The organism is Pseudosulfitobacter pseudonitzschiae, from assembly GCF_900129395.1.
Taxonomy (GTDB): Bacteria; Pseudomonadota; Alphaproteobacteria; order Rhodobacterales; family Rhodobacteraceae; genus Pseudosulfitobacter; species Pseudosulfitobacter pseudonitzschiae.
The window spans coordinates 495401-550522 of the sequence record NZ_FQVP01000003.1 but is presented as its reverse complement, the minus strand read 5'-3'; the positions used below and the strand labels follow the sequence as shown (position 1 = coordinate 550522).

General features: G+C 62.7%; 60 protein-coding genes and 1 riboswitch (2 of these 61 only partly in view). Of the genes, 28 read left to right on the top strand and 32 right to left on the bottom strand.

Features of this window, described 5'->3' with window-relative positions; genetic code table 11:
- Positions 1-502 carry the 3' portion of a hypothetical protein gene (locus BUC08_RS10875; RefSeq protein WP_037923892.1) on the top strand. Its footprint begins 119 nt before the window's first position, so 502 of the gene's 621 nt are visible here — the last part of the coding sequence; the start codon falls outside the window, past its left edge; the stop codon is at positions 500-502.
- Here BUC08_RS10875 and BUC08_RS10870 read toward each other — a convergent pair.
- Positions 486-1640 carry an MFS transporter gene (locus tag BUC08_RS10870; RefSeq protein WP_037923894.1) on the bottom strand — a complete coding sequence of 385 codons (1155 nt, stop codon included), beginning with the start codon at positions 1638-1640 and terminating at the stop codon, positions 486-488. The genes BUC08_RS10875 and BUC08_RS10870 overlap by 17 nt on opposite strands.
- 161 nt (positions 1641-1801) lie before the next feature.
- Here BUC08_RS10870 and BUC08_RS10865 point away from each other — a divergent pair, with 161 nt between their 5' ends.
- The 5 genes from BUC08_RS10865 to BUC08_RS10845 all read left to right on the top strand — a co-directional run bounded on the left by BUC08_RS10865 (position 1802) and on the right by BUC08_RS10845 (position 5935).
- On the top strand, positions 1802-2455 hold the full coding sequence (locus BUC08_RS10865; protein ID WP_037923896.1) for a 50S ribosomal protein L25/general stress protein Ctc: 654 nt from the start codon (positions 1802-1804) through the stop codon (positions 2453-2455).
- 150 nt (positions 2456-2605) lie between these two features.
- Complete coding sequence (gene pth, locus BUC08_RS10860; RefSeq protein ID WP_037923899.1) at positions 2606-3295, top strand: aminoacyl-tRNA hydrolase; 690 nt, start codon at positions 2606-2608, stop codon at positions 3293-3295.
- Complete coding sequence (locus tag BUC08_RS10855; RefSeq protein WP_037923902.1) at positions 3292-4332, top strand: DUF2332 domain-containing protein; 1041 nt, start codon at positions 3292-3294, stop codon at positions 4330-4332. Before pth ends, BUC08_RS10855 begins: the two co-directional genes overlap by 4 nt.
- Before the next feature lie 60 nt (positions 4333-4392).
- Entirely contained in the window at positions 4393-5577 is a 1185-nt protein-coding gene (locus BUC08_RS10850; protein WP_037923905.1) for a serine hydrolase domain-containing protein, read from the top strand.
- Positions 5567-5935, top strand: coding sequence for a DUF2237 family protein (locus BUC08_RS10845; protein ID WP_037923907.1), 369 nt, complete (start codon positions 5567-5569; stop codon positions 5933-5935). The genes BUC08_RS10850 and BUC08_RS10845 overlap by 11 nt, the downstream gene beginning before the upstream one ends.
- A 79-nt stretch (positions 5936-6014) precedes the next feature.
- On the opposite strand, the gene trpB is transcribed toward BUC08_RS10845, so the two are convergent.
- The 10 genes from trpB to aroA form a co-directional block, all read right to left on the bottom strand.
- Positions 6015-7247 (bottom strand): tryptophan synthase subunit beta, encoded by a 1233-nt coding sequence (gene trpB / locus BUC08_RS10840; RefSeq protein ID WP_037923908.1) that lies wholly within the window; start codon positions 7245-7247, stop codon positions 6015-6017.
- Positions 7248-7308: 61 nt separating this feature from the next.
- The gene (locus tag BUC08_RS10835; RefSeq protein WP_037923911.1) at positions 7309-8337 is read right to left on the bottom strand and encodes a hypothetical protein; all 1029 of its coding nucleotides are present in this window, start codon (positions 8335-8337) and stop codon (positions 7309-7311) included.
- Positions 8338-8359: 22 nt separating this feature from the next.
- Positions 8360-9019 (bottom strand): phosphoribosylanthranilate isomerase, encoded by a 660-nt coding sequence (locus tag BUC08_RS10830; RefSeq protein WP_037923913.1) that lies wholly within the window; start codon positions 9017-9019, stop codon positions 8360-8362.
- A gap of 9 nt (positions 9020-9028) precedes the next feature.
- The gene (locus BUC08_RS10825) at positions 9029-9379 is read right to left on the bottom strand and encodes a LapA family protein (protein WP_037923915.1); all 351 of its coding nucleotides are present in this window, start codon (positions 9377-9379) and stop codon (positions 9029-9031) included.
- On the bottom strand, positions 9380-9664 hold the full coding sequence (gene ihfB / locus BUC08_RS10820) for an integration host factor subunit beta (RefSeq protein ID WP_028958446.1): 285 nt from the start codon (positions 9662-9664) through the stop codon (positions 9380-9382).
- 289 nt (positions 9665-9953) lie between these two features.
- Positions 9954-11633: a 30S ribosomal protein S1 gene (gene rpsA, locus BUC08_RS10815; RefSeq protein ID WP_073194204.1), complete on the bottom strand. Its 1680-nt coding sequence runs from the start codon at positions 11631-11633 to the stop codon at positions 9954-9956.
- 216 nt (positions 11634-11849) lie between these two features.
- On the bottom strand, positions 11850-12848 hold the full coding sequence (locus tag BUC08_RS10810) for an aldo/keto reductase (protein WP_037923920.1): 999 nt from the start codon (positions 12846-12848) through the stop codon (positions 11850-11852).
- Between the two features lie 4 nt (positions 12849-12852).
- On the bottom strand, positions 12853-13467 hold the full coding sequence (locus BUC08_RS10805) for a (d)CMP kinase (RefSeq protein WP_037923921.1): 615 nt from the start codon (positions 13465-13467) through the stop codon (positions 12853-12855).
- Positions 13464-13988, bottom strand: a complete 525-nt coding sequence (locus tag BUC08_RS10800) for a hypothetical protein (protein WP_037923923.1) — start codon at positions 13986-13988, stop codon at positions 13464-13466. The genes BUC08_RS10805 and BUC08_RS10800 overlap by 4 nt, the downstream gene beginning before the upstream one ends.
- On the bottom strand, positions 13981-15333 hold the full coding sequence (gene aroA / locus BUC08_RS10795; protein ID WP_037923926.1) for a 3-phosphoshikimate 1-carboxyvinyltransferase: 1353 nt from the start codon (positions 15331-15333) through the stop codon (positions 13981-13983). Before aroA ends, BUC08_RS10800 begins: the two co-directional genes overlap by 8 nt.
- A 115-nt stretch (positions 15334-15448) precedes the next feature.
- Between aroA and BUC08_RS10790 the strand changes: the two genes are divergently transcribed.
- A complete protein-coding gene (locus BUC08_RS10790) occupies positions 15449-16831 on the top strand; it encodes an NAD-dependent succinate-semialdehyde dehydrogenase (protein WP_037923929.1) in 1383 nt (460 codons plus the stop codon).
- Positions 16832-16876: 45 nt separating this feature from the next.
- Here the strand turns inward: BUC08_RS10790 and trmB are convergent, their stop codons facing one another.
- Positions 16877-17578 (bottom strand): tRNA (guanine(46)-N(7))-methyltransferase TrmB, encoded by a 702-nt coding sequence (gene trmB / locus BUC08_RS10785; protein ID WP_037923932.1) that lies wholly within the window; start codon positions 17576-17578, stop codon positions 16877-16879.
- 101 nt (positions 17579-17679) lie between these two features.
- Between trmB and BUC08_RS10780 the strand changes: the two genes are divergently transcribed.
- Positions 17680-17994 (top strand): putative quinol monooxygenase, encoded by a 315-nt coding sequence (locus BUC08_RS10780; RefSeq protein ID WP_037923935.1) that lies wholly within the window; start codon positions 17680-17682, stop codon positions 17992-17994.
- A 90-nt stretch (positions 17995-18084) separates the two neighbouring features.
- On the opposite strand, the gene metK is transcribed toward BUC08_RS10780, so the two are convergent.
- From metK to miaB, 8 genes are all read right to left on the bottom strand, one after another.
- Positions 18085-19266 (bottom strand): methionine adenosyltransferase, encoded by a 1182-nt coding sequence (gene metK / locus BUC08_RS10775; protein WP_037924609.1) that lies wholly within the window; start codon positions 19264-19266, stop codon positions 18085-18087.
- A 4-nt stretch (positions 19267-19270) separates the two neighbouring features.
- Positions 19271-19318, bottom strand: a riboswitch (SAM-SAH riboswitch).
- Between the two features lie 9 nt (positions 19319-19327).
- Positions 19328-20821 carry an apolipoprotein N-acyltransferase gene (lnt, locus tag BUC08_RS10770; protein WP_224769687.1) on the bottom strand — a complete coding sequence of 498 codons (1494 nt, stop codon included), beginning with the start codon at positions 20819-20821 and terminating at the stop codon, positions 19328-19330.
- Entirely contained in the window at positions 20818-21735 is a 918-nt protein-coding gene (locus BUC08_RS10765) for a hemolysin family protein (protein WP_037923937.1), read from the bottom strand. Before BUC08_RS10765 ends, lnt begins: the two co-directional genes overlap by 4 nt.
- Before the next feature lie 16 nt (positions 21736-21751).
- Entirely contained in the window at positions 21752-22249 is a 498-nt protein-coding gene (gene ybeY / locus BUC08_RS10760) for an rRNA maturation RNase YbeY (protein WP_037924613.1), read from the bottom strand.
- A gap of 81 nt (positions 22250-22330) precedes the next feature.
- Entirely contained in the window at positions 22331-23365 is a 1035-nt protein-coding gene (locus tag BUC08_RS10755; RefSeq protein WP_081855342.1) for a PhoH family protein, read from the bottom strand.
- A gap of 159 nt (positions 23366-23524) precedes the next feature.
- Complete coding sequence (locus BUC08_RS10750; protein ID WP_397467038.1) at positions 23525-23815, bottom strand: hypothetical protein; 291 nt, start codon at positions 23813-23815, stop codon at positions 23525-23527.
- 22 nt (positions 23816-23837) lie between these two features.
- Positions 23838-24374, bottom strand: a complete 537-nt coding sequence (locus BUC08_RS10745; RefSeq protein WP_051539778.1) for an OmpA family protein — start codon at positions 24372-24374, stop codon at positions 23838-23840.
- A 253-nt stretch (positions 24375-24627) separates the two neighbouring features.
- Positions 24628-25965 (bottom strand): tRNA (N6-isopentenyl adenosine(37)-C2)-methylthiotransferase MiaB, encoded by a 1338-nt coding sequence (miaB, locus tag BUC08_RS10740; RefSeq protein WP_037924618.1) that lies wholly within the window; start codon positions 25963-25965, stop codon positions 24628-24630.
- Between the two features lie 108 nt (positions 25966-26073).
- On the opposite strand from miaB, the gene BUC08_RS10735 reads away from it, so the two are divergent.
- Positions 26074-26940 carry a hypothetical protein gene (locus BUC08_RS10735; RefSeq protein ID WP_037923941.1) on the top strand — a complete coding sequence of 289 codons (867 nt, stop codon included), beginning with the start codon at positions 26074-26076 and terminating at the stop codon, positions 26938-26940.
- A 7-nt stretch (positions 26941-26947) separates the two neighbouring features.
- On the opposite strand, the gene BUC08_RS10730 is transcribed toward BUC08_RS10735, so the two are convergent.
- Together BUC08_RS10730 and irrA are read right to left on the bottom strand one after the other, a co-directional pair.
- On the bottom strand, positions 26948-27742 hold the full coding sequence (locus BUC08_RS10730) for a phytanoyl-CoA dioxygenase family protein (RefSeq protein ID WP_037923943.1): 795 nt from the start codon (positions 27740-27742) through the stop codon (positions 26948-26950).
- Between the two features lie 41 nt (positions 27743-27783).
- Positions 27784-28203 carry an iron response transcriptional regulator IrrA gene (gene irrA / locus BUC08_RS10725; protein ID WP_037923946.1) on the bottom strand — a complete coding sequence of 140 codons (420 nt, stop codon included), beginning with the start codon at positions 28201-28203 and terminating at the stop codon, positions 27784-27786.
- A gap of 253 nt (positions 28204-28456) precedes the next feature.
- Here irrA and fabA point away from each other — a divergent pair, with 253 nt between their 5' ends.
- The 3 genes from fabA to BUC08_RS10710 are packed head-to-tail and all read left to right on the top strand — an operon-like array spanning position 28457 to position 31029.
- The gene (fabA, locus tag BUC08_RS10720) at positions 28457-28966 is read left to right on the top strand and encodes a bifunctional 3-hydroxydecanoyl-ACP dehydratase/trans-2-decenoyl-ACP isomerase (protein WP_028958466.1); all 510 of its coding nucleotides are present in this window, start codon (positions 28457-28459) and stop codon (positions 28964-28966) included.
- 33 nt (positions 28967-28999) lie between these two features.
- Positions 29000-30229, top strand: coding sequence for a beta-ketoacyl-ACP synthase I (gene fabB, locus BUC08_RS10715; RefSeq protein WP_037923957.1), 1230 nt, complete (start codon positions 29000-29002; stop codon positions 30227-30229).
- Between the two features lie 8 nt (positions 30230-30237).
- The gene (locus BUC08_RS10710; RefSeq protein WP_028958468.1) at positions 30238-31029 is read left to right on the top strand and encodes an enoyl-ACP reductase FabI; all 792 of its coding nucleotides are present in this window, start codon (positions 30238-30240) and stop codon (positions 31027-31029) included.
- Positions 31030-31107: 78 nt separating this feature from the next.
- Here the strand turns inward: BUC08_RS10710 and BUC08_RS10705 are convergent, their stop codons facing one another.
- Together BUC08_RS10705 and BUC08_RS10700 are read right to left on the bottom strand one after the other, a co-directional pair.
- A complete protein-coding gene (locus BUC08_RS10705) occupies positions 31108-32223 on the bottom strand; it encodes a THUMP domain-containing class I SAM-dependent RNA methyltransferase (protein ID WP_037924620.1) in 1116 nt (371 codons plus the stop codon).
- A gap of 91 nt (positions 32224-32314) precedes the next feature.
- A complete protein-coding gene (locus BUC08_RS10700; RefSeq protein WP_037923959.1) occupies positions 32315-32743 on the bottom strand; it encodes an FKBP-type peptidyl-prolyl cis-trans isomerase in 429 nt (142 codons plus the stop codon).
- Positions 32744-32937: 194 nt separating this feature from the next.
- On the opposite strand from BUC08_RS10700, the gene BUC08_RS10695 reads away from it, so the two are divergent.
- The 9 genes from BUC08_RS10695 to BUC08_RS10660 all read left to right on the top strand — a co-directional run bounded on the left by BUC08_RS10695 (position 32938) and on the right by BUC08_RS10660 (position 41490).
- On the top strand, positions 32938-33624 hold the full coding sequence (locus BUC08_RS10695; protein ID WP_037923961.1) for a haloacid dehalogenase type II: 687 nt from the start codon (positions 32938-32940) through the stop codon (positions 33622-33624).
- 1 nt (position 33625) lies between these two features.
- Entirely contained in the window at positions 33626-34447 is an 822-nt protein-coding gene (locus BUC08_RS10690; RefSeq protein WP_037923963.1) for an alpha/beta fold hydrolase, read from the top strand.
- Entirely contained in the window at positions 34444-35415 is a 972-nt protein-coding gene (locus BUC08_RS10685) for a threonine ammonia-lyase (protein WP_037923965.1), read from the top strand. Before BUC08_RS10690 ends, BUC08_RS10685 begins: the two co-directional genes overlap by 4 nt.
- Before the next feature lie 60 nt (positions 35416-35475).
- Entirely contained in the window at positions 35476-35631 is a 156-nt protein-coding gene (locus tag BUC08_RS24320) for a hypothetical protein (RefSeq protein ID WP_174861642.1), read from the top strand.
- Complete coding sequence (pcaD, locus tag BUC08_RS10680) at positions 35628-36416, top strand: 3-oxoadipate enol-lactonase (RefSeq protein WP_037923967.1); 789 nt, start codon at positions 35628-35630, stop codon at positions 36414-36416. Before BUC08_RS24320 ends, pcaD begins: the two co-directional genes overlap by 4 nt.
- Before the next feature lies 1 nt (position 36417).
- Positions 36418-37752, top strand: coding sequence for a lyase family protein (locus BUC08_RS10675; protein WP_037923969.1), 1335 nt, complete (start codon positions 36418-36420; stop codon positions 37750-37752).
- Positions 37753-37759: 7 nt separating this feature from the next.
- Positions 37760-38962, top strand: coding sequence for a TCR/Tet family MFS transporter (locus BUC08_RS10670; RefSeq protein ID WP_037924622.1), 1203 nt, complete (start codon positions 37760-37762; stop codon positions 38960-38962).
- Positions 38963-39080: 118 nt separating this feature from the next.
- Entirely contained in the window at positions 39081-40172 is a 1092-nt protein-coding gene (locus BUC08_RS10665) for a zinc-binding dehydrogenase (RefSeq protein ID WP_037924625.1), read from the top strand.
- A gap of 85 nt (positions 40173-40257) precedes the next feature.
- A complete protein-coding gene (locus BUC08_RS10660) occupies positions 40258-41490 on the top strand; it encodes a mandelate racemase/muconate lactonizing enzyme family protein (RefSeq protein WP_037923972.1) in 1233 nt (410 codons plus the stop codon).
- On the opposite strand, the gene BUC08_RS10655 is transcribed toward BUC08_RS10660, so the two are convergent.
- Positions 41487-41795, bottom strand: coding sequence for a CIA30 family protein (locus BUC08_RS10655; protein ID WP_268794408.1), 309 nt, complete (start codon positions 41793-41795; stop codon positions 41487-41489). The genes BUC08_RS10660 and BUC08_RS10655 overlap by 4 nt on opposite strands.
- 147 nt (positions 41796-41942) lie before the next feature.
- Between BUC08_RS10655 and BUC08_RS10650 the strand changes: the two genes are divergently transcribed.
- On the top strand, positions 41943-43232 hold the full coding sequence (locus BUC08_RS10650) for an IS110 family RNA-guided transposase (RefSeq protein ID WP_037923975.1): 1290 nt from the start codon (positions 41943-41945) through the stop codon (positions 43230-43232).
- A 172-nt stretch (positions 43233-43404) separates the two neighbouring features.
- Here the strand turns inward: BUC08_RS10650 and BUC08_RS24600 are convergent, their stop codons facing one another.
- The 4 genes from BUC08_RS24600 to BUC08_RS10635 all read right to left on the bottom strand — a co-directional run bounded on the left by BUC08_RS24600 (position 43405) and on the right by BUC08_RS10635 (position 46755).
- Positions 43405-43569 (bottom strand): CIA30 family protein, encoded by a 165-nt coding sequence (locus BUC08_RS24600; RefSeq protein ID WP_156024887.1) that lies wholly within the window; start codon positions 43567-43569, stop codon positions 43405-43407.
- Positions 43566-44600, bottom strand: coding sequence for a dipeptidase (locus tag BUC08_RS10645; RefSeq protein ID WP_200796205.1), 1035 nt, complete (start codon positions 44598-44600; stop codon positions 43566-43568). The genes BUC08_RS24600 and BUC08_RS10645 overlap by 4 nt, the downstream gene beginning before the upstream one ends.
- 11 nt (positions 44601-44611) lie before the next feature.
- Complete coding sequence (locus tag BUC08_RS10640; protein WP_037923981.1) at positions 44612-45376, bottom strand: SDR family NAD(P)-dependent oxidoreductase; 765 nt, start codon at positions 45374-45376, stop codon at positions 44612-44614.
- Between the two features lie 155 nt (positions 45377-45531).
- Positions 45532-46755: an acyl-CoA dehydrogenase gene (locus tag BUC08_RS10635; protein ID WP_037923983.1), complete on the bottom strand. Its 1224-nt coding sequence runs from the start codon at positions 46753-46755 to the stop codon at positions 45532-45534.
- A gap of 104 nt (positions 46756-46859) precedes the next feature.
- Between BUC08_RS10635 and BUC08_RS10630 the strand changes: the two genes are divergently transcribed.
- Positions 46860-47765, top strand: a complete 906-nt coding sequence (locus tag BUC08_RS10630) for a LysR substrate-binding domain-containing protein (RefSeq protein WP_037923986.1) — start codon at positions 46860-46862, stop codon at positions 47763-47765.
- 86 nt (positions 47766-47851) lie between these two features.
- Entirely contained in the window at positions 47852-48229 is a 378-nt protein-coding gene (locus BUC08_RS10625) for a hypothetical protein (protein ID WP_037923988.1), read from the top strand.
- 64 nt (positions 48230-48293) lie between these two features.
- Here BUC08_RS10625 and BUC08_RS10620 read toward each other — a convergent pair whose 3' ends face one another.
- Positions 48294-48956, bottom strand: coding sequence for an SOS response-associated peptidase (locus BUC08_RS10620; protein ID WP_037924629.1), 663 nt, complete (start codon positions 48954-48956; stop codon positions 48294-48296).
- Between the two features lie 146 nt (positions 48957-49102).
- Between BUC08_RS10620 and BUC08_RS10615 the strand changes: the two genes are divergently transcribed.
- On the top strand, positions 49103-50371 hold the full coding sequence (locus BUC08_RS10615) for an MFS transporter (protein WP_051694171.1): 1269 nt from the start codon (positions 49103-49105) through the stop codon (positions 50369-50371).
- Positions 50372-50439: 68 nt separating this feature from the next.
- On the opposite strand, the gene BUC08_RS10610 is transcribed toward BUC08_RS10615, so the two are convergent.
- Complete coding sequence (locus BUC08_RS10610; protein WP_037923991.1) at positions 50440-51999, bottom strand: bifunctional metallophosphatase/5'-nucleotidase; 1560 nt, start codon at positions 51997-51999, stop codon at positions 50440-50442.
- A 152-nt stretch (positions 52000-52151) separates the two neighbouring features.
- Between BUC08_RS10610 and BUC08_RS10605 the strand changes: the two genes are divergently transcribed.
- Genes BUC08_RS10605 through BUC08_RS10595 form a run of 3 tightly spaced genes read left to right on the top strand, consistent with a single transcriptional unit; the run spans position 52152 to position 53961 of the window.
- Positions 52152-52490, top strand: a complete 339-nt coding sequence (locus BUC08_RS10605) for a DUF952 domain-containing protein (RefSeq protein ID WP_037924634.1) — start codon at positions 52152-52154, stop codon at positions 52488-52490.
- The gene (locus BUC08_RS10600) at positions 52487-52921 is read left to right on the top strand and encodes a DUF1330 domain-containing protein (protein WP_037923993.1); all 435 of its coding nucleotides are present in this window, start codon (positions 52487-52489) and stop codon (positions 52919-52921) included. Before BUC08_RS10605 ends, BUC08_RS10600 begins: the two co-directional genes overlap by 4 nt.
- Entirely contained in the window at positions 52918-53961 is a 1044-nt protein-coding gene (locus BUC08_RS10595; protein ID WP_037923995.1) for a quinone-dependent dihydroorotate dehydrogenase, read from the top strand. The genes BUC08_RS10600 and BUC08_RS10595 overlap by 4 nt, the downstream gene beginning before the upstream one ends.
- A gap of 50 nt (positions 53962-54011) precedes the next feature.
- Here BUC08_RS10595 and BUC08_RS10590 read toward each other — a convergent pair whose 3' ends face one another.
- Positions 54012-55122 carry the 3' portion of an MATE family efflux transporter gene (locus BUC08_RS10590; RefSeq protein ID WP_234973753.1) on the bottom strand. Its footprint extends 236 nt past the window's final position, so 1111 of the gene's 1347 nt are visible here — the last part of the coding sequence; its start codon lies off the right edge, out of view — the gene reads right to left on this strand; it ends in the stop codon at positions 54012-54014.

The following is a 55122-nucleotide window of genomic DNA, read 5'->3' as shown; positions in this document are numbered from 1 at the left end:
CCTGACCGCGACTCGGTTTCACAACAAGGTGGCGCCGTTCCTGGCCGATACTTTTGATCTGACGGTTGAAACGATGGCGGTCATGCGCGACCCCATAGAGCAGATCCGCAGTTGGTACCGCTATCGCAGCGGCCCGCGCCAAAAAGGCACCAAGGCCAGCACGAACGGCTGCAGCTTTGACGAATTCGTGCTGGCAGTGATCTCGGACAACCCGCCGGCCTTTGCGGGCATCGGAAGCCAGTTCAACTTTGTCACCTCGGGCAAGGGCGAGGTGCTGGTGAACCACCTGTTCGCCTATGAACGCCAACCGGTGTTCCGCGCCTTTCTGACTCAAGCCTTTCGCGAGGAAATTGTGTTGAAGCAGAAAAATGTCTCGCCCCCTGCCGAGGCACCGCTGTCGGCAGCGGTCGAGGCGAAACTGCGCAAGGTGCGGGCGGATGAATTTGCGCTGTACGAACGGGTCAAGGCCGCAGGCGGCCATCTGGTCACGCCCGCCGCCTGACCTGTGCGGCAATCACCGGGATCAACACGGCGGCGGCCAGCACCAGCAACGCACCGATCATATAGAACGACGTGCGCAGCCCCCACCCTTCGCTGACCAGTCCCATCAGCGGCGGCCCGATGAAGAACGCGCCATACCCCAGCACCGACACGCGGCTGATCGCGGTCAGGCGGGCGGCGGGTTCGACCACACGCCCCGCCAGCGCGATCACCATCGGCACCACCACGGAAATGCCCAATCCCCCCAACGCAAAACCGAAATAGGCCATCATCAGGGTGCTGGCAGCCCCGGCCAGGATCACGCCAAAGGCGGACAATAAACAGGCGCAGGCAAGCAGGACCATCACGGGCAGGAACCGCGCCAGCGCATGACCACTCAACCGCCCGATGCCCATGGTCAAACCCAGAATCGCAGGCCCCAGCGCGCCCTGCGCGGGACCACCCTCCAGCGTGCGTTCCAGATGCAGCGCCGACCAGCCTTCGGTGCCTGCTTCGGTCAGAAAGCCGGTCAGCACCAGCAGCCCCATCAGCCACACCAGCACATGCGGAAAGGCTGCGGGTGCATCGCCCGTTTCGGGGATCGCAGGCGCTGCATCATCCCCCAGCATCATCAGGCACAAGAGCACGATCACCACCGCCATGACCCCAAAGACCGCAACCGGCGGCCAACCCGCCTCGCGCGCCCAGCCAACGATCAGCGCAGCACCGGCATAGGTGAAGGAATAAACGCCGTGGTTGAGGTTCATCAGGTCACGTCCGTGCTGCGCCTCTTTCTCGGACAGACGCGCGTTGACCAGCACATCGACAACACCCGAACCGACCGACGCCAGCGTCAGTGCAAACATCAACCCCAGCAAACTGCCCGCGGCACCGGCCCAGAGGAAACCCAACGCCACCGCAATCGCGAAGACAGGCAAGGCCGACGGCCCCGCGATCCGGTCCGCCATGGGGGCGAGCCACATCGCGGCCACCGCCCCCAGCGCGGCCAACAGGATCACGCTGCCATAGGCGCCGTCGGATGCGTTGATACCGGCCTTGATCACAGGCATCTGCGCGAAATACGACGCCCAGGCGATGCCAATCACCAGAAAGCCCGCCATCGGCTTGCGGCTGATCCAAAGGTCGCTAAAAATGCTCATGGGCGGTGCGGTGCCACGGGGTGCGCACCGGCACAAGGGGCCATGGCACGAACCCTGTGCAAAATCCCTCTTTTCACGGCATCCGATCCGGTCTATATGCGCGACTTCACGCGGGGTGGCAGCCTTGGAGGCACCCTGCCCTTATGTATTGGAGAATTACTATGGCTGGAGAGATTCCTGATCTCGAAGCTCTGGAACGGACGGGGACAGGCAAGGGCGCCGCTCGTCAGGCACGCCGTGATGGCATGGTTCCGGGCATTGTTTTTGGTGGCGACGCAGATCCGCTGCCCATCAACATCCCGTTCAACAAACTGCTGAAAATGCTGAAAGCGGGCCGTTTCAAATCGACCCTGTTCAACATGAAGGTCGAAGGTCATGACGACGTGCGCGTCATCTGCCGCGACGTTCAGCGTCACGTGGTCAAGGACCTGCCGACTCACGTCGATTTCATGCGTCTGCGCCGCACCACAAAAATCAACCTGTTCATCCCGGTTGAAGTGGTCGGCGAAGAAACATCGCCCGGCCTGAAGCACGGCGGCGTTCTGACAATGGTCCGTCCCGAAGTGGAACTGATCGTGACCGCGGGCGATATCCCCGATCACGTCACCATCGACGTTTCCGAAGTCGAAATCGGCGACAGCGTCACCATTTCCTCGGTGAAACTGCCCGAAGGCGCAAAGCCCACGATCGACCGTGACTTTGTCATCGCACAAATCTCGGCTCCGTCGGGTCTGGCATCGCAGTCGGACGACGAAGAAGAAGTGGCCGCAGACGAAGTGCCCGCCACCGAAATGGAAGCAGGCGCAGACGAATAAGTCTGGGCTTTCGCAGTCATTTGAAACGGGGTCCTTCGGGGCCCCGTTTTGCGTTTGGGGAAGGCATATGTTGGCCCTGTCCCGACAGGTTGACTGGACCCGCCTGCCCCCTGCGCGTATGCTGCGCCGCAACATCCAAGGGAGCGATTGATGAAACTGATCGTCGGTCTGGGCAATCCGGGCGCAAAATATGCAGGCCACCGCCACAACATCGGCTTTATGTGTCTGGACCGGATGGCGGATGACCACAGCTTTGGCCCCTGGAAATCCAAGTTCCAGGGACAGGTGATCGAAGGCCGCTTTGGCAGCGACCGTGTCGTGCTGCTGAAACCCGAGACGTTCATGAACAACTCGGGCCAGTCGGTGAATGCCGCTGTCCAGTTCTACAAACTTGAGCCGCAGGACGTGATCGTGCTGCATGACGAGCTGGACCTTGCCCCCGGCAAGGTGCGCTTCAAACAGGGTGGCGGACATGCCGGGCACAACGGTCTGCGCTCGATCCATGCTCATCTTGGGGCCGACTACGGACGCGTGCGGCTGGGCATCGGCCATCCGGGGCACAAGGACCGCGTGGCGGGCTATGTGCTGCACGACTTTGCCAAGGCCGATCAGGACTGGCTGGACGATGTGCTGCGCGGTGTATCGGACGGGGCGCAGTATCTGGCGCAGGACGATCCGGCCAAGTTCATGAACGCCGTGGCGCTGCGTGTATCGCCGCCCCGCTCGGGCACAGGCGACAAGGGGCCGAAAGTCAAGCCGGAGCCCCCGAAGCCCGCAGCCGAACCGGAACCCGAAGCGCCACGCTCGGCCCTGCAAAGACTGGTGGAGCGTTTCAAGTGAGCCTTGCGGAAGCTTTCCGCAACCAGGCGCAATCCTGCGCACGGCTTGATTCGCCTTTTATGCAACGCCTGCTGACGCTTCTGGCGACCGACTGGCCTACCGACAGTGCTCTGGCGCGGAAACTGGACACCTTCAGCGGCGACATCGGGCCGTCGGGCCATTCCCTGCCCCTGCGTGTCGCGGGCGGATTGCACGCGCTGGTGCTCTCCGGGCGCAGCCCCCGGCTCGCCGCCTGCTACCCGCCCCACGCCCCCGATGATGCGCCGCTGCGCGATGCCGTGCTGGAAGCATTGTTCACGCACGAAGCCTTCCTGCTCGACTGGATCGACAGCCCGCCGCAAACCAACGAGGTTCGCCGTTCCGCTGCCCTGATCGCGGGGGCACGGGTCGCCTGCGCGCAGTTTGACCTGCCGGTGATGCTCAGCGAGCTGGGCGCATCCGGCGGGCTGAACCTGATGTGGGACCATTTTGCGCTGAGCGTGGCGGGGACGACCCTTGGTCCCGCCGATCCCGCCCTGACACTGTCCCCGGACTGGACCGGTCCGCTGCCCCCCGCCACGGTGCCGCGCATCGCGAGCCGCGCGGGCGTGGACCTGAACCCGCTGAACCCGCGCGACGCGGATGACCTGCTGCGCCTCACTGCCTATCTTTGGGCCGACCAGCCCGAACGTCTGGCCCGCACCCGCGCCGCTGCCGCCGTGTTTGACGCAGAGATGACACGCGGCGATGCTATCGACTGGCTGGAACAGCGCCTGAACGCCCAGCCCGAAGGGCAGATGCACCTGATCCAGCACACGGTCGCTTGGCAGTATTTCCCCGCCGTCGCACAGGTCCGTGGCACTGCCCTGATCGAAGCAGCCGGCGCAAAGGCCACGCGAACCCGCCCGCTGGCATGGCTGTCGATGGAAACCGAAGGCGACGTGACCGGCGTAGTAGGGGCCGCCCTGATCCTGCGCCTGTGGCCGGGTGATCTGCGCCTGACGCTGGGACGTGCCGATTTTCATGGACGTTGGGTCAACTGGACTGGACCGACATAGGATTTGCCCCGCCCCCCTGTCACGTGATTGACTGGGGGCAAGTAATTTGGGGGAAAAACCTTGCGCCGCTTGTTGAAATGGGCCGTTCGCATCCTGTTGATGGCCATACTGGCCGCCGCTGTCATTGGCTTTTGGAAGCGTGAAGAAATCATGCGCCTGATGGCAGTGAACAGCCTGTTTTCCGAGGATAAGATCGTCGGCAACTTCAGCCACATGAACGACGCATTCCTGTCGCGTGAAATCCCGCGCGGGGACGGGCCGATTTCGCCCCTGCCCTACGGCGCCCCCATGACCCTGCCCGAAGGCACCGACGCCTGGATCAAGGAGCGCGCCGTTACCTCGCTGCTGGTGCTGAAGGACGGCCAGATCGTCTACGAGGACTATTTCCTCGGCACCACCGAGGACGACCTGCGCATCAGCTGGTCCGTCGCCAAAAGCTTTCTGTCCGCGTTGATGGGCATCATCGTTGAAGAAGGCGCGATCGCGTCGCTGGACGATCCCGTTACCCGGTACGCGCCACAACTGAAGGGGGGTGCCTATGACGGGGCGACCATCCGCAACGTACTGCAAATGTCGTCTGGCGTGACCTTTGACGAGGATTACCTAGACTACGACAGCGACATCAACCGCATGGGTCGCGTGCTGGCCCTGGGCGGCAGGATGGACGATTTTGCCGCCAGCCTGACCGAGACCTTCACCGCCCCCGGCACGCAGATGCAATACACCTCGATCGACACCCACGTTCTGGGCATGGTGATCCGAGGAGCCACAGGCCGCGACATCCCTGCGCTGCTGTCCGAGAAGATCATCGCCCCCCTGGGGGTCGAGGCCACGCCCTATTATGTCACCGACGGCGTCGGTGTCGCCTTTGTGCTGGGCGGGCTGAACCTGCGCACGCGCGACTATGCCCGCTTTGGCCAGATGATCGAGCAGGACGGGAAGTGGCAGGGCAAACAGATCGTGCCCGCAGACTGGATCGACACCGCAATTCGTCCCACAGCCAAGACATCGCCCGGCGAAATCGGCTATGGTTACCAATGGTGGGTGCCGGTGGGCGCCGTGCCGGGCCGAGAGGTCACGGGGCGCGGCGTCTATGGCCAGTATCTTTATATCGACAAGGACGCGCATGTGGTAATCGTCGTCACCGCCGCCGACCGCAAATTTCGCGACCCCGGCGTGACCGATGCCAGCATCGACACGCTGCGCCGGATCACCAAAGCCACGGAGGCAAAAGATGGAACCTGATGACGCCGTAAACGTATTGGGCCAAGCCCTGACCCCTTGCAGCACCGCCCCGCTGACCGGCTTTTTCCGCGACGGGCATTGCAACACCTGCGCCCAAGATCACGGCAGCCACACAGTATGCGCGGTGATGACAGCCGAATTCCTCGCCTATTCCAAATACGTCGGCAACGATCTCAGCACACCGCGTCCCGAGTTCGGCTTTGACGGGCTGAAACCCGGAGACCGCTGGTGCCTGTGCGCCGCGCGGTTCCTGCAAGCGCACGACGAAGGCTGTGCCCCTGCTGTGTCCCTCGCCTCCACCCATCAGCGGGCCCTCGATATCGTGCCGCTGGACGTGCTAAAGGCCCACGCTTCCTAGGCGCAGGCCCCTGCTTCATCTTGCCCGATAAACTCCGGGGGAGGCGCACGGCGCCGGGGGCAGCGCCCCCAGTCCCCTGTCAGCCGAAATTCCCCATCTCGAACCCCAGCGCCTTGGCCACGGTAAAGATGTCCTTGTCGCCGCGCCCGCACATGTTCATGCAGATGATGTGATCCTTGGGCAGGGTCGGTGCCAGCTTCATCACATGAGCCAGCGCGTGGCTGGGTTCCAACGCCGGAATGATCCCTTCGAGCGCACAGCTCAACTGGAATGCCTCCAGCGCCTCGACATCGGTGATGCTGACGTATTTCGCCCGCCCGATCTCGTGCAGCCAAGCGTGTTCGGGGCCGATGCCGGGATAGTCCAGCCCCGCCGAGATTGAGAACCCTTCGAGGATCTGGCCATCGTCATCCTGCAACAGATAGGTGCGGTTGCCGTGCAGCACGCCGGGGCGGCCACCGGTCAGCGACGCGCAGTGCTCCATCTTGGCGTTCACGCCCTTGCCGCCGGCCTCGACGCCGATGATGTTGACTTCCTTGTCGTCAAGGAACGGAAAAAACAGGCCCATCGCGTTCGAGCCACCGCCGATCGCCGCAACCAGCGTATCGGGCAAACGGCCTTCGGCGGCATCCATCTGTTCGCGGACTTCCTTGCCAATGATGGCCTGAAAGTCGCGCACCATCGCAGGGTACGGGTGCGGACCCGCCACCGTGCCGATGCAATAGAACGTATCGCGTACGTTGGTCACCCAGTCGCGCAGCGCGTCGTTCATCGCATCCTTCAGTGTGCCACGACCCGAGGTCACCGGCACCACTTCAGCCCCCAGCAGACGCATGCGGAACACGTTGGGCGCCTGACGTTCAACATCATGCGCGCCCATGTAGACCACGCATTTCAGACCGAACTTGGCACAGACCGTGGCCGTGGCCACACCGTGCTGGCCCGCGCCGGTTTCCGCGATGATCCGCGTCTTGCCCATGCGGCGGGCCAGGATGATCTGGCCCAGCACGTTGTTGATCTTGTGCGCACCGGTGTGGTTCAGCTCGTCGCGTTTCATATAGACCTTGGCACCGCCCAGATGATCGGTCAGCCGTTCCGCGAAATACAGCGGCGACGGGCGGCCCACGTAATGCGTCCACAGGTCGTTCATCTCGGCCCAGAAGCTGTCGTCGGTCTTGGCCTTCTCGTATTCTTCCTCAAGGCTCAGGATCAGCGGCATCAGCGTTTCGGACACGAAACGCCCACCGAAATCGCCAAAGCGGCCCTGTTCGTCGGGGCCGGTCATGAATGAATTGAAGAGATCGTTCGCCATCGGGGCTGCTCCTGTCTGGTGTAGACTTGGACCTAGCTTTCAGCGCCCTGCGTGTAAAGGACTAGCCGTTTTTGCGGCCTGTAATCTTGCTTTTCAAGCTTTTCAGAACGCTGCCATGCTGTCCGCCGCGCAGACGGATCAACAGCCGGTGCCAGCGGTCGTTTTCCAGCACATTGGGGATGCGTTCGGAAATGGCCTGGACCAGCACCTCCATCTGCTCAGGCGTGAATGTCAGGTCGCTTTGGTCTTCGGTCCCGGGCGCGTCCCCCGGCACCTCAAGCCTGTAGGCCTCGGAGGGTGGCAACAGCGCGTTCACTTCGGTCACGATGGGGGTTTGGCGCGCAACAAAGGCATCAAGCGCCCGCGCTGATGCAACCGGCCTGTCCGCGCGGATTTCTGGCAAGGCGTTGCACAGGGCGTCCGACACGAACCGGCTGCTGCGGCGGCCCCAGTGGCGGTTGAACATACGTTGCAGTTCCATTTCCGAACGTGTCAGCGATCGGTTGACCCGCCCGGCTGCCGCCGGTGTCAGCGTATCGGCAGGCACGCCCAGTGCGTCGGTCAGGCTGCGCAGGATGTCAGCGGCATGATTGGAATAATTGATGACTGTCAGATCGACACCGGCCCGGTCCGCAAGCCGGATCATTTCGCGCACCTTTGACGGTGTCGGATAGCCCGCCAGAAAAGCGTCAAAGCTGATATCCGCGCCCCCGCGCTTGACGGTTTGACCATAGACTGAACAGGCGTGGTCGAAAGGGTTGCGCACATACAGGATCAGCTGAACAGGAACCCCAAGGTTTGCGACGCGGGACAGCAGGTCGGGATCGTTCAGGAAAAAGTGGATCAGGCTTTCATTGGACAAAAGCACATCCTGCGCGCTGCGCTTCAGCGCTGCCTTTGCGGTGGCGACCAGCGTGCGCCCGTTCACGTTTCCCGCGGTGATCTGACCCGCGCGGGCCTGCGCAAGAGAGGCATGGTCAGGATACACGATGCCCTGTGCCGCCAGCGCATCGGTGCTGAGCGCCAGCGCCGATTGCAGCGCGCTGGAGCCGGTTTTTCCATGTCCAATATGCAGAATGAGCCGTGCCATAGGTTTCTGCCCTTTCCGGTGGTCAGACCCGCACAGGGGCAGCGTGCGCCGTACGGCAGAAGGCCGCGATCTTGTCCGCGTCCTTGACGCCCGGCGCGGATTCGACACCGGATGATACATCAACCTGCCGTGCGCCGGTGACCCGGATCGCTTCGGCCACGTTGTCCGGGGTCAGCCCGCCCGCCAGCATCCACGGGACCGGCCAGCGACGGCCTGCGATCAGACGCCAGTCAAACGACAGCCCGTTGCCGCCGGGCAGCGCGGCGGTGCGTGGCGGCTTGGCGTCCACCAGGATCTGGTCGGCCACTGTCAGATAGCTGTCCAATGCCCACAGGTCGGACGCATCCGCCACGCCAACTGCCTTCATCACCGGAAGCCCATAACGCGCCTTGACCTCGGTCACGCGCGCCGGGGTTTCGTGCCCGTGCAGTTGCAACATATCCAACGGCACTTGTGCGGTCAGGGCGTCCAGAAAGGCGTTGTCGGCATCCACGGTCAGGGCGACCTTGGCCAGCCCCACAGGCGCGTCCACCGCCAGCGCTGCCGCCGCATCAAACGACAGGTTGCGCGGAGATTTCGCAAAGAACACGAAACCGCAATAGGCAGCCCCTGACGCCGCGGTCACGGCAACATCGGCCGCCGCCCGCAGCCCACAGATCTTTACAGCTATGTCAGGTGACATAAAAACCGGTCAGCCCGCTTCATCCAGAAGGGCCAAAACCTCGTCCTTGCCCTCGTGCTTTTCGCCTCTCAGGCGCTTCACTTCGCGCTCAAGCTTGCGCACTTCGCGGCCCTTGCGCGATGCCTCGGCGCGGACCGCATGTTCACGCATCCATTCCCAGACAAAACCGACCAGAAGCCCCACGATGATGCCCATGAAGATCACCAGAAACATCGGCAACTGGATGGACGGGTTCAACGCGAAATAGCCTGCCACCTCTGAAGGCAGCACTTTCAGAGTCACCACCTCGCGGTTGGCGAGGGCAACGGCAATCAGGGCAATCGCGAAAATCGCGATGCAGGCATAACGAATATAGCGCATTCAGTCGTTTCCGTTCAGTCGGTCTCGAAGCAGCTTGCCGGTTTTGAAGAATGGCACATGCTTTTCTTCTACGTGAACGGTTTCACCCGTGCGTGGGTTCCGTCCGACACGTGCATCGCGCTGTTTTACGGAAAACGCTCCAAAGCCGCGCAGCTCGACCCGGTCACCACGCGACATGGCTCCGGTGATTTCCTCAAAAATTGTATTCACAATCCGTTCGACATCTCGCTGATACAGGTGTGGATTCTCGTCTGCGATTTTCTGAATAAGTTCAGACCGGATCATATTTGTCCCCCCGGGGCGTTATTCGCGCTTGTCACAAGAGGTGACTATAGGAACAAAAATCAATTGCGGAAACAGGTAGCGCAAGCAGCAAGCAAGAATTTGCAGGGCGAAGGCGCTGTTTCGGGTGAGAAAATCGCGTTTGGACACCATTGCCCATCAACAAGGCAAGGCCGCGCTCAAAAACCGCGCCGCTGGCGGTCGCGATGATTCGGACAGAAAAAAGCCCCGCATCCGAAGATGCGAGGCCCTATGTCATAGTTTATACCAACTGCCCGAAGGCAGGGCTGGATCAATCGTCGCCTTTCAGCGCGGCGCCCAGAATGTCGCCCAGCGATGCGCCCGAGTCGGAGGAACCATACTGTTCGACGGCCTCTTTCTCTTCTGCGATCTCGCGTGCCTTGATCGACACACCCAGACGACGCGATTTGTTGTCGACGTTGGTGATGCGCACATCAACCTTGTCGCCAACGCTAAAGCGCTCGGGGCGTTGCTCGGCACGGTCACGCGACAGGTCGGAGCGGCGGATGAAGGATTTCATGCCCTCATATTCCACTTCGATGCCGCCTTCTTCGATCGCGGTCACGGTCACGGTCACGATCGAGCCGCGCTTCACGCCGCCAACCGCTTCTGCGAACTTGTCGCCACCAACGCCTTTGATCGAGAGCGAGATGCGCTCTTTCTCGACGTCAACTTCCGAAACGACGGCCTGAACCATGTCGCCCTTGCGGTAGTTCTGGATGGCGTCTTCGCCACGCTCGTCCCAGGACAGGTCGGACAGGTGAACCATGCCGTCGATGTCGCCCGGCAGACCCACGAACAGACCGAATTCGGTGATGTTCTTGACTTCGCCTTCGACTTCGGTGCCCTCGGGGTGTGTTTCTGCAAACACTTCCCACGGGTTGCGCATGGTCTGTTTCAGGCCCAGCGAAACGCGACGCTTGGCGCTGTCGATTTCCAGAACCATGACCTCAACCTCTTGCGAGGTGGACACGATTTTACCGGGGTGCACGTTCTTCTTGGTCCAGGACATTTCCGAGACGTGAACCAGACCTTCAACACCCGGCTCCAGCTCAACAAATGCGCCGTAGTCTGTGATGTTGGTCACGCGGCCGGTGTGCGCCGATTCCAGCGGATATTTGGCAGCCACCAGATCCCACGGATCTTCCTGCAGTTGTTTCATGCCCAGCGAAATGCGGTGCGTGTCCTTGTTGATCTTGATGACCTGAACGTTGATCGATTCACCGATCGACAGGATTTCCGACGGGTGGTTGACCCGGCGCCATGCCATGTCTGTGACGTGCAGCAGGCCGTCAACGCCGCCCAGATCAACGAACGCACCGTATTCGGTGATGTTCTTGACCACGCCTTCGACGGTTTGACCTTCGGTCAGGTTGCCGATGACTTCGGCGCGCTGTTCGGCACGCGATTCTTCCAGGATGGCGCGACGCGAGACAACGATGTTGCCACGGCGACGGTCCATTTTCAGGATCTGGAAGGGTTGCTTCAGACCCATCAGCGGGCCTGCGTCACGCACGGGGCGCACGTCAACCTGAGAACCGGGCAGGAACGCAACCGCGCCGCCCAGATCAACGGTAAAGCCGCCTTTGACACGGCCAAAGATCGCACCTTCGACGCGGGTGTCGTCGGCGTAAGCTTTTTCGAGACGATCCCATGCTTCTTCACGGCGGGCCATTTCGCGGCTGATGACGGCTTCGCCACGCGCGTTTTCGACCTGACGCAGGAACACTTCGACCTCATCGCCGGGGGCGATTTTGGGCTGTTCACCGGGATCTGCAAATTCTTTGATGTCAACGCGGCCTTCCATCTTGTAGCCGACGTCGATGATGGCTTGGCCCGCTTCAATTGCGATGACTTTGCCTTTTACGACAGACCCTTCTTCGGGTGTGTCCATTTCGAAGCTTTCGTTCAGGAGGGCTTCGAATTCCTCCATAGATGTTGATTGAGCCATGTGGTCTCTGGTTTCCTAATCTACGTTTGTTTTCGGGCCGTGCGGTTGTCTCCGCCGGTCTTGAGGGTTTCGTTGGTCAGGTGAGCGGCAAAGCAAAGAGGGCCGGAGGTGTTCCGACCCTGCTCATCTCGATGCCTTGCGGTGTGTTCACCTTGCTGACAGGCGCGCGTATAGCGGGCTTGGGCCTTGTGCGCAAGGTCCAAGCGCCACCCTGCCCTAGCAATAGCGTTCCGGACCGTTCCATTGATCCGCGTTGTAGCGGTCGCCGTGGCACCAGCCGACGGGCAGCACCGCGTCGATGCGGGCCAGGTCGTCGGCGCTGAGCTGCAATTCGGCGCCGCGCACCAGATCGCGGAAGAATGCGGTGTGGCGGGTGCCGGGGATCGGGATGATGTGGTCACCCTGCGCAAGCAGCCAGGCAATCGACAGGGCCGCCGTGGGTTCGCCCATCTCGGCGGCCAGCGCCCGGAACCCCTTGAGAATTTCAAGGTTCGCCTCGAGGTTCGGCGATTGGAACCGCGGGTTGGTGCGCAGGAACGGCAGGCCCGCTGCCTTTTCTGCCGTCGCAGGCGTGTCCGTCAACAGCCCGCGCCCGACCGGAGAAAAGGCGACCAGCGCCGTGCCTAGTTCGGCGCAAGCCTGCACAAGCCCCAGTTCGGGGAAACGGGTTTGCAGGGAATATTCCGACTGCACCGCATCCACATGGGCCACGGCCACCGCACGGCGCAGGGACGAAGGGGCGATTTCGGAAAAGCCGATGGCCTTGACCTTGCCCTTTTTGCGCAGCGCATCCAGCGTGCCGGTGACCTCTTCAATCGGGATGTCGGCCTGACGGCGGTGGCAATAATACAGGTCCACGTGATCGACGCCGAGCCGCTTGAGGCTTTTGTCCAGTTCGGCCTCGAAATGCGCAGGGGTGTTGTCAAAGCAACGGTTGCCGCTTGCGTCTTTCGAAATGCCAGCCTTTGTCGCGATGTGGAATGCATCCCGCGCGCCCGGATTGGCGGCCAGATAGCTGCCGATAAAGCTTTCGGATTGGCCCATGCCATAGACATTCGATGTGTCGATATGGGTCACGCCCTGATCGCGCGCCATGTCCAGGATCGCGTGGCTGCCCTCCTCGGTTGCCTTGCCGTAGAAATCGGCAAAGGACATGGCGCCATAACCAAGTGCGGAAATCTCCGGGCCAAGTGCCCCCAGCTTGCGCATCTTCATCGGATCATCCTTTCACTTTTTTCACAGCGGCGATGGCTGCGGCCACCGCTTCGTCTATGGTCTTGTCGGAGGTATCGATCAGCACCGCGTCGTCTGCAGGCCGCAGCGGCGCCTCGGCGCGGTCCATGTCACGGGCATCGCGCGCTTTGACATCAGCGGTGACCGCATCCAGATCGGCAGGCTGTCCGCGCTGGACCAGCTCGTCATAGCGCCGCTTGGCGCGCACTTCGGCGCTGGCGGTGACGAACAGCTTTATTTCGGCCTGCGGGCAGATCACCGTGCCGATGTCGCGCCCGTCCAGAACGGCCCCCCCGGCCCTGCGGGCAAAGGCACGCTGGAAATCCAGCAACGCGGCACGCACCTCCGCGATGACAGCCACCTGGCTTGCGGCCTGCGCCACCGCCTGCGTGCGCAGGCTGTCGTTGTCCAGATCCGAGGCCACCAGCGCACGGGCGGCGGTCACGGCATCCTCGCCTGACAGCATCCGCGCACCCACGGCGCGGTACAACAACCCGGTGTCCAGATGCGCCATGTTGAAATGCGCAGCCACGGCCTTGGAGATCGTGCCTTTGCCTGCGGCTGCTGGGCCGTCGATGGCGATTGTGAACGGTTCGGTCATGAACTTCCTTCCGATTGCGCAATGCGCCCCTGAACATAGACCACGAGCGCAGCGATCAGGCAGGGGGCGAGAAACGCATATTTCAGCACGGTGGCAAGGCTGGCGGCCTGCACCATTTGTTGGGTCAGCGCGTCGGGTGCGGTCCGCAGCATCGCGGCCACACGCATGTTCTCGATGTAATCCGCGCCCAGATAGAACAGCACCAGCGCGCCCAGGCCCATCTGTGCGACGCCGCGAAACCGCGCCCGGATCACCACCAGCAAAACCGCGGACAACAACGCCGGAAAGACCGTGTCCAGCATCCTCTGTCGGCCCAGATAGACCTCGATCCCGTCTGTTATGCGCAAGGCCGCGATATAACCCTGCGCATAGTCCAGATCGTAACCGAAAACGCGCGCATCGAACACCGACCATTCGGGCGCAGGCGTCAGGCTGCGGGTCGCGGTCCATGCCATCGCCGCGAACACCAGCATCGTGGCCCACAAAAGCGGGCCGAACCAGCGGGGCAGCGGATCAGCCATTGCTGCGCGTGATGGCGGCACCCAGGCCCCCCATCAGCGGCTCGAATATCGGGAAGGAGGTGGCGATCGGCCCGCCATCATCCACCGACACGGGCCGCTGCGTTGCCATGCCCAACACCAGGAATGACATGGCAATGCGGTGATCCAGGTGGCTGGCGCAGGTCGCCCCACCCGGCACGTTGCCGTGGCCCAATCCGGTGACAGTCCACCAATCGGGGCCGTCCTCGACGGTGATCCCGTTGGCCTCAAGCCCCACCTTCATCGCGTCGATCCGGTCGCTTTCCTTGACGCGCAGTTCCTTGACGCCGGGCATATGCGTCTTGCCGTTGGCAAAGGCCGCGACGACCGACAGAACGGGGTATTCGTCGATCATGCTGGCGGCACGTTCGGCGGGCACTTCGATGCCTTTCAGATCGGGGGAGAACCGCGCACGCAGGTCGGCCACAGGCTCGCCGCCCTCTTCACGTTCGTTTTCATAGGTCAGGTCCGCCCCCATCTCGCGCAACGTGGTGAACAACCCTGCCCGCGTCGGGTTCAGGCCGATGTTGGGCACCAGCACGTCCGAGCCGGGCACGATCAACGCTGCACAGACCGGGAAGGCTGCGGACGACGGATCGCGAGGTACGTCAATATGCTGGGCCTTCAACTCCGGCTGACCGGTCAGGGTGATGACGCGGCCTTCGTCGGTGATCTCGGTGGTGATCTCCGCGCCAAAGCCTGCCAGCATCCGTTCGGTGTGGTCGCGGGTCGCCTCGGTCTCGATCACCACGGTTTTGCCGGGGGCGTTCAGCCCGGCCAGCAGCACCGCCGATTTCACCTGCGCCGACGGCACCGGCACGACGTAGCGCACTGGCACAGGCTCGGCCGCACCCACGATGGTCATGGGCAGACGCCCGCCCGAGCGGCCCACCGATTGTGTGCCAAACAAGGCCAGCGGATCGGTCACCCGCGCCATGGGACGGCCGTTCAGGCTGGCATCGCCGGTAAACGTCGCGGAAATGGGCGAGGTCGCCATACAACCCATGATCAGCCGCACGCCGGTGCCCGAGTTGCCGCAGTCAATCACCTGATCCGGTTCGGCAAAGCCCCCGACGCCGACACCGTGCACCGACCAGCTGCCGCCGCCGTGATCCGTCACCTCGGCGCCAAAGGCACGCATCGCGCGCGCCGTGTCCAGCACGTCCTGCCCTTCCAGCAATCCGGTGATCGTGGTTTCGCCCACGCTCAGGGCACCCAGGATCAACGAGCGATGCGAGATCGACTTGTCGCCCGGCACCTGCGCCGTTCCGGTCAGCGCACCGCAGGCGCGCGAGGTCATAGGGATGGGGGCACCGTGGCTGGACATGGCAATTCCTTGGTTTCGTGTTCGCGCCAAGTCTTAGCCGCTCGTTTCCGTCACGTCCATGCACGGAACATGCCCCAGCCCCTCGCGTTGGGTCCCCAACAAGTAGGAGAGCTTCATGACCCATTCATTCGACACCACAAACCCCGCCACCGGTGCCAAAATCGCCACCCACACCTATCTGGACGACGCCGAACTGGAATCGCGCATCCAGGCCTGCCACGCGGCATTCCGCGACTGGCGGCTAAAGTCGCACGAAGAGCGCGGAAAAGTGATCAAGGCCATCGGCCAGGGCCTGCGCGACCGCAAGGACGAATTGGCCGCGCTGATGACCCAAGAGATGGGCAAGCTACTGAGCCAGTCCGAGCAGGAAATCGATCTGTGCGCTGCCATCTGTGATTATACCGCCGAAAACGGGCCCAAGGTATTGGCAAGCGAGGAACGCGAGATTCAAAGCGGCAGCCGTGGCCGCGTGGTTCACGCACCCATCGGCATCGTGTACGGCATTCAGCCGTGGAATTTTCCCGCCTATCAGGTCGTGCGCTATTCCATCGCCAACCTGATGGCAGGCAACGGCGTGCTGCTGAAACACGCCTCGAACGTCGCTGGATCGGGCCAGATGCTGGATGAAATCTATGCGGATGCGGGACTGCCCGCGGGCCTATTCTCAGCCTTGATCATCAGCCATGACCAATCCGACGCCGTGATCGAACATGAGTTGGTGCGCGGCGTCACCCTGACCGGCAGCCCCGCTGCAGGTCGCGACATTGCGGTCAAGGCGGGCAAGGTGCTGAAGAAAACCGTGCTCGAACTGGGGTCGAACGATGCCTACATTGTCATGGCAGATGCGGATGTCGAGAAAGCCGCGCAAATCTGTGCCACGGGCCGGACCTATAACAACGGCGAAACCTGCGTTGCGGCCAAACGCTTTGTGGTCTCGGACGCGGTCTATGACGATTTCCGCGAGGCTTTCGTCAAGGCGATGAAAGCCGTGACCTACGGCGATCCCACCGGCAAGGAGGCCGGGATCGGTCCGATGGCCCGCAAGGACCTGCGCGACGATCTGCACAAGCAGGTGGAGCAATCGGTCGCCAAGGGTGCCGAAATCCTGTGCGGCGGTGAAATACCCGACGGTAACGGATACTTCTATCCCGCGACCGTTCTGGCCAACGTCCAGCCGGGCCAGCCTGCCTATGACGACGAATTGTTTGGCCCCGTCGCGGCCCTGATCCGCGCCAAGGATGATGAGGACGCCATGCGCATCGCCAATGACAGCAAGTTCGGCTTGGGCGGCGGCATCATATCGCGCGATGTGAAACGTGCGCAGGAACTGGCAGAGGTCGAATTCGACACAGGCATGGTGTTCATCAACGGCTTTGGCTTGGCGACACCGAACATGCCCTTCGGCGGCGTGAAGGATTCAGGTTATGGCCGCGAGCACGGCGGCTTTGGCATGCTGGAATTCACCAACGCCAAGGCTGTCCTGATCATGGACGAATGACCACCGCTTGAAATGAACTCGGGGGGCGCTTTGGCCCCCCGATCCCTACTTTTTCCGAAACGTCAGATAATGCGGCACGCGCCCCTCGCGCAGTGCCTTTTTTTCGTAGCGGGTCGAAATCCAGTCATCCCAAGCCACGCGCCAGTCGTCCGGTCCCTCGGCCAGCCATTCAAACCCGTGCCCCGGCACCTGCTCCAGCGTTTGCCGTACATAATCGGGAATATCCGTCGCCACGCGAAAGATTGCGCCGGGTTTCATCACGCGCACCAGCGGCTCCAGATGTTCGGGCGTCACAAACCGGCGCCGGTGATGCCGCGCTTTGGGCCAGGGGTCGGGATACAGCAGGAACGCACGGTCAATCGACGCTTCGGGCAGCACGTCGAACATGTCGCGCACGTCACCCGGATAGACCGCCAGATTGTCCACCTTGGCCTTGCGGATCTTGCCCAGCAACATCGCCACGCCGTTGATATAAGGCTCGCAGCCGATGATCCCCACGTCGGGGTTCGCGGCGGCCTGGTGCACCATATGCTCGCCGCCGCCAAAGCCGATTTCCAGCCAGACAGGTTTGCCTCCGAACAGCCCCTGTAAATCCAGCGGCGTGCGGTCGGGGTTCACGTCCCAATCCACCGGCCCCGGCGACAGCGCGGCAAGGTCCTGGTCAAGATAGCCTTCCTGGCTCGACTTCAGGTGCTTGCCCTTGCGGCGGCCATAAAAATTGCGGTGGGGGCGTGTGGGTGTGTTCATGGCGGCGGTTTAGCGCCAAGTTTTGAAATGCGCAACGCAACGTATCGCTTCCCCGCAACGTGCGCGCTGCTAGCCTTGGGCACAGGAAAGAGGAGAGCCCCATGAGCCATGTCCACGTCGTTGCCGTCATCACCGCCAACTCCGGCCAGCGCGCCAAACTTCTGGAGAAATTCAACGCCAACGTGCCCGCCGTGCACGCCGAAGACGGCTGCATCAGCTACCGCGCGGTTACGGACACGCCGGATGTGGGTCCGTTCCAAACCCCCATCGGTGAAGACACCTTCATGGTGATCGAGGATTGGGCCAGCCTTGATGCGCTGATGGCCCATGCGGTCGCGCCCCATATGAAAGACTATGGCAGGGCGACAAAAGACATGATCGCCGACCGCAAGATTCATGTGCTCAGCCCCGCCTGATCATGAAAAGGGGCGGCGCCCACCGGCACCGCCCCGCTTCTTTTCGCCCCAAGTACCCCGGCAAGCGCCAAAGGCGCCAAGGCAGCGCGCTCAGACGGCGGCTTTCAAAGCCTCGACCAGATCGGTGTTTTCCCAGCTGAACCCGCCATCCGCATCCGGTGCGCGACCAAAGTGGCCGTAGGCCGCCGTGCGTTGGTAGATCGGTTTGTTCAGGCTCAGGTGCTCGCGGATACCGCGCGGGGTCAGGTCCATCACCTTATCAATCGCCGCTTCGATGTCCGCGGGCCTTACCGCCCCCGTACCGAAGGTATCGCAATAGATCGACAACGGCTTGCTGACACCGATGGCATAGCTGAGCTGGATCGTGCATTTCTCTGCCAGCCCTGCCGCCACGACGTTCTTGGCCAGATAGCGCGCCGCATAGGCCGCCGAGCGGTCCACCTTGGTCGGGTCTTTCCCTGAGAATGCACCGCCGCCGTGCGGGGCTGCACCGCCATAGGTGTCCACGATGATCTTGCGACCGGTCAAACCAGCGTCGCCGTCGGGGCCGCCGATGACAAACTTGCCCGTGGGGTTCACGTGCCACTTCGTGGCGTCGGTCAGCCAGCCTTCGGGCAGCACTTCGGTGATGTAGGGCTCCACGATTGCGCGAATGTCGGCGCTGGTCAGGTCGGGGTCCAGATGCTGCGTGGACAGAACCAGTGACGACACGCCCACCGGCTTGCCGTTTTCGTAGCGCACGGACAGCTGGCTTTTGGCATCAGGGCCAAGGGTCGGTTCGGTGCCGTCCTTGCGGACTTCGGCCAGCCGTTTCAGGATCGCGTGGGCATAGAGGATCGGCGCCGGCATAAGCGCGTCTGTTTCATTGGTGGCGAAACCGAACATGATGCCCTGATCGCCTGCGCCCTCTTCCTTGTCAGTGGCCGCATTCACCCCTTGGGCGATATGTGCGGACTGTTCGTGCAGCAAGTTGGTGATCTCGCAGGTTTCCCAGTGGAACTTGTCCTGCTCGTAGCCGATGTCACGGATACAGTCGCGGGCGATGTCTTCGATCCGCGCCATGTATTCGTGCAGTTTATCCTGATCCGACAGGCCGATCTCGCCCCCGATGACCACGCGGTTGGTGGTGGCAAAGGTTTCGCAGGCGACACGCGCTTCGGGTTCTTCAGTCAGCAGCGCATCCAGAACAGCGTCGGAAATGCGGTCGCACACCTTATCAGGGTGTCCCTCGGAAACGGATTCCGAGGTGAAAATGTAATTCTGTCGGGACATGAAGTGCTCCATTGAAATCATGTGTCACGCCAGGAAGCCGTTGTGACACGTCCTGTCCGGTTTATGGACGACGACGGGGTGCGTCAATCGAAATGCGGCGTGCCAAAAGGACGCCCCACCCCAAGAGCAACACGATCAACAGCGGCATATCGCCGGTGCGTGCATAAACTGTCGGCGCCAGGGGCGCAGGCAAATCGGCGTCCACATGACCCGCAACGCCCAAGGGAAGGCTCTCCAGCACTTGGCCACGCGGACCGATCATCGCGGAAATACCGGTGTTGGCCGCACGCGCCAGCGGCAGCCCCTGTTCAATCGCCCGCATCCGCGCCTGTGCCAGATGCTGCTGCGGACCTGCGCGCTGGCCGAACCATGCGTCATTGGTGATCTGAATCAGGAACGAGGGGCGGGTCGGCGCGGCGCCGACATCCTGCGCAAAGACCGCCTCGTAGCAGATCAGCGGCAGTGCCTGTCCCAGCGCGCCCAGGTCGATCATGCGCGGCCCCGGCCCTCGACCGTATCCGCCCACCGCTTCGGCCAGACCGCGCAGGCCAAGCTTGGACGCCAGATCGCTCAGCGGCATGTATTCACCGAAGGGCACCAGGTGGTATTTGTCGTATGTGTCCGTCACCTGCCCGTTGCCGTCCACCACGACCAGCGAGTTATAGTACCAGTCCTCATCGCGCCGCTGGATGCCCAGCACCACCGGCGCACCACGCGCCGCGATGGCAATCTCGTCAAAGACCGGCTGGGCATATTCCAGCAGATACGGCACGGCGGTTTCCGGCCAGACCACCAGATCAGGCTGCGGTTCGGCCGCCGTGGCTTCCAGTAATCGATTCATGAAAACCGGCAGCTTCTCTGGGTCGAACTTTTCCTCCTGCGGTGCATTGGGCTGCACGAGGCGCACCATTTGGCCGGTTGTCTGTGGCGCGGGCAAGCTCATCGGCCAAAGCACGGCGGCCAGCGCCACCGCGGCAGGCGGCAGGACCAACAGCGGACGGTCGATCAACCACACCAGCACTGCCGCCCCCGCGCACAGCAACAGCATCAGCCCATAAGGACCAACCCACGCCAGAGCCTGCGCAGCAGGCGTATCGAGCAGCCCTTGTGGCAACATGCCCCACGGAAATCCGGTGAACAGATAGCCGCGCCCCAGTTCGGCCAGCGGCCACAGCACCGCAAGTCCCATCACGCCTGTGCGCAACCGCCGCGCCAGGGAAAAGGCCACGCCCCAGAATGCCGCCAACAGTGCCGACATGCCCGCCAGCGCAAAGGGCGCCATCCAGCCATCGCGGGCCGCGTCGATCTGGAACGGTTCGGTCAGCCAGGTCAGCGTCAGCACGAAATAGGCAAAGCCAATGACAAAGCCGACCAGCCCTGCCCGACCGGCGCGCGCGGCCCCTGTATAGAACACAAAGCTGACCAACAGCCCGAGCATCATCGGCAAAGGCAGATCGACCGGCGCCTGCCCCAGGGACATGACAGCCCCACAGCCCAGCGCCAGCAAGATCCACTGCCACACCGTGCGCGCCGCAAGCCATGCGGCGATCATCATGCGTCGTCGTCCTGCCCCGGCAGCCGCACCCGCAACCGTTTGATCCGGCGCGGATCAGCGTCGATCACTTCGAACTCCGGGCCTTCGGGATGCACGACAACCTCGCCACGCGCAGGTACGCGGCCCGCCAGCATAAAGACCAGCCCGCCCAGCGTATCGATTTCCTCGGCGTCCACGTCCTCGTGGTCGGTCAGCGATTGGCCGATCTCGGTCTCGAAATCTTCGAGCGGGGTCTTGGCCAGCGCCAGATACCCGTCGCCCGCAGCGTCGAGGTTGAAGAACTGGCCCTCGTCCACGTCGTGCTCGTCCTCGATCTCGCCGATGACCTGTTCGATCAGGTCCTCGATGGTCACAAGTCCGTCAACGCCGCCGTATTCATCAATCACCAGCGCCATGTGCCGCCGTTCGGTCTGCATTTTGGTCAGCAGAACACCGATGGTCATCGACGGCGGGACGAACAGCAGCGGGCGAATCATGTCTTCGAGGATGAAATCCTTGCCCCGGTCGCCGTTGAATCCGTAGAGCAGCGCCAGGTCCTTGAGGTGGGCAAAGCCCAACGGCGTGTCCAGCGTGCCCTCGAACACGGGCAAACGGGTCATTCCGCTGTCCTTGAACACCTCGACCAACTCGTCCAGCGAGATGGTGCTGGGCACCGCAACGATATCAGCCTTTGGAATGGCCACGTCTTCCACACGCATACGGCGCAGGTTGATCATGCCGTGCCCGCTGCGGCTGGGCGGCGTGTCGGACACGGTGTCCGTATCACCGTAATCGCCGTCAGAGGGGCTGAGCGCCTCGAATACGCGAGAGAGAAAACCGCCGGATTTCGGCGTGTCGGTCTGCGGGGGTTCTATGTCTGTCTCAGACTGCGCGCTTTGCGCTGCCTCAGACGATCCGTCGTCGTTGTCGCCCATCGGGTCCTTATCCAGTTCAAGCAGAGGGATCTGCCAATTGCGGCGAGTATGGGTCATCAAGGCCCAGTTTGCCAAGTATTTCGACTTCCAGCCGTTCCATGACCGTGGCATCGCCGTCACGTATATGGTCATAGCCCAACAGATGTAAAATACCATGCACGATCAGATGGGTTGCGTGATCCGGCAGGGATTTGCCGGCGGACGCGGCCTCGGCGGCACAGGTATCATAGGCAATGGCGATGTCACCCAGCTCCAGCGTGCCGTCGGGATCGGGTTCGGGCGGCAACGGCGCGCCCCCTTCTTCCTCGGCCCCACGCTCGTCCGATGGCCAGCTGAGCACGTTGGTGGGCACCGGCTTGGCGCGGAAATCGGCGTTCAACTCGGCGATACGCGCATCGTCACAGGCAAGGATCGCGATTTCAGCCTCGGTGATATGAAGGTGTGCAAAAGTTGCCTGTGCCGCGCGATCAGCCAAGGCCTGAAGCCCCGCCTGTTCCCAGCGGGGGTCTTCCATGGCGATATCGATCGTATGGTTCACGTCGCATTCCGGGGGCCAGCCCCCGGACCCCCGGAATATCTACGGCCAAAAGAAGGATCAGCCCGTTTGTGAGTCTGCCTCGTATGCCTCGATGATCGCCGCCACAAGGGGGTGGCGCACCACGTCTTTCGAGGTGAAGTAGTTGAAGCTGATCTTGGGGATGTTCTTGAGCAGCCGTTCCGCGTCCTGCAAGCCCGATGCCTGACCGCGCGGCAGGTCGATCTGGGTACGGTCACCGGTGATGACCATGCGCGAGCCTTCGCCAAGGCGGGTCAGGAACATCTTCATCTGCATGGTCGTGGCGTTCTGCGCCTCGTCCAGCACAACAAAGGCGCGGGCCAACGTGCGGCCCCGCATGAAGGCCAGCGGCGCGATCTCGATCTGTTTCTCTTCGATCAGCTTGGCCAGTTGCTTGCCCGGCAAAAAGTCGTTCAGCGCGTCGTAAAGCGGCTGCATGTAGGGGTCGACCTTGTCCTTCATGTCGCCGGGCAGATAGCCCAGCTTCTCGCCCGCCTCGACGGCGGGACGGCTGAGGATGATCTTGTCCACATGACCGCCGATGAACATCGACACGCCCACAGCAACGGCCAGATAGGTTTTGCCGGTGCCGGCGGGACCGATGCCAAAGGCCAGTTCGTTGTCGAACAGCGATTGCACATAAGCCTTTTGCGCCTCGGTGCGGGGTTCGACCGGTTTCTTGCGGGTCTTGATCTCGACCTTGTGACCGACGGGCATTTCCATCTGGTCGCCCAGCATCGGCCGACGCGCATCGTCTGATCCGCCGCCCATACGCAATTCGCGGTCAATGTCGCCGGTCTCAACCTCGCGCCCCGATTCAAGGCGCAGATAAAGCGCGTTCATCACTTCCAGCGCACGGGCACGGGAATCAGCGGGGCCGAGAATAGCCAGATGGTTGCCGCGCCGGACGATCTGCACCTCAAGCGCGGATTCGATGGCCGTGATATTGCGATCATAAGGACCACACAGGTCGATCAGCAATCTGTTGTCAGGGAATTCCACCAGCGTCTCGGTTGGTGGAGCGGTGTCAATCGGGGTTAGTGGGGCGCCTGTGGCCAATGCCTGCTCCTGCATCAGGGGTCTGATGTAGCGTCGCAAGTTTGCACGGGCGGCGCAACTGTGACGGTTCGCTTTTTCCATCAATTTACAAGAATTTCACGCCACAGATGGAAAAAGGGCCAGAGCGGATTGCGCTCTGGCCCTTTGAAAATCGGTTGGAGACGATGCGTCGCCTTAGTTCGGGTCCAACACGCTGGAGCCGCGCTTGAAATCGCCCACGGTTTGCGTGGGTGCGGCGATGCCAGAACAGACCGGTTTGCCGTATTTATCAAGACGCTGGGACAGATACCCCTCCAGACCATCGTCGATGATCCAGTGATCGCAGCCGTTGGGATCAACCCAGATGCCGGCCTTGAGCTGGCTCAGGTCCTTGCTGTCAAAGCCACGGTCGACGGTTTTATCTGGCGAATACCCGGTGCCGCAAGCGGCAAGGCCGAAGGCACACAAGCTCAGCGAAAGTGCAATGCGTTTCACAATAATGGTCCCCTCAACGGATACAGATAATTTCGACACGACGGTTCTTGGCCATGCCCGCCGCCGAGTTGTTCGGAGCCGCGGGCATACGCTCGCCGTAGCCACGCACATCGGCGATACGGGCGCCGGTGGATTGTGCAACCGAAGCAACCGCATTGGCGCGGTTCAGCGACAGACGCATGTTATAGGCGTCCGAGGCGCGGCTGTCGGTGTGGCCTGTGATGATATAGCTGGTGGCACCGGTGCTCTGGAAGAACTGGGCCAGACGCTGTTTGCCTGCCGCCGAAATGCGGTAGCTGTCGGTGGCAAAGAACTGGTCGGTTTCCATCACGCCGCAGACATTGCCCCGGCGGCAGACAGGAATACCCTGACGCGACACGTGGGGTGTCATATAACCTTCGGCGCCGTCATCCATGACCCAGTGTTCACACCCGTCCGGATCGACCCAGATGGTTGGAATATATTGGCCACGGTCGCGGCCTCCTTGCGATCGCGTCTGCGCATCGACGTCCGCCGCCGACACAACAACCGTCGCAAGTGCGACGGCCATTGCAGAAACCACGCGCATAAATGCACTTGTGGTTTTGGAAAGTGTGTAACCCACAGCCCTGTCCCTTATCAAATGTTCCCCCGCAAAGACCCGGAAATAAAAAACTGGCAGCTCGGGGCTTTGCTACTACTGTTTCAGAGTAGGAAAGTTTTTCCGCTGTGTGAAGTCGCTTTAACCGCATATTGTGGCTATTTTCGCCACACTTAGGGGGTGAAGTTCAAATTTATGCCATATTTGGACACAGCCGTGGGGATCAATCCAGCAACACGCCGCCCAGGGAATTGGTGCCGGATGACACGATTCTGACCGGGCGCACTTCGCCGGGGGTCACGTCATCGGCATCGACATGGACTGCGTGCAGATAATCCGACTTTCCCACCATCTGACCTTTTTGGCGGCCCGGTTTTTCGAACAGGACATTCAGCGTACGGCCGACCATCTCCTGTTGGATCTCACGCTGGTGACGCGTGATCAGAGCCTGGATGCGCTGCAGGCGCGCATCGCCTTCGGCGGCGTCGACCTGGGGGCGCTCGGCGGCCGGCGTTCCGGGGCGGGTCGAATATTTGAAGGAATAGGCATAGCCGTATCTGACCTCTTCGATCAGATCCAGCGTGGCCTGAAAATCCGCTTCGGTCTCTTCGGGGAAACCCACGATGAAATCGCCCGACATCACGATATCGGGCCGCGCAGCCCGGATGCGTTCGATCAGCCGCAGGTAGCTTTCGGCGGTGTGACTGCGGTTCATCCGTTTCAGGATACGGTCGCTGCCCGATTGCACGGGCAGGTGCAGATAGGGCATCAGCTTGGCGCAGGTGCCGTGTGCCTCGATCAGGTCGTCGGTCATGTCGTTGGGGTGGCTGGTGGTAAAGCGGATGCGCTCCAGCCCGTCGACCTTGTCCAGATCCCAGATCAGCTTGGCTAATGTGTAATCCGATCCGTCCGGCCCTGCCCCGTGATAGGCGTTGACGTTCTGGCCCAGCAGTGTGATCTCGCGCACGCCGCGTTCCACCAGATCGCGGGCCTCATCCAGGATGCGGGCAGCGGGGCGGCTGACTTCGGCGCCACGGGTGTAGGGCACCACGCAAAAGGCGCAGAATTTGTCACAGCCTTCCTGCACGGTCAGAAAAGCGGTGGGTCCGCGCGCCGCCTTGGGGCGCGATTTCAGCCGTTCGAATTTGTCCTCTTCGGGAAAATCCGTATCCAGCGACTTTTCTCCCTGACGCGCCTTGGCTTCCATTTCGGGCAGGCGGTGATAGCTTTGCGGGCCGACCACCAGATCGACCAGCGGCTGGCGGCGCATGATCTCGGCCCCTTCGGCCTGCGCCACGCAGCCGGCAACGCCGATCATCAGGTCGGGTTTCTCGTCCTTCAGATCACGATAGCGGCCCAGTTCGGAGTAGATTTTCTCGGCTGCCTTTTCACGAATGTGGCAGGTGTTCAGCAGGATCATGTCGGCATCTGCCGCCGTTGCGGTTTCGACATAGCCCTGCCCGCCCAGCGCCTCGGCCATGCGTTCGCTGTCATAGACGTTCATCTGGCACCCGTAGGTCTTGATAAACAGTTTCTTCGGTGCGGGTTTTGTCTGTGTCATGACGGGCATCCGGGCATCTGGGGTCACTGCGGGGTGCTATCAGCAAGGCGCGCATCTTGCAATGAGAGCCAGATTGTCGGACTTTGCACAAAACGGACAGGCCCCAGAATGTTGTACCCCTCTCTCGATGAATTCATGAAGGACGCAGGCGCCGTTCTGGCCAAAGGTCCGATTGCCCTGATCATGGTCGAGGACGATGTCGAGGTCGCCACGACCCTGCGCCACCACCAGCAACTGGGGTTCGCGGCGGTGCTGGCCTTCATGCCAAAGGATTTCACGCTGCCACGTGATCTGGACGAGAGCATCATCCGCATCACCTATGACGTGACCCTTGAGGGTGCCGTCCAACAGGCCGTCAACCGGATCAATGACGCTGCCATCGGGCAATGGATGTTCTACTGCTACAACGCCGAATACCTCTTCCACCCGTTTTGCGAGACCCGTAGCGTGGGCGAGATGCTGGCCTTTCACACCGAGGAACGGCGCTCGGCGATGCTGACCTATGTTGTGGATCTATACGCGGAGGATCTGAACACCTATCCCGATGCGGTCTCATTGGATCATGCCTTTCTGGACCGTTCGGGCTATTACGCTCTGGCCCGCAAGGACCCGGCCACCGGACATCCGCGGGAACGACAGCTGGATTTCTTCGGTGGCCTGCGCTGGCGTTACGAAGAACACGTGCCCGCCGCCCGCCGGAAAATCGACCGGATCGCGATCTTCCGTGCCGCCCCCAAGCTGCGCCTGCGCGAGGACCACACCTTCAACGTCGAGGAATACAACACCTTTGCCTGCCCGTGGCACCACAACATCACGGCAGCGATCGTGTCCTTCCGCACCGCCAAGGCGCTCAAGCGCAATCCCGGCAGCACCTTTGATATTCCCACGTTCAAATGGCACAACTCGGCGCCGTTTGAATGGCATTCACGGCAATTGCTGGATCTGGGGCTGATGGAACCGGGACAATGGTTCTAAGGCAACCCTAGGCGCGCAGCACCGGAAACCAGTCCTCGCGCAGACGTTGTCCCGGTTGCATGTCATGCCCCGGAAACGGCGGTGACGTGGGACCGGGGCGCGCGACATAGCGGGCGTCGTCCCCCACCAGCCGCAGTGAAAACGCGCGACGGCGACTGTCGCTGGTGTTGCCCCGTGCACCATGCAGGGTCCGGTAATGGAACGCCACGGCATCGCCCGGCTGCATCTGGTATTCGACAACGGTCATGCCTTCAGCGTCCGGGTCGGGAACCGGTATGTAGGGCGCGGGATCAAAGAACGCATCGCCCTTGGCCCAGCGGGTCGGCAGCACGTCCTTTTCCCACAGATGCGATCCGGCGACACAGCGCAGACTGGCGGTGGTCACCGGATCGAGCGGCGACCAAAAGCTGACAACCTGCTGTCCTTCGACAAAGTAATAAGGCCCGTCGGTATGCCACGGCGTCGCCATCGAAGTCCCGGGCTCTTTCACCAGCACATGATCGTGGAACAGTTGCACACGTTCCGACCCCATCAGAGCGGCGGCCACTTCGGCGGCGCGCGATGTGCGAATGACCTGTTCAAACTCGGGGATACGCTGCCAGTTGCAATAATCGTCAAAGAACCGCCCTCGCTCGCCCTCACGCTTGTTTTCCGAAGCGTATGGGCCGGGCTCGTCCATATTGCGTGCCACACCGGCACGCAGTGTCTCGACATGGTCGGCAAACAGACCGCGCACCAGCACAACGCCGTCGCGGCGATAGGCGTCGATCTGGTCCTGGGTTACGATTGGCTCTTGGGTCATGGGTGCAAAAATCCGGTATTATCCTGCACCTTGGTGCCGCGTTACGACTTCTTGCGCAACCGAATCACCACGTCCACCGACGAAATTTCCGCACCCGCAGGCGCTTTGGGCAGCCGCGAGATCACCAGTTCGTCCGAGGGTGCATCGCTCAGCCGTGCCTCGTCTTCCCAGAAGAAATGCGGGTGGTCGTGCGTATTGGTGTCGAAGTAACTTTTCGATCCGTCGACCGTGACCTCTTGCAGCAATCCCGCCTCGCAAAAGGTGCGCAGCGTGTTGTACACAGTGGCCAGGGACACGGCCTCGCCTTCGATCTTGGCAGCCTCGAACAGGCTTTCGGCGGTGACATGGCGGTGCTGGCCGTCACCGATCAAAAGGGCCGCCAGCGTCACGCGCTGCCGTGTGGGGCGCAATCCTGCGCCCGCCAGCCACTCGGTTCCGATGTCATGTTGCGACTGCGCCATGCCTGTCCTCAATTCAATTCCTTCCCTATATAGAGGGCGCATCAGGTGATTTTCAAACGGAAATCAACGCAACGTGGCATCCCCGCACCATATCGGCCGGGCTTTCGCGCCCCGTACGCACCTTCCACAACGTCGCAACCGCAACCCGTGCGACCCAAGGGCGCGGTGGCTGTACCCTTCGGCACACTTGGCAACACCGGCACACGGGTGCTAGAGGGGTTTAATTGCAAGAATGCGAAGGGAATTCCGTAATATGTCCGACTATCCCACCAGTTTCGACCGCGACGACCTTCTGAAATGCGCGCGCGGAGAGCTTTTCGGGCCCGGCAACGCCCAGTTGCCAGAACCGCCGATGCTGATGATGGACCGGATCACGGATATTTCGGGCGACCGCGGCCTGCACGAAAAGGGCCATGTTGTTGCCGAATTCGATATCAAACCGGACCTGTGGTTCTTTGACTGCCACTTTCCCGGCAACCCGATCATGCCCGGCTGTCTGGGTCTGGACGGGCTGTGGCAGTTGACCGGCTTCAACCTGGGCTGGCGCGGCTGGCAAGGGCGCGGCTATGCCCTGGGCGTGGGCGAGGTCAAGCTGACAGGCATGGTGCGGCCCGACCGCAAGCTGCTGACATATTACGTCGATTTCACCAAAGCGATCCAGACGCGCCGCCTGACCATGGGCGTGGCCAACGGACGGGTGGAAGCAGACGGAGAAACCATCTATCAAGTGACTGACATGAAGGTCGCTCTGTCCGAGAGCTGAACCGGAAGGGTCTGAGGTCTGAAGGAGTTTACCATGCGCCGAGTCGTCGTGACAGGGCTGGGGATTGTGTCGTCTATCGGCAACAATGCAAGCGAAGTGCTGGCCGCCCTCAAGGCTGGCAAATCCGGTATCGTGGCATCCGAAGAGATGACCGAACACGGGTTTCGCAGCCGCATCGCAGGGACGTTGAAAATAGACGTCTCCGAATTGGTCGACAAACGCACCTTGCGTTTCATGGGACCGGGTGCCGCCTATGCCCATATCGCCATGGCCGAGGCCATTGCAGACGCGGGTCTGACCGAGGATGACATCGTGAACCCGCGCACCGGTCTTGTGGCCGGTTCGGGCGGTCCATCCACATCCGCTCTGTTCCAGGCGCACCAGACGGTGCTGTCATCGGGTGCGACAAAACGCATCGGGCCATTTGCCGTGCCCAAATGCATGTCCTCGACGATCAGCGCCAACCTGGCGACAGCCTACAAGATCAAGGGCATCAACTATTCGATCACATCTGCCTGCTCGACCTCTTTGCACTGCATCGGCAACGCCGCCGAACAGATCATGATGGGCAAACAAGACGTGATGTTTGCCGGTGGCGGTGAAGAGCTGGACTGGACCCTGTCGTGCCTCTTCGACGCGATGGGCGCGATGTCGTCCAAATTCAACGACACGCCCGAGAAAGCCTCGCGCGCGTTCGACGCGAACCGCGACGGCTTTGTCATCTCGGGTGGCGGTGGCATGGTCGTGCTGGAAGAGCTGGAACATGCGCTGGCGCGCGGTGCCGAGATTTACGCCGAAGTCACCGGCTTTGCCGCCACTTCCGACGGGCACGACATGGTCGCACCCTCGGGCGAGGGCGGTGAACGCGCGATGCGTCTGGCGCTGCAAACCCTGCCCGAGGGCCGCAAGGTCGGCTATATCAACGCGCACGGCACCTCGACCCCCGTCGGCGACGTCGGCGAAATCGAAGCGGTACGCCGCGTGTTCGGTCAGGGCAGCACGCCGCCTGTGTCCTCGACCAAGTCGATGACAGGCCATGCACAAGGGGCCGCCGGTGCCCTTGAGGCGATCTTTTGCCTGCTGATGCTGAAACATGACTTCATCACGCCTTCGATCAACGTCGAGACGCTGGACGAAAGACTGGACCCCGCCGAAATTGCCACCAAGCTGGTCGAGAACGCAGGGCTGGACTCCGTCATGACAAACTCGTTCGGGTTTGGCGGCACCAACGGGTCGATGATCCTTTCCAAATATAAAGAGTGATTGCAAAAATGTCGGATGTGCTTGCAGGAAAACGCGGCCTGATTATGGGCGTGGCCAATGATCGATCCATCGCATGGGGCATTGCCAAGGCGATGCACGCGGCCGGGGCCGAACTGGCCTTTACCTATCAGGGCGAGGCGTTCGGCAAGCGGCTTGAGCCACTGGCAGCCTCGGTCGGGTCCGATTTCATGGTCGACGTTGACGTCACCGACGACGCCAGTCTGGACGGCGCATTCGAGCAGCTGGGCGCACGCTGGCCGACGATTGATTTCGTGGTCCATGCCATTGCATTTTCGGACAAATCCGAACTGACGGGGCGGTTCCTGAACACCAGCCGCGCCAACTTCAAGAACTCCATGGATATCTCGGCCTATTCCTTCATCGACGTGGCGCGCCGTGCGCATCCGCTTATGGTGGAAAACGGTGGGACGTTGCTGACGCTAACCTATCAGGGCAGCAACCGCGTCGTGCCGAATTACAACGTCATGGGTGTGGCCAAGGCCGCGCTGGAAAGCGCCACGCGCTATCTGGCCAACGACCTTGGCCCCGAAGGCATCCGCGTCAACGCCATTTCACCCGGTCCGATGAAAACGCTGGCAGGTGCGGCCATTGGCGGCGCGCGCAAGACCTACAAGCACACCGACCAAAACGCGCCGCTGCGCTCGAACGCGACGCTGGAAGCGGTGGGCGGCACGGCGGTTTACCTGGCATCGGACGCGGGCGCTTGCACCACCGGCGAGATCATTCGTGTCGATGGCGGGTTTCACGTGCTGGGCATGCCGCAGCCGGATCACCTGTAAGCATCGGTTCGGGTTCGGGGGCGCTGCCCCCGCGCCTTTGGCGCGCCCCCGGGATATTTTTGGCCAAAAGAATTGCGCTCAGCGCAGCGCGTCTGTGCGCCACAGCCAGATTTTCAGGCCACCGTGGGCAACAGGGGCCTCTTGCGGTTTCCATGGAAGACCGCAAGCTTTGGCAAGACCGGGTTCCGAGGTGACAAGGCCGACGCGCCAGCCTTTGAACCGGGTTTTCAGGGTTTCCCCCAAAGTACCGTACAGCGGATACAGCAGGTTCTTGTTGCCGATGCGCGCGCCATAGGGCGGGTTGACGATGACCAGCCCGGGCGGGCCGTCCGGCGGTGTGACTTCACCCGCGCCGTGCACGTCGAACTGACATAGCGGGGCGACCCCTGCCCGTTCGGCGTTTTGCGTGCTCATGCGGATGGCACCCTGATCACGGTCTGATCCGAAGAAACGTGCGGGGCCGGTGATCGTGGGCATGTCCCTGCGCAGGGCGTCAAAGGCGTCCGCGTCGTAAGAGGCCAGCTTTTGAAACGCAAAGTCGCGCGAGCGGCCCGGTTGCAGTCCGCTGGCGATTTCAGCGGCTTCGATCAGGAAGGTGCCCGACCCGCACATCGGGTCCACCACGGGTTCCACGCCATCGTAACCGCATTGCCGCAGGAACATCGCGGCCAGATTCTCGCGCATCGGCGCCTTGCCCACGGCCTCTTTGTGGCCGCGCTTGTGCAGCGTCTCGCCCGAGGTATCCAGGCTGATGGTCACGGCGTTGTCGTCGATGCGCACCTTGATGACGATCTCGGCTTCGGGCGACAGGGTCAGCCCGTGGCTGTCGCGCAGGGCGGTTTCGATCCGTTGGGTGGCCGCACCGGCATGATAAATCTTGGAGCGTTTACAGGTGACCTGCACCCGCACCGGCACATCCGCACGCAGGATGTCGCCCCAGGGAAATTTGCGCGCGCGTTTGTCAAGTTGCGCCAGGTGGAAGGCCATGAAGTGCCCCACGCGCACCAGCACGCGCACCGCACCGCGCAGGCACAGGTTCGCACGCCAGACATCCGCCCAGCCACCTGTGATCGTGACCCCGCCGACGGAAGCCACGGGCGCGTCAAAACCGGCCTCGGCCACCTCGGCGGCAAGGACATGTTCCAGCCCGGGCGGGCAGACGAGGAATATTTCAAAAGGGTCAGGAGTGCTCATGGCCTGCGTCATACGCGCAATTCGCGGGCGCGGCCAGATGCTGTCGGTGGGGGTGTGCGGAGGGCTACACCGCCCTCCGCGAAAACCTGTCTCAGTTTACCGAGACGACTTCGATGTCAAAGGTCAGGTCCTTGCCCGCCAGCGGGTGGTTGGCGTCCAGCGTCACGGTGCTTTCGTCCACATCGACCACGGTCACAGGCAGGGCCTGACCGTCGGGGGTTTGCATTTGCAGCTGCGTGCCAAGGTCCAGCGGGATGTCGGCAGGGATGCCTTCGCGCGGAACCTGCTGGCGCATCTCGGGGTTCACGGCGCCATATGCCTCTTCGGCGGCAACCTTGACTTCTTTCTTTTCGCCAACGGCCATGCCGGGCAACGCGCTGTCCAGACCGGGAATAATCTGGCCGCTGCCGACCTGGAATTCCAGCGGGTCGCGGCCTGCGGAACTGTCAAAGGTGCTGCCGTCCAGCAACGTGCCTGTGTAATGAATGCGAACTGTATCGCCAGATTTGACCTGGGTCATGTAACTCTCCGAATTTTAGGGGGGAATGGACGGAGGCCGCGTGTCTGCGCGGGTGCTCCGGGGTTGGCATTAATTCAACATAGCGGCGCATAAGTGTAAACCCCGGCGCCGCCACGCCGCCTTGCGGTGATTTTGCGCCTTTTCCCTCGGGCTGCTGCGTGACAGTCTGCCTGGGCAGCCACCGGAGATAACCCATGCCCGTTACCACCTGCGTTTTTGATGCCTATGGCACGCTGTTCGATGTGGCCGCCGCCGCGCGACTGGCCGCTGAACAGCCGGAATTTCCAGCACTCGCAAAGGCTTGGCCGCAACTGGCCGAGCATTGGCGGGCCAAGCAGCTGAACTATTCATGGCTGCGTGCCGTCATGGGCACCCATACGGATTTCTGGACCGTGACGCAGGAGGCGCTGGACTGGTCGCTGGAAAAGACGGGGCTGGAGGGCGACGCGGCGCTGCGCCAGCGGTTGTTGGATCTCTACTGGGAATTGCAGGCCTACCCCGAGGTCCCCGCGATGTTGAAGACGCTGAAAGCCGCCGGGCTGAACACGGCGATTCTGTCCAACGGCGCGCCTGCGATGCTGGACGGGGCGGTGCAATCGGCAGGCATAGGCGACGTGCTGGACGACTGTCTGTCGGTGGAATCCGTGGGCATTTTCAAACCGGACAGCCGGGTCTACGATCTTGTGGGCGCGCGCTTTGGCTGCGCCAGGGACGAGGTTCTGTTCGTGTCCTCGAACGGCTGGGACGCAGCCGCCGCCGCGCATTATGGGTTTCGCACCGCATGGGTGAACCGCGCAGGCGATCCGGTGGACCGCCTGCCCGCCACCCCCGATACCATCCTGACCGATCTCACGGGCATCCCTGCCCTTGCCGGAGTTTGACATGGCCACCTTCACCACATCCGACGGGCTGCGCCTGTATTACACCGATACAGGCAACGGACTGCCGATCCTTTGCCTGTCCGGACTGGGACGCACCGGCGCCGATTTCCGCTATGTCGCGCCCTATCTGGACGACCACCGCGTGATCACGATGGATTATCGCGGACGCGGCAAATCCGAGTTTGACAAGGACTGGCGCAACTACACGCTGGCCGTGGAAAGCCGCGATGCGATCGAACTGCTGGATCACCTGGGCATCGACAAGGCCGCGATTCTTGGCACCTCGCGCGGGGGGCTGAACGCGATGATGCTGGGCCAGATGGTGCCGGACCGCATCCTTGGCGTGGCGTTCAACGATGTCGGCCCAGAGATTGACCCCAATGGCATCAAGGACATCATGGCCTACCTGGGTGTCAAACCCAGCATCCGCACCCATGCCGAAGCGGCGCTGATCCTGCCCAACCTGCTGGGCGGTTTCATCGGCGTGCCCGCCAGCCGCTGGATGGAAGAGGCCGAGACACATTTCGTCGATGACGGCGCGGGCGGGCTGAACCTGACCTATGACGCGCACCTGCGCGATGCGGTGGCCAACGAAACCGAAAGCCCCGACTTCTGGGCCTTTTTCGACGATCTCGCGGGCAAACCGCTGTGCCTGATCCATGCCGCCGGCAGCGACATTCTGAACGACAAGACGGCGCAGGAGATGCGCGCGCGGCGGCCCGACATGATTTACACCAACCTGCCCGATCGCGGGCATATTCCGTTTCTGGACGAACCTGCGGCTGTGACCGCCTTGAAAGACTGGCTGGACCTTATTCAATGAACATCGACATGATCCGTGCCGCAGCCCTGCGGCTGCAAGGGCACGCGCGCCGCACCCCGCTGCTGAACTCCCCCTTTATCGACCAGATCGCGGGCCGCCGCGTCTGGATCAAGCCCGAGTGCCTGCAACACACCGGCAGTTTCAAGTTTCGAGGCGCATGGTCGGCGCTGTCAGCGCTGGATGCGGAAACGCGCGCCAAAGGTGTCATCGCCTTTTCCTCGGGCAACCACGCACAGGGCGTGGCGCTTGCTGCGGCCCAACACGGGGTGCCGTCAGTGATCATCATGCCATCGGACGCGCCTGCGCTGAAGCTCGCGAACACCCGCGCACTGGGGGCCGAAGTGGTGACCTATGACCGCGCCACCGAGGACCGCGACGCCATCGGCGACCGGCTGGCGGCGGAACGAGGTCTGACGCTGATCAAACCCTTTGACGAACCGCAGGTGATCGCGGGTCAAGGCTCGGTGGGCCTTGAGATCGCAGAAGATGCAAACGCCCAAGGGATCAAATCCGCTGACGTGCTGGTGTGCTGTGGTGGCGGCGGGCTGACCTCGGGGATTGCCCTGGCGCTCGAGGCCGATGCACCGGGGCTGCGCGTGCGCCCGGCCGAGCCAGAAGGTTTTGACGACGTGAAACAGTCGCTGCAAAGCGGGCAGATCGAGCGCAACGCGCAGACCTCGGGCAATATTTGCGACGCCATCATGACCCCCGCGCCTGGGCACATCACCTTTCCCATCCTGCACCGGCTGTGCGGCCCCGGTCTGGCGGTGTCCGAGGACGAGGCGCTGCATGCCGTCGCACAGGCGTTCCTGCGGCTAAAGCTGGTGGCGGAACCCGGCGGCGCGGCGGCGCTGGCGGCCGCGCTGTCGCGTCGCGACGAGATCGCAGGCGATGACGTGATTGTCGTGATCTCGGGCGGAAATGTCGATGCACCCATGTTCGCACGCGCGCTGGACACATTGGAATGACGCGGTTCACGATCTCCGGTTTCAAGGTGAAAACCTGATCGGTCCAGAAAAGGAACACCCATGAGTCCAACGCACATTGGCGAAATGCAAGACTTCGGCGTATTGAACGACAACCGGACAGATGGCAGCCACGCCGAACGGCCGTATAACAAGCGGGCCTCGGACCGCGGGCGGATCATGGCGCATCTGGCGCTGGGACAAGGAGACGAACGATGAAACTGGCAGACCTGGGCGACGTACGCCTGCATTACCGTATCGACGGCCCCGACGATGGCGCACCGGTGGTGTTCGCCAACTCGCTGGGCACCGATTTGCGGCTGTGGGACCCGATCATGCCGCTGTTGCCTGCGGGTCTGCGGGTGCTGCGCTTTGACAAGCGCGGGCATGGGCTGTCGTCCTGCCCGCCCTCGCCCTATTCGATGGGGTCGCTGGTGACGGATGCCGAAAAGCTGATGGACATGCACGGCTTCAAGGACGCGCTTTTCGTGGGACTGTCGATCGGCGGGATGATCGCGCAGGGGCTGGCTGTCAAACGTCTGGACCTGGTGCGTGCGCTGGTGCTGTCGAACACCGGGGCCAAGATCGGCAATGCCGATATGTGGGGCGAGCGTATCGCCGCCGTGCTGAAAGGTGGGATCGAACCCTTGGCCGACGCAGTGATGGAACGCTGGTTCGCGCCCGATTTCCGCGCCACGCCCGAGCTTGAGCTGTGGCGCAACATGCTGATCCGCCAGGAGGTGCAGGGATACGCGGGTTGCTCGTCCGCCATCTCGGGCACCGACTTCTATTCCACCACCGCATCATTGCGCCTGCCCGCCCTTGGAATTGCCGGGTCCGAGGACGGCTCGACCCCGCCCGATCTGGTGCGCGAAACCATCGACCTGATCCCCGGCAGCCAGTTCCAGATCATCCGCCGCACCGGCCACCTGCCCTGCGTCGAAAAACCCGAGGAATACGCGCAGATCCTGACCAGGTTCATGCGCGACACGGGGCATATCTGAGATGGCGGCCAGTGTTTTCGCAAGCCCGCTCTACGGGCAGTTGTTCGCCACGGGCGAGACCGGACGCCTGTTCACCGACAGCGCCGAAGTGCGCGCCATGCTGCTGGTCGAAGGGGCATTGGCCAAAGTGCAGGGTGGCTTGGGCGTGATCCCCGAGATCAGCGGCGCCGCGATCCACCGCGCCAGCCTGGAGGTCGCCATCGACCCCGGTGCCCTGGGTGCCGCCACGGGTCAGAACGGCGTGCCGGTGCCCGGATTGGTCGCGGCGTTTCGTGCGGCGATGGAGGCCCCGGAGCATGCACAATATGCCCACTGGGGCGCCACCAGCCAGGACATCGCCGACACCGCGCTGATGCTGCGGTTGCGTCAGGCGCTGGCACTGGCCGAGGCGGACATCCGCAAGCTGTTGGGGGCACTGGCCCAAGCAGCCGAGGATCACGCCGCCACACCAATGCCGGCCCGCACCTATGGCCAGGTCGCCACTCCGACCAGCTGGGGCGCGGTTCTGGCGCAGTGGGGCACGCCCTTGATTGCCGCATTGGACGACCTGCCTGCCCTGCGCGAGGCCAGCCTGTGGGTGTCGTTGTCGGGCGCGGCGGGCACATCCTCGGCGCTAGGCCCCAAGGCGGCAGAGACGCGCGCGGCGCTGGCAAAAGCTCTGGGGTTGAAAGACCCCGGCCACAGCTGGCACACCGACCGCAGCCCGGTGTTGCGCATAGCCGAATGGATGGCGCGGGTGACGGCCACGCTGGCCGCGATGGGCGACACGTTGGTGGGGCTGACCATGTCCGGGATCGGCGAGGTCACCCTCTCCGGTGCCGGCGGATCATCGACGATGCCACAGAAACAGAACCCGGTCGGACCTTCGGCGCTGGTCGCGCTGAACATCAAGATGGCCGGTCTGCGCGCGTCGCTGCAAGCGGCCGCCGCACACCAGCACCAACGGGACGGGGCGTCCTGGTTCGCCGAATGGATGGTTCTGCCGCAAGTCGTTCTGACCAACGCCTGTGCCCTGCATCACGCGTTGAAACTGGCAGAAGGCATCAATCCGGTGCCTGCGCGGATGCACGCAGCCCTTGAGGACGGTCTGGGCCTGATCCATGCCGAGGCGCTGAGCTTTGCGCTGGCGAGCCAGATGCCGCGCCCCGAAGCACAAGCCGCGACCAAGGCACTGTGCAAGGACGCGATGGACACCCAGACCCCGCTGCCCGAACTGGCCGCGCGTGCCTATCCCGAGCTGCCAAAGGGGCTGTTTGACGCCGCATCGCAGATGGGCACGGCCGCAGACGACGCCCGCACCTTTGCCCGCCGCGCCCGCAGCGCCGCTGCCGTGTAGCACCGGCGTGAAACCCGCCGTTGTTTTCCTGCTGTTCACCGTCCTGCTGGACGCAATGGGCATCGGGCTGATCCTGCCGATCATGCCCGACCTGATCCGTGAGGTGCAGGGCGGCACGCTGGCGCAGGCGGCGCTGTGGGGCGGCGTGCTGTCCACAACCTTTGCGGTGATGCAGTTCCTCTTCGGCCCGGTGATCGGCGGGCTGTCCGACCGCTTTGGCCGCCGTCCCGTGCTGCTCTTGTCGCTGGTCGTCATGTGTCTGGATTACATGCTGATGGCGGTGGCGGGCAGCATCTGGTTGCTGCTGGTGGGGCGGATCATCGGCGGGGTTGCCGCCTCGACCCAGTCGACGGCCAACGCCTGTATGGCCGACCTCTCGGCCCCCGAAAACAAAAGCGCCAATTTCGGCCTGATCGGCGCGGCCTTTGGCATCGGTTTCGTGCTGGGGCCCCTGATCGGCGGGCTGCTGGCCGAATATGGCACCCGCGCGCCCTTCTGGGCGGCGGCGACCCTGTCGGGACTGAATGCGCTGTTCGGCTGGCTGGTGCTGAGCGAAACCGTCACCGACCGCATCCGCCGCGCGTTTTCATGGCGGCGGGCAAACCCGCTGGGCACATTGCGCGCACTGGGACAACTGCCGCAAATCCGTCGCCTGCTGGTGGTCTATTTCATCTATCAGTTCGCCTTTATCGTCTATCCGGCGATCTGGGCCTATTTCGGTCACGCGCGGTTCAACTGGTCTCCTGCCTTGATCGGCCTCAGCCTTGGCCTGTTCGGCATTGCCATGGCCGTGGTACAGGGTGGCCTGATCCGCATTGCCCTGCGCCGGTTTGGAGAAAGCGGTACGATCGTCTACGGGCTGCTGTTCAGTGTCCTGACCTATATCCTGATCGCGCTGGTCACCTCGGGCACCGTGGCGTTGATCCTGACACCGCTGGCCGCCTTGGGCGGTGTCATCGCCCCCGCCTTGCAGGGGATCATGTCAAAGGCCACCGGCGACGACCAGCAAGGCGAATTGCAAGGGGCCATGGTATCGGTCAACGCACTGGCAATGATCCTGTCGCCGATGGTGATGACCTCGGTGTTCTACAGCTTCACCGCCACCGACGCACCCATCCATCTGCCCGGTGCGCCCTTTGTGCTGTCGGCCCTGCTGACGGGGCTGGCGCTGGTGATCTACCTGCGGCCCATCGGCACACGGATCACCTGACGTTATCTGGCCAAACTGGCGCGGACGAACCGGGGAAGTGTCGGTTTCCGACATGCGCGGCCCCATTGCGCCCCCCACCCTGAACGGGTCGATCACCTTCCGCCATCAGGACTGTCCCATGCAAATCATCAAAGCCGCCGTCTGCCACGCCTTTGGAGAGCCTCTGCGCATCGAAGACATCCACCTGCGCGCGCCCGAACAAGGCGAGGTGGAAGTGACCGTCGACGCGGTGGCGATCTGTCATTCGGACATTTCCTATGCCGAAGGGTCCTGGGGCGGCAGCCTGCCAGCGGTCTATGGTCACGAGGCAGCGGGACGCGTCAGCGCCGTTGGGACCGGTGTGCAGGGGGTGTCTGAGGGCGATAGTGTTGTGGTCACATTGATCCGTTCGTGCGGGTCCTGCGCGCCTTGCGCCGGGGGCAGCCCGGTGTCCTGCGAGACACCCTACAACGGCGACATGGGCCCGATCACCCTGCCGGACGGCAGCAAGCTGCATCAGGCAATGGCCACCGGCGGCTTTGCCGAAAAGGTGGTGGTGGACCAGCGTCAGGTGGTGCGCATTTCGGACAAGATCGCCAAGGACGTGGCCTCGCTCTTGGCCTGTGGGGTGATCACCGGAGTGGGTGCGGTGGTGAACTCGGCGCATCTGCGCGCTGGTCAGGACGTGGTGGTGATCGGCGCGGGCGGCGTCGGGCTGAACGCCATCCAAGGCGCACGGATTGCAGGTGCGCGGCGCATCGTGGCCGTCGACATGAGCAACGAGAAACTTGACGTTGCCAAGGCATTCGGCGCAACACATGGCGTTCTGGCGACCCACAAAGCGCCCTGGCTGGCGGCGCGCACAGCCTTGGGTGGGCGCGGCGCAGATGCGGTGATCGTCACCGTGGGTGCCATTCCGGCCTATGACCAGGCCCCGAACTATCTGGCCACGGGGGGCAGGGTCATTATGGTCGGAATGCCCCACGTCGGGGGGCAGGCAACATACCAGCCTGTCAATCTGGCCGCTGCCGGTCAGGGCATGATCGGGTCGAAAATGGGGGATGTGGTGATCCAGCGCGACATTCCCTGGATGCTGGATCTGTACGAGCAGGGTCGTCTGAAACTGGACGAGTTGATCTCGGGACGGTGGTCGCTGGAACAGATCAACGAGGCGATTGCCGATACCAAGACTGGAACTGCGCGGCGCAATGTGATCGTGTTTAACCGATAAGCATAGGATGCCGACCGACCGGGGCTCTGCCCCCGATTTTGATTCCGGCCCCGGAGTTTATTGGCAAGATGAAGGACCAGCCCGCATGAAGCTGCAAGATCTTGATATTATCATCACGGCCCCGCCTGCTCCGGGCTGGGGCGGGCGCTATTGGATATTGGTCAAGGTGACCACCAACACCGGCATCGTCGGCTGGGGTGAGTGTTACGCGGCCTCTGTGGGGCCTCGGGCCATGCAGGCGGTGATCGAGGACGTGTTCACGCGGCACATGCAGGGCGAAAACCCCGAGAACATCGAACTGATGTTCCGCCGCGCCTACTCGGCTGGCTTTACCCAGCGGCCCGACCTGACCGTAATGGGGGCGTTTTCAGGGCTGGAAATCGCGTGTTGGGACATCTTGGGCAAGGATCGCGGGCGGCCTGTGCACGCGCTGATCGGCGGACGGATGAACGACCGCATTCGCGCCTACACCTATCTCTACCCCCTGCCTCATCATGACCTGACGGCCTTTTGGACCTCGCCCCAGATGGCCGCCGAAGCCGCCGCCGATTGCATGGCGCGGGGATACACGGCGGTCAAATTCGACCCCGCCGGTCCCTATACCCTGCGCGGCGGCCACATGCCTGCAATGAGCGACATCAGCCAGTCGGTGGCCTTCTGCAAGGCAATCCGCGAAGCGGTGGGCGACCGCGCCGACCTGCTGTTCGGCACCCACGGTCAGTTCACCACCGCCGGCGCGATCCGGCTGGGCCGCGCCATCGCGCCCTACAGTCCGCTTTGGTACGAGGAGCCCGTGCCACCGGACAATGCCGCACAAATGGCCGCCGTGGCCAGCGCCGTGGGCATTCCCGTGGCCACTGGCGAGCGACTGACCACCAAGGCCGAGTTCGCCCCGATCCTGCGCAGTGGTGCGGCCAGCATCCTGCAACCTGCCCTGGGCCGTGCGGGCGGCATCTGGGAGGTCAAGAAAATCGCGGCAATGGCCGAGGTGTACAATGCGCAACTCGCGCCGCATCTTTACGCAGGGCCAATCGAATGGGCCGCCAACCTGCAACTGGCCGCGTCCATCCCCAACCTGCTGATGTGTGAAACCATCGAAACCCCGTTCCACGACGCGCTGATCAAGGGCAGCATCCGGGTCGAGGACGGCTTTGTCACGCCATCAGACGCGCCCGGTCTGGGGATCGAGGTGGACGAGGACCTGGCCCGTGCAAACCCCTACACCGGCACCGGCCTGCATCTGGAAATGCAGGAAGCGCCTTGCGACTACGTGAATGGCAATGCATTCGAGGGCGGCGCGCCTGCGCCAAAGACCTAGTACAACCGCACGCCGCTGACCGCCACATCAACCGCGAATTCACGACCCACCGCGACCACGCCGACACGGCGCAACTCGGACGCATCGAAACTGGCGTCCGTCCGATAGGCTTCGAGCGCATCAAAAGGCACCTTGATCGTGGTCCACGCCGCCGTCGCCACGAACTCGGTGCGGAAGGACTGCCACGCACGGGTCAACCGCGTGGTGCGCAGGCGCAGGTCATAGCGTTCATCGTTGCCGTAAACGTCCAGCTCCAGACCGGTCCATCCGCCGGCATCTTCTGCCAGATCAAACGCCATCTGGATAAATCCGCCACCATAGCACGTCGGGAAGAAAGGCTGTTTGTAGGTTATGGCCGCCTGCGCAGCCTTTAAATTGCACAGCGGGTGGCCATAACCGGGTCTCAGGTCTCAACAGTGGTTTTGCATAACCACACTGTGAGGAGACCGGCTATGACCGCTACCTATGCTACCCTTTCGACCGTGTTGGTCGCCATCGACATTTCCAAGCATCGACATGAGGTGCTGATCAGCATTCCGGGCAAAAAGCGCCGCCGCCGACTGACGATTACGAACACGCTGGAGGATTTTCAGCGCTTGGCCACCACTCTCGCCAGCTATGAACTGCCGGTACGGATCGGGTTTGAGGCGACCGGTAATTATCACCGTGCCTTGGCCCACCACCTCGGCCTAGCCGGGTTCGACCTGAAGCTTGTCTCTTCCGTTGGCTTGGCCCGAACGCGCGAGGCTCTGCACAACAGCTGGGACAAGAATGATCCCAAGGACGCCCAGGTCATTCTGCATATGCTGGAGATCGGGGCAGTGCAGTTCTTCCATGATCCGCTGGTGACCGGGAAAGCCGACATCCAGGAACTGTCGAAGACCCACGAGATCGTTTCGCGCTCGAAGACTGAGCTGTGGCACCGCATCCTCACGCATTACCTGCCGCTCTATTTCCCCGAGGCGGAGCGCTTTCACCGCAGTTCCCGCACCGACTGGTTTCTCGCATTCCTTGAGAAGTATCCCACACCACACATAATCAAGGCTATGGACCGGGAGGCTTTCGTCGCCGATGCTTGGCATGTTGTCGGCCGCAAGGTTTCCAAAGAACGTATGCTTTCAGACATTTACGACACGGCGGTCGAATCTGTAGGCTTGCCGGTTCACCCGGACTCCGATGCGGTCCGCATGTTCCGTCTCGTGTTAGCCGAGGGCCGCAGTCTGATCCGACAGCGTGATGAGATCGAGGCACGGGCCGTCGAGCTTCTGTCCGATCTCCCCGACTATCAACTGCTGACGACCATTCCCGGCATCGGCCCGATCAACGCCATGACCATCCTGGCCGAGGCCGGTGACTTGCGTCGCTTCCGGCACCATCGACAGTTCCTGAAGTTCTGCGGCATGGACCTCGCCACAACGCAATCCGGCATGTTCCGCGGCCAGAGCCGGATCTCGAAGTATGGCAACGCCCGTTTGCGGCGCACGCTTTGGATGGCCGGTCAGACCGCCGTGCTAAAGCGGACCAACAGCTTCCGGGACAAGTTCGAGCGCTACATCTCAAAGGATCGACACAACGCGCATCTGCGTCGCAAGGCCTATACGGCGATAGCGGCCAAGATGGCGCGCACTGTACACGCCGTCGTCAAAAACGGCGCACCCTATCGCCCCTTCTTCGAAGGGGTGAGCCCAGGCGGAAGGACCTCTCTCTGTAGCAGCCGTGGAGGCAGTTCGCTGACCTCGTAGATAATGTTCGGGCCTTCTGCTTGGGATTTGGGATCTCGTATTGAGGACGGTGAGGGCCGCCATCGCGCGTACCCTGTGTTTGCTATGGAAGAGATCATTTCTTGACGGCAGAGCCCGTCTGGGCAAACGTAACAGGGCATCCGGTTCGCTGGATGCCCCATGACCTGCTGACCTAAGCAGCCAGATTTTCCCGACATAGGACGTTGTCCGTGCTGACCGCCCCCGTCAGACGCATGGCCGCGCGGCCCGCAACCTGCGCTGGACCCGCCTGCCCGCGCGACACGCCGCCCATAACACCGTCGGCAACATACTCCCAATCGGGATGCAGCACCTTCATGCGCTTTTTTCCAGATGCCGCCCGAGAAACCCCAGCCAGTTTTCGTGGCAGATCTTGGCGATCAATTCCGCGCCAAACCCTGCGTCTTCCATCGCCTTGACCAACACCGGCAAGTCGGCTGCCGACGCGATCCCGTCGGGCATCCGCGCGCCGTCGAAATCGCTGCCCAGCGCCACGTGATCCTCGCCCAGATGCGCGACCATATAATCCAGATGGCGAATGCAGGCATCCAGCCCCACGCGCCACGTCTTCCAGCCCTCGTCGCTGAGAAACGGCGGCGCAAAGTTCAGCCCCGCAATGCCGCCGCTTTGGGCGATGACCTGCAATTGCGCGTCGGTCAGGTTGCGCGTGGACGGGCACAGCGCCCATGCGTTCGAATGGGTGGCAACAACGGGCTGGCCCATGTTTGCAATGTCTTCGAACCCTTTCAGGGTGATATGACTGGTGTCCAACATGATCCCCAGCACGCCGCAACGCGCGGCCAGACGCTTGCCATCGTCGGTCAGACCCGGGCCCTGATCAGGATCACGGAAGTGGCCAAACGGCACGCCGTGGCCAAAGATATTGTTGCGCGACCAGACCGGCCCCAGCGACCGCAGGCCAACACCATGCAGCACATCCAGCGCCAGCAGATCGGCGTCGATGCAATCCGCGCCTTCCAGATGCAGGATACAGGCCAACGCATCGCCCATGAACGCGCGCGCAAGCTGGTCGGGCTGCGTGACAATCTCGATCAGGCCCGCATCGGCCAGTTGCAAGGCGATCCCCGCCTGCCCCATCGCTGCCTGCAAGGCCCATCCCTGATCCAGCGGATCGTCCAGAGGTTCAAGCTCGATGGCCGTAACCTCGGTGTTGCCCGCATGCGGGGCGCGGCTGGCCGGACTGTAGATGGCAAAGAACCCGCCGCCCATCCCGCCCGCGCGACAGGCGTCGGCGTTCACGTGGCCTGCATCGGTCGCAAAATGCGCCACGGGGTCGCCTTGGTGCTTCCACAACCGCATCAGCGCATCGTTGTGCCCGTCAAATATCATCTGTTTCCCCATCAGTCTGCTGTCCAACCTCCGTCGACCATCATGGCCGTGCCTGTCACCATTCCCGAGGCATCCGACGCCAGATACAGCGCCGCCCCCATAATATCGCTGACCACGCCCGCGCGCGGCAGTTTGATCTTGTCCATGATCCACGCAAGGCTGTGTGCGTCGTTGAATGTACCTTCGGTCAGCGGCGTCCGGATGAAGGTGGGGCAGATCGTGTTGATGCGAATGCCCGCCTTGCCCCATTCGATGGCCATCGCCTTGACCATGCCCTCGACCGCGTGTTTCGACGCGCAATAAACCGCGCGGTCCGGGCCACCCACGTGACCCATCTGGCTGCTGATGTGGATGATCGAACCGGGCTTGCCCGCGTTCAGAAGTGCGCGCGCGGCATAGGAGGACAGGAAATAAGCCCCCTTCACGTTCACATCCATCACCGTATCGAAATCTACCACATCGGTGTCCACCGCCGCCGAATGCCGCGCCAGCCCCGCCGAATTCACCACAATGTCAAAGGGCGTCGAAAACGCATCCTTCAACGCCGTCAGATCCGTCTGGTCCAGCACCAGCGCCTCGGCCGAATGCCCTGCGTCGCGCATGGCGGCCACGCTGTCGTGCAACACATCGGCGCGGCGCGCGGCACAGACCACATGGGCCCCCGCCCCGGCCAGCGCGACCGCGCAGCCCAGACCAATGCCCGAGGACGCCCCCGTGACAAGGGCGCGGCGGCCTGAGAGGTCGAAAGAAGGAATGTGTGGAAGTGTCTGAACCATCTGTCGCCTCGCTTTGGTGTTCGGCACAGCTTAGCGGATGATGCGCGTTTCACCAGAGCCTGCGCGGCGCGCTTGGGCTTGGATATTCAGAGCCAAAAGAAACGGGGGCACCGTGGCCCCCGCATCTGCTGTTTCAATTTTCAAAGCGTGCAGGCTTAAAAGAACGCCTGAATGCCGGTCTGCGCACGGCCCAGGATCAGGGCGTGCACGTCGTGGGTGCCCTCGTAGGTGTTGACCGTCTCAAGGTTCATCACGTGGCGCATCACCTGGAATTCACCCGAGATGCCGTTGCCGCCGTGCATGTCACGCGCGATGCGGGCAATGTCCAACGCCTTGCCGCAGTTGTTGCGCTTGACGATGGAAATCATCTCGGGCGCGGCCTGGGCTGCGTCCATCAGGCGACCCACTTGCAACGAGGCTTGCAGCCCCAGTGCAATCTCGGTCTGCATGTCGGCCAGTTTCTTCTGGAACAGCTGCGTTCCGGCCAGCGGTTTGTTGAATTGCTTGCGGTCCAGACCGTACTGGCGTGCGGCGTGCCAGCAGAATTCGGCAGCGCCCAGCGCGCCCCAGCTAATCCCGTAACGGGCACGGTTCAAACAGCCGAAGGGGCCTTTCAGACCTTGCACGTTGGGCAACAGCGCGTCGTCACCGACCTCGACACCGTCCATGACGATTTCACCGGTGATCGAAGCGCGCAAGGACAGCTTGTTTTCGATCTTGGGGGCGCTCAGACCCGTCATGCCTTTTTCCAGGATAAAGCCGCGGATCTTGCCGCCGTGCTCTTCCGACTTGGCCCAGACCACAAACACGTCCGCAAATGGCGCGTTGGAAATCCACATTTTCGAACCGGTCAGCTTGTAGCCCGTCGGTGTTTTCACCGCACGGGTTTTCATGCCCGCGGGGTCGGACCCGGCATCAGGTTCGGTCAGACCAAAGCAGCCGACCCATTCGCCGCTGGCCAGTTTCGGCAGGTATTTCTTGCGCTGCTCTTCCGAGCCGTAGGCATAGATCGGATAGATCACCAGGCTGGATTGCACCGACATCATCGACCGGTAACCGCTGTCGATCCGCTCGACTTCGCGGGCGACCAGACCATAAGAGACATAAGAGCCGCCCAGACCACCGTATTCCTCGGGCAGGGTCACGCCCAGCAGGCCCATGTCGCCCATTTCGGCAAAGATCGACTTGTCGGAGGTTTCGTTGGCAAAGGCGTCGATGATGCGCGGGGCCAGCTTTTCCTTGGCATAGGCCGCGGCGCTGTCCTGGATCATGCGCTCGTCTTCGGTCAGCTGTTGCGACAGGCGGAAAGGATCGGCCCAGTCGAAGCTGCCCAGATCGGGAGCGTCCTTGGCTTTCAGGATCGGGGTTTCTGCATTCATGATCAGCCTCTTTCTCGAATCTGTTGAATTTCGTGCAGTATTGCAAAGAAACGCGGCAAGTTCTAACAATCATCCGTCCTGTGATACATGAGGATTAGTCATAGATGATCGCGCCCCGACGCTTCCTGCCTTCGACCGGCGCGCTGATGGCGTTCGAGGCTGTGGCGCGTCTGGGGTCCGCCACGGCCGCCGCGCAAGAGCTGTCGTTGACCCAAAGCGGGGTCAGCCGCCAGTTGCGCAGCCTTGAGACACAGATCGGTGCGGCGCTGGTGCAGCGTGAGGGGCGCGCTCTGGTGCTGACGCCGGTGGGGCGCGAATATGCGCGCACGGTGCGCGAGATCCTGCACCGGCTGGCGGCGGCATCGGTGGCCGCACGTACAAACCCGGACGGCGGCACATTGAACCTTGCGATCCTGCCTGCATTCGGGATGCACTGGCTGGCCCCGCGCCTGCAGGATTTCGCCCGCACCCACCCAGAGGTCACGGTCAACTTGTCCACACGTCTGGCGCCCTTCGATTTCCGGGCCAGCCGGTTCGACGCTGCTATCCATTTCGGCCGCGCCGACTGGCCGGGGGCGGATCACCTGCCCCTGATGCCGGAAACGGTGGTGCCGGTTTGCGCGCCGGGGTTGCTGCAACAGGCCAGCAGCGCCCAGATCGCGGCGCAGCCCCTGCTGCATCTGGAAACGCGCCCCAAGGGCTGGGCGCGCTGGCTGGCGGCGCAAGGCTGGACAGGGGAATTGGGCGCCGGAATGCAGTTCGACCAATTCTCGACCATGGCACAGGCGGCGATCCACGGCATGGGCGTGGCATTGCTGCCGACCTTTGTCGCCCAGCCCTATCTGGACAGCGGCCAACTTGCGCTCGCCTCGGCGCAGACATCGCAAAGCATCGGGACCTATTACCTGGTGTGGCCTTCCGAACGCGCCACCCAGGCGTCGCTGCGGTCCTTTCGCGCGTGGCTGGGTGAACAGGCACGCAACGCGTCCGAACCAATACCTCAGACCTGACCCCTTGTCGTCGCATTTGCGCCGCAATCTCCCGCTAGGGCTTCGGTCAGTGTTTTCGGGTGGGGCCGGACCAAACAGGAGCATTCATGCTGCGTTCTATTCAAAAACTGGCCCTTGCCGCCGCTTTCGGTGCGACATTGGCCCCTGCCGCCTTCGCCGATGGTGAATCCACCAACGAACACACCGTCATGGTTCTGGGCGCATCTTTCTTTCCGCGTGTGACGTATGCAAGTCCCGGCGACACTGTCCGGTTCATCAACGCATCCGAAGCCGAACAGTCGATCGTGGCCAAAGATGAAAACTGGACCGTCGGCCCGATCGCGATCGAGGGCGAAGAGACATTCACCGTGTTCGCCGGAATGAAAAACGATTTCAGCCTGGTCCTGGCCGAAGATGCCGACGAAGAGGCCATTTCCAACGCTTCGGGCGCGATCAGCTTCAGCACGCCTCCACTCGGCAACTGATACTGCGCAGGGCGACACGCTCTGGGACCTGCTTGTCGTCCAGACAAGCGGGTCGTTCGGCGTTTCACTCAAAGGGTTCGATCAGTTCGGGCCCTTCGGCGCGGTTCGAGTTTACGGCCGTGCTCACACGGTGCATCTGCAATGTGTCTTCGGGCGCTGGCTGCATCAGGCGGGCGGCACCTTTGCCCTCTTCTCCCAACCACAGTGACAGCTGCTCCGGCTCCAGCACGACAGGCATCCGGTGGTGAATGGCGGACATCGTTGCGTTGGCCCCCGTGGTGACAATGGCGCAGGTCCGCAACCGGGTATCGCCCCCCTCCCAATCCTGCCAGATGGCCGCAAAGGTCAAGGGCGCGCCATCCCGGCGGGTGATGTACCACGGCAGTCGGTTGCCGTCGGCATCCTTGGTCCATTCATAGAACCCGGTGGCCAGCACGACACACCGCCTGTCGCGACAAGCGCTGCGAAAGGCGGGTTTATCGGCGATGGTCTCGGCCCGCGCGTTGATCAGCAACGGTCCGTCATTCGGTTTCTTGTACCATTGCGGGATAAACCCCCAACGCATCGCCCCCAGCGACCGCTGACTGCCATCGCTGCGGACGACATGCACCGGATCGGTGGGGCAGACGTTGAAATTGGGCACATGCGGCAAATCGTTTGCGGGCGCTGCCGCGAACAGTTGCGCCATCGCGTCGGGTGGTAGAGTAACGGCAATGCGGCCACACATGGTGGGGAATGTAGGCGACTTGTGCCACAGGTCCAAGCCCCGTCCACGGCCCACCCGCATTGAGCGGAAAGACGACGCCATCCGTTTGCAACCGCCATCAAAGCCGCGCAGACTGCAACCACACCGACCGATTGGACACCTGCCCCATGATCCGCCAGTTCCTGCCCGTCTTTGCCCTTTTGCTCGGCTCGTCCTTCCTGCTGTTCGCAGGGGGCATCAACGGGCTGATCCTGCCGGTGCGTGGCAGCGCCGAGGGGTTTTCGGCCTTTTCCTTAGGTCTGCTCGGCACGGGCTGGGCCATCGGCTACATGGCCGGTTGCGTGCTGACGCCGCGATTGGTGGCAAATGTCGGCCACGTGCGCGCGTTCGGCGCGATGGCCGCGATTGCCGCGGTGTCGATGCTGGGGTCTGCGATCATGCTGACACCATGGGCGTGGATCGCGCTGCGCGGCGTTTGCGGTTTCTGTTTTGCAGGTGCTGCGATGATTGTCGAAAGCTGGCTGAGCGATCAGGCGGCACCCGAGCAGCGCGGGCGCATCTTTGGCGTCTACACGATGGTCAACCTCGGAGCGGTGACCGCGGGTCAGATGACCCTGACGCTGGGCGACACCTCCGGGTTTTTCTTCTTTGCCTTGGGCGCGATATTCTATTGCCTGGCGCTGGTCCCCACCGCCCTGTCCTCCAACTCCAACCCCGCACCGCTTGTGGCTGCGCGACTGGATATGAAAGCCCTGTGGCGCAATTCACCTGTCGCAGTCTTCGCGGTGTTCTGGGTGGGGGTCAGCAACTCGGCCTTTGGCACGCTGGCGGCGGTCTATGCGGAACGCACGGGGCTGATGCTGGCCGCGATTGCATTCTTTACCTCATTGCCGATCCTGGCAGGTGCGCTGGCGCAAATCCCAGTGGGCATTCTCAGCGACCGGATGGACCGGCGCAAGGTGCTGGTGGGCATCGCGCTGGCCGCGCTGGTTGCCGACATCCTGTTCATCACCATCGCACCACAGGGGCGTATCCCCAACCTGGTCCTGGCCGCGATCCTGGGCGGGTCGATCTTTGCCATGTATCCGGTGATCGTGGCCCATGCCAACGACCACGCCGCCCCCGGCACGTCGATCCAGATCTCGGGCGGACTGCTGCTGCTTTACGGCGGCGGCGGTATCGTGGGGCCGCTGATGGCAGGCTGGGCGATGAGCAACTTTGCCGACCGGGCCCTGTTCATGGTCACCGCCGTCGCCCATGTTTTGGTGATCGTCTATACAATATGGCGCATCTCGCGCCGGGTGGCCGTGAAAGACGCGGACAAGACCGCCTTTCAGGTGGCACCGGGCGGTCGCGGCAGCACGCCGCAAACCGCGGTCCTGGGTGCATCCGAGGCCGAAGTGCAGGCCGAAGCCGACACTGCCGCAGCCTCGTAAGCACAGCCACGAAAAAGGGCACGCAGAACGATGCCTGCGTGCCCTGTCAGTTTAGGCGGCAAAGCGCCTTACTTGACCGTGATGCGACCGTCGGTGACCGGCGTGAACGGCGCCTGCGCGGCCAGATACTCGGCCAACACATCCGCCACATCCGGCCCGAAGTCATAAGCGTTTTCGGCGTTGATGAACATCTTGTAACCATCACCACCGTTGCGCACATAGTTGTTGGACACGACGCCATAGACCTTTTCAGGATCAATCGGCGCGCCGCCGACCATCACGTCCGACACCCGCTCACCCGCCGGCTTCGACGCATCATAGGCATAGGACATGCCCGCCACCTGGGCAAAGCGGCCTGCGCCCTCTTCCACCTGGCTCACGCCGTTTTCCAGCGCCTCGATCAAGGTCGCGCCAGTCACCTGGAACGTGGACAGCGTGTTCTGGAACGGCAGCACGGTCAGCACTTCACCCATGGTGACGGGGCCTGCATCAATCGACGCGCGAATACCGCCGCCGTTCTGGATCGCGATCTCGATGCCCTGATCCTTGACCCGTGCCAGCATTGCATCGGCAATCAGCGTCCCCATCGAGCATTCCATCGCACGGCAGGTTTCCCGGTCGCCGCCAATCTGGTCTGATGCTTCGGCCACCACGCGGTTGCGGATCTCGTCCAGCGGTGCCGCCGCTTCGGCAATGCGCGCCACGGTCGCCTCATCCTCGGCCACGCTCGCGTCGATCAGGATCGGATCGCCCTTGGCTTCGGTGACGTTGCCCGCGTCGTCAAAGGTCACGTTCAGCTCGCCCAGATACTTACCGTAAGCATAGGCCTGAACAATCGCGGTGCTGCCCACCATCGTGGGATAGGGGCCTTCGGCCTTTTCGTCGGTATTGCTGAGCAGCGTGTTCGAGTGGCCTCCTACGATCACGTCAACGCCGGTGGTGTTCTCGGCCACACGTTTGTCGACCACATAGCCCGAGTGCGACAGCACGATGATCTTGGTGATGCCCTCTTCGGTCAGCTTGTCGACCTCGCCCTGAACCGCGTCGGACGGATCGGTAAAGATCACGTTCTTGCCGGGGCTGGCCAGTTCGTCCGTGTCCTGCGGCGTCAGGCCGATCAGGCCGATCTTTTCACCACCGCGTTCGATCACCGTGGATTTCGCGATCTTGTCCGCCAGCAGCGGCTCGCCCGAGACATCGGCGTTGGACATCAGGATCGGGAAATTGATCGCATCGATAAAGCTGGCCAGCACCTCGGGGCCATCGTCGAATTCGTGGTTGCCCACGGTCATCGCGTCATAGCCCAGCATGTTCATCATCTCGGCGGCCAGCTTGCCCTTGTAGTAGGTGTAGAACAGCGTGCCCTGGAACTGGTCACCGCCGTCCACAAGGATGGCGTTGTTCGAGCGTGCCTTGGCATCCTTGATCGCCGTCACCAGCCGCGCCGTACCGCCAAAGCATTCGCCGGCCGTGTTATCCTCGGCACCGCAGGGACCGTCATATTTGCTGATCGGTTCAAACCGTGCATGGAAATCGTTGGTGTGCAGGATGGTCAGCGAATAATCCGCCATCGCTGTGCCAGCGGTCAGCGCAAGCGCGATCGCTGTCTGTGTCAGACGCAAAAACATGTCAGGTATCCCCCTAAAAGGTCTGTTGGCATTGGCATCACTCTGGCGGCGCTCTGATTAAGAGTCAAAACCGGAGTGCACGGCGCGCGAATTGACGTATCGGAAGCCTTGGCCGCTTGACCAACCTCAAGGCACACGGCATCAGTGAAGCCATGCTGATTTTGAAAATATTCCGTGCCGATGAATGGCAAGACCTGCGCGCCAAGGGCGAAACTTTGGGCGCCCCCATCGACGTCACCGACGGCTATGTGCATTTTTCGACACCTGCGCAGGCTGCCGAAACCGCAGCCAAACACTTCGCGGGCGAAGAAAACCTGTGGTTGCTGGGACTTGAGGCGAACGACCTGAGTGACAAGCTGGTCTGGGAGCCATCGCGCGGCGGTGCGTTGTTTCCCCACCTTTACCGCCCGCTGAAACTGGAAGACGTGGCATGGGCACAGCCGCTGCCCCTGCAGGACGGCGTTCACCAATTCCCCGCGGGTGTCCTATGACCGACAGCCACATCGACCCCGAACGCGTGCAGTTCGACGCTTTCAAGGACCTGCCGCGCGATCATCCGATCGAAATGCTGAACCTTGTGCGGTTCCGTGAACAGGCCGCCTATCCCGAGGATCACCCGCTTGCCGGCAAAGGGCTGACCGGCGCGCAGGCCTATGCCAACTACGGGCGCGACTCTGGCCCCGTTCTGGCGCGTCTGGGCGGGCGTATCGTCTGGCGCGGGACGTATCAGACCACGCTGATCGGACCGGCAGATGAGGTGTGGGACGCCTGTTTCATCGCCCGCTATCCCGATGCGGGTGCCTTTCTGGCGATGGTCACCGACCCCGACTACAAGCAGGCGGTGATCCACCGTCAGGCCGCCGTGCTGACCTCGCGGTTGATCCGGACATCGCCTTCCGACGCCGGAGCAACCTTCGGATGAAGCGCAGTATCGAGAAAATGGGCTTGGCCGCCCTGCGCCGGATCGACCCCGAAATGGCCCACGGCCTTGCCTTGCGCGCGTTGCACACGCCCTTTGCCGCCCTGCCCGGTCCGGTGACCTCGCCGCGGCTGACCACGCGCATCGCGGGTCTGACGCTGAACAATCCGGTCGGGCTGGCCGCGGGGTTCGACAAGAACGCGACCGCGATCCGCCCGCTGGTGCGCGCGGGCTTCGGCTTTATCGAGGTGGGGGCCGCGACCCCCCTGCCACAGCCCGGCAACCCCAAACCGCGCCTGTTTCGCCTGACCGAGGACCGCGCCGCGATCAACCGGTTCGGGTTCAACAACGACGGGGCCGAGGCCATCGTGCGCAGGTTGGCCCGCGCCCACAGGACGATCCCCGTGGGACTGAACCTGGGGGCCAACAAGGACAGCGCCAACCGCGCCGAAGATTTCGCCCGCGTGCTGCAAATGGCGCGTGGTCATATCGACTTTGCCACGGTCAACGTGTCCTCGCCCAACACCGAAAAGCTGCGTGACCTGCAAGGGCCGATGGCGCTGGCCGCCCTGCTGGACGGCGTCATGCAGGTGCGCGGCAACGTGCCGGTGTTCCTGAAAATCGCGCCCGATCTGACCGATCAGGATCTGGCCGACATCGCCAAAGTGGCCGAGGATGCCCGGATTTCCGCGATTATCACGACCAACACTACGCTGGACCGCATCAACCTGCGCAGCCCCCACGCAAAAGAGGCTGGCGGGCTTTCCGGTGCACCCTTGTTCGAGAAATCCACCCACACGCTGGCCAAACTGCACACGTTGACCGATATCCCGCTGATCGGTGTCGGTGGCGTCAGCACGGCCCGCGACGCCTATTCCAAGATCCGCGCGGGCGCCTCTGCGGTGCAACTCTACACCGGCCTTGTCTACGGCGGCCTCAGCCTGGCGGCGCGGATCGCCCAAGGCCTTGATGTGTTGCTGCAGCAGGACGGCTTTGGCTCGGTCTCGGAAGCGGTCGGCACCAACACCAAGGACTGGCTCTGACGCCGCTTCTTTTGGCTTCAAGTCTACTTCGGGGCAGCGCCCCCCCGTGCCTAATGCGCGTCGCGCTCCAGCGCCGGATACCGCATGCCCAGGGTCACCCCACGCGCCACGAAGCTGACCAGCAGCGACAGCCACAGGCCATGGTTGCCCAAAAGCGGCAGGGCAACCGCCGCGCAGGCCACATAGATCGCAAAGCTGACAAGCATCATGTTGCGCATGTCCGCCCCGCGTGTGGCCCCGATGAATATCCCGTCCAGCATCCAGGCTGCACAGCCCGCCAAAGGTGCCGCGACCATCCATGGCAGGAATTCCATGGCCGTATCCCGCACGCCCTGATCCTTGGCCATCACATCAATCAGCCACGGCCCGCCCAGTGCAAATCCCAGCGCCAGCATCACGCATGTTACCGCGCCCCACCCCGAGGTCAGCAGCGCCGAGCGCCGCACACGCGCAGGGTCGCGCCGCCCGTAAGCCCGGGCGATCAACGTTTCGGCGGCAAAGGCAAAGCCATCCATCGCATAGGCGGTAACATACATGAACTGCACCAGCACTTCGTTCGCGGCCAGCGTCACATCGCCAAACCCCGCCCCTAGGAAGACAAACGAGGTAAAAATAGCCATCAGCAAGGCCGAACGGATCAGGATGTCGGTGTTGATCAGCGCCATGCGGATCAGCACCACGCGGTCGAACACGCGCGTCCAGTCACGCCAGTCGGGCCGCGAGAACGCGTCGCGGCACAGGTAGATCCCAAAGCCCGCCCCCAGTGTCTCGGCAATCACGGTGGCAAAGGCCACGCCGCCCACACCCCAACCCAGCCCCAGCACGAACCACAGATCCAGCAGCACGTTGGTCCCGTTCATGACAAACTGTATCCAGAACACCCCCGCCGTGCGCTCCATCGCCACCAGCCAACCGGTCAGCGCGAAAACCGCGATGGCGCAAGGTGCCGACCAGATTCGAATGGTCATATAGGTCCGCGCCAGCCCTTCGACCTCGTCCGAAGCAGGGGCCAGCGCAAAGGCCCCCCAGAACAGCAGCGGCTGCAACACGATCAGCCCCAGCCCCCCACCGGCTGCGATCAGCAAGGCACGGGTCAGCAGCGCAGAAACCTCGGCACTGTCGTCGGCACCTTCGGCCTGCCCGACCATGCCGACCGTACCC

Coding starts and splice junctions, on each gene's coding strand:
- BUC08_RS10870 (WP_037923894.1), bottom strand. CDS start 1,640: ATGAGCATTTTTAGCGACCTTTGGATCAGCCGCAAGCCGATGGCGGGC.
- BUC08_RS10865 (WP_037923896.1), top strand. CDS start 1,802: ATGGCTGGAGAGATTCCTGATCTCGAAGCTCTGGAACGGACGGGGACA.
- pth (WP_037923899.1), top strand. CDS start 2,606: ATGAAACTGATCGTCGGTCTGGGCAATCCGGGCGCAAAATATGCAGGC.
- BUC08_RS10845 (WP_037923907.1), top strand. CDS start 5,567: ATGGAACCTGATGACGCCGTAAACGTATTGGGCCAAGCCCTGACCCCT.
- trpB (WP_037923908.1), bottom strand. CDS start 7,247: ATGGCGAACGATCTCTTCAATTCATTCATGACCGGCCCCGACGAACAG.
- BUC08_RS10835 (WP_037923911.1), bottom strand. CDS start 8,337: ATGGCACGGCTCATTCTGCATATTGGACATGGAAAAACCGGCTCCAGC.
- BUC08_RS10830 (WP_037923913.1), bottom strand. CDS start 9,019: ATGTCACCTGACATAGCTGTAAAGATCTGTGGGCTGCGGGCGGCGGCC.
- BUC08_RS10825 (WP_037923915.1), bottom strand. CDS start 9,379: ATGCGCTATATTCGTTATGCCTGCATCGCGATTTTCGCGATTGCCCTG.
- ihfB (WP_028958446.1), bottom strand. CDS start 9,664: ATGATCCGGTCTGAACTTATTCAGAAAATCGCAGACGAGAATCCACAC.
- rpsA (WP_073194204.1), bottom strand. CDS start 11,633: ATGGCTCAATCAACATCTATGGAGGAATTCGAAGCCCTCCTGAACGAA.
- BUC08_RS10810 (WP_037923920.1), bottom strand. CDS start 12,848: ATGAAGATGCGCAAGCTGGGGGCACTTGGCCCGGAGATTTCCGCACTT.
- BUC08_RS10805 (WP_037923921.1), bottom strand. CDS start 13,467: ATGACCGAACCGTTCACAATCGCCATCGACGGCCCAGCAGCCGCAGGC.
- BUC08_RS10800 (WP_037923923.1), bottom strand. CDS start 13,988: ATGGCTGATCCGCTGCCCCGCTGGTTCGGCCCGCTTTTGTGGGCCACG.
- aroA (WP_037923926.1), bottom strand. CDS start 15,333: ATGTCCAGCCACGGTGCCCCCATCCCTATGACCTCGCGCGCCTGCGGT.
- BUC08_RS10790 (WP_037923929.1), top strand. CDS start 15,449: ATGACCCATTCATTCGACACCACAAACCCCGCCACCGGTGCCAAAATC.
- trmB (WP_037923932.1), bottom strand. CDS start 17,578: ATGAACACACCCACACGCCCCCACCGCAATTTTTATGGCCGCCGCAAG.
- BUC08_RS10780 (WP_037923935.1), top strand. CDS start 17,680: ATGAGCCATGTCCACGTCGTTGCCGTCATCACCGCCAACTCCGGCCAG.
- metK (WP_037924609.1), bottom strand. CDS start 19,266: ATGTCCCGACAGAATTACATTTTCACCTCGGAATCCGTTTCCGAGGGA.
- lnt (WP_224769687.1), bottom strand. CDS start 20,821: ATGATGATCGCCGCATGGCTTGCGGCGCGCACGGTGTGGCAGTGGATC.
- BUC08_RS10765 (WP_037923937.1), bottom strand. CDS start 21,735: ATGGGCGACAACGACGACGGATCGTCTGAGGCAGCGCAAAGCGCGCAG.
- ybeY (WP_037924613.1), bottom strand. CDS start 22,249: ATGGAAGACCCCCGCTGGGAACAGGCGGGGCTTCAGGCCTTGGCTGAT.
- BUC08_RS10755 (WP_081855342.1), bottom strand. CDS start 23,365: ATGCAGGAGCAGGCATTGGCCACAGGCGCCCCACTAACCCCGATTGAC.
- BUC08_RS10745 (WP_051539778.1), bottom strand. CDS start 24,374: ATGGCCGTCGCACTTGCGACGGTTGTTGTGTCGGCGGCGGACGTCGAT.
- miaB (WP_037924618.1), bottom strand. CDS start 25,965: ATGACACAGACAAAACCCGCACCGAAGAAACTGTTTATCAAGACCTAC.
- BUC08_RS10735 (WP_037923941.1), top strand. CDS start 26,074: ATGTTGTACCCCTCTCTCGATGAATTCATGAAGGACGCAGGCGCCGTT.
- BUC08_RS10730 (WP_037923943.1), bottom strand. CDS start 27,742: ATGACCCAAGAGCCAATCGTAACCCAGGACCAGATCGACGCCTATCGC.
- irrA (WP_037923946.1), bottom strand. CDS start 28,203: ATGGCGCAGTCGCAACATGACATCGGAACCGAGTGGCTGGCGGGCGCA.
- fabA (WP_028958466.1), top strand. CDS start 28,457: ATGTCCGACTATCCCACCAGTTTCGACCGCGACGACCTTCTGAAATGC.
- fabB (WP_037923957.1), top strand. CDS start 29,000: ATGCGCCGAGTCGTCGTGACAGGGCTGGGGATTGTGTCGTCTATCGGC.
- BUC08_RS10710 (WP_028958468.1), top strand. CDS start 30,238: ATGTCGGATGTGCTTGCAGGAAAACGCGGCCTGATTATGGGCGTGGCC.
- BUC08_RS10705 (WP_037924620.1), bottom strand. CDS start 32,223: ATGAGCACTCCTGACCCTTTTGAAATATTCCTCGTCTGCCCGCCCGGG.
- BUC08_RS10700 (WP_037923959.1), bottom strand. CDS start 32,743: ATGACCCAGGTCAAATCTGGCGATACAGTTCGCATTCATTACACAGGC.
- BUC08_RS10695 (WP_037923961.1), top strand. CDS start 32,938: ATGCCCGTTACCACCTGCGTTTTTGATGCCTATGGCACGCTGTTCGAT.
- BUC08_RS10690 (WP_037923963.1), top strand. CDS start 33,626: ATGGCCACCTTCACCACATCCGACGGGCTGCGCCTGTATTACACCGAT.
- BUC08_RS10685 (WP_037923965.1), top strand. CDS start 34,444: ATGAACATCGACATGATCCGTGCCGCAGCCCTGCGGCTGCAAGGGCAC.
- BUC08_RS24320 (WP_174861642.1), top strand. CDS start 35,476: ATGAGTCCAACGCACATTGGCGAAATGCAAGACTTCGGCGTATTGAAC.
- pcaD (WP_037923967.1), top strand. CDS start 35,628: ATGAAACTGGCAGACCTGGGCGACGTACGCCTGCATTACCGTATCGAC.
- BUC08_RS10675 (WP_037923969.1), top strand. CDS start 36,418: ATGGCGGCCAGTGTTTTCGCAAGCCCGCTCTACGGGCAGTTGTTCGCC.
- BUC08_RS10665 (WP_037924625.1), top strand. CDS start 39,081: ATGCAAATCATCAAAGCCGCCGTCTGCCACGCCTTTGGAGAGCCTCTG.
- BUC08_RS10660 (WP_037923972.1), top strand. CDS start 40,258: ATGAAGCTGCAAGATCTTGATATTATCATCACGGCCCCGCCTGCTCCG.
- BUC08_RS10650 (WP_037923975.1), top strand. CDS start 41,943: ATGACCGCTACCTATGCTACCCTTTCGACCGTGTTGGTCGCCATCGAC.
- BUC08_RS24600 (WP_156024887.1), bottom strand. CDS start 43,569: ATGAAGGTGCTGCATCCCGATTGGGAGTATGTTGCCGACGGTGTTATG.
- BUC08_RS10645 (WP_200796205.1), bottom strand. CDS start 44,600: ATGATATTTGACGGGCACAACGATGCGCTGATGCGGTTGTGGAAGCAC.
- BUC08_RS10640 (WP_037923981.1), bottom strand. CDS start 45,376: ATGGTTCAGACACTTCCACACATTCCTTCTTTCGACCTCTCAGGCCGC.
- BUC08_RS10635 (WP_037923983.1), bottom strand. CDS start 46,755: ATGAATGCAGAAACCCCGATCCTGAAAGCCAAGGACGCTCCCGATCTG.
- BUC08_RS10630 (WP_037923986.1), top strand. CDS start 46,860: ATGATCGCGCCCCGACGCTTCCTGCCTTCGACCGGCGCGCTGATGGCG.
- BUC08_RS10625 (WP_037923988.1), top strand. CDS start 47,852: ATGCTGCGTTCTATTCAAAAACTGGCCCTTGCCGCCGCTTTCGGTGCG.
- BUC08_RS10620 (WP_037924629.1), bottom strand. CDS start 48,956: ATGTGTGGCCGCATTGCCGTTACTCTACCACCCGACGCGATGGCGCAA.
- BUC08_RS10615 (WP_051694171.1), top strand. CDS start 49,103: ATGATCCGCCAGTTCCTGCCCGTCTTTGCCCTTTTGCTCGGCTCGTCC.
- BUC08_RS10610 (WP_037923991.1), bottom strand. CDS start 51,999: ATGTTTTTGCGTCTGACACAGACAGCGATCGCGCTTGCGCTGACCGCT.
- BUC08_RS10605 (WP_037924634.1), top strand. CDS start 52,152: ATGCTGATTTTGAAAATATTCCGTGCCGATGAATGGCAAGACCTGCGC.
- BUC08_RS10600 (WP_037923993.1), top strand. CDS start 52,487: ATGACCGACAGCCACATCGACCCCGAACGCGTGCAGTTCGACGCTTTC.
- BUC08_RS10595 (WP_037923995.1), top strand. CDS start 52,918: ATGAAGCGCAGTATCGAGAAAATGGGCTTGGCCGCCCTGCGCCGGATC.